Here is a 56,746-nt window from a genome sequence, read left to right as displayed (position 1 = left end):
CCACCGGGCGCAGCATCTCCACATAGGCGCGCGCCGCCTCGTTCTGCTCCAGCGGGGTGGCCTGCAGCGAGTTGCCGCCCTCCACCAGCGAGTTGAGCGAGGAGATGTTGGCCATGCCGATGATGCCCACCTTCAGGCCCTGCACGTTGCGGATGACGTAGGGGACGGTGTTGAGCAGGGCCTGGGCGTTGCCGGGCTCGTTGGGGCTGTCCCAGTAGTAGTTGGCCGCCATCAGCGGGAAGGTGGCGAAGTCGCGCGTCTTCTCCACGAAGTTGAGCAGGCCGGCGTCGAACTCGTGGTTGCCGATCACCGCCGCGTCCAGGCGCATCCTGGACAGGAAGCTCATCTCCGCCTGGCCGTTGTTGAGGTTGAAGATGGGCGCGCCCTGGAAGCAGTCACCCGAGTCCAGGTGCAGCAGGCGGCTGGCGCGCTGGCGCTCGCGCTTGAGGATGGCGCCCATGCGCGTGGCCCCGCCGAAGGGGCCGGCCTCGGGGACGATGCCCAGGTCCGTGTCCGTCTTCAGCGGCGCGAAGTCGTACGGGATGAGGCGGGAGTGGATGTCCGAGGTGTGCAGCAGCGTCAGCCGCACCTCCTGACCACTGAGATCGAGGTCCTGCTCGCCCGTCATCACGGGCATGCACGAGGCGCACAGCAGGACGCAGAAGAGTCCGGACAGGAGGCTTCGCATTCGGGGGCGGATCCGGGGGGCTTGAAGAATTTGACCGCTAGACGACGGCGCAAGGTACGAGACAAACGGATGGTGGGCAAGCAACGCCCCTCCGTCAGGGCATTCCGGTAAGGGAGCAGGCATGCGTTCGAGCAGCCAGGCTGTTGTGACGGATATCGAGGTAATCGAGGATTTCTCGTCGACCGCGAAGTGTGACGAGGGTTTTCTGCGAGTGCGGCGGCTGCGGTGTCAGAACCGGCGCGCGGATGGGACGGCGTCCAAGGTGTACCGGGTGGACGTGGTGGATCGGCCGCGGCTGGATGCGGTCTCGGTGCTGGTGTACCGACGCGGCGCGTCGGGGCTGGAGGTGCTGACGCGGATGAACCTGCGGCCGGCGGCGTACTTCCGGCGGGGCAAGGAGATGACGGTGCCGGACGCGGCGTCGTACCTGCGGGTGGAGGAGATCGTCGCGGGGCTGCTGGAGCCGGAGGACAAGGGTGAGCAGGGCCTGCGGAACCGGGCGGCGGAGGAGGTGTTGGAGGAGGCGGGCTTCGAGGTGAAGCCCGAGGAGGTGCAGCTGTTGGGGGCGGGCTTCTTCGTGGCGCCGGGGATTCTGTCGGAGAAGATCTTCCCCACGGCGGTGGACGTGACGGGCAAGGAGCAGGGGACGCCGAAGGGGGACGGTTCACCCCTGGAGGAGGGCACGCACCTGCAGTGGAGGCCCCTCCGCGAGCTGCTGGCGATGTGCCGGCGCGGGGAGGTGCCGGACGCGAAGACGGAGCTGTCCATCCTGAGGTTGCTGGCCGAGCAGGCGTGATTCACGCGGGGTGGGGGCGGGTAAGGTTGTCGGGAGCGGTCCGGGCAGGTAGGGTGCCCGGCGCCATGCACGACGCTGCCCCCTCGTCCTCGTCGCCGCGGCCGGAGTATTCGCGGAAGTTCCGCCTCCGCCGCGCCCAGAACTGGCTCACGCTCGGAACCATGTACGCGGCCATGTACATGGGCCGCTACAACTTCTCCTTCGCCAACGCGACGCTGTCGCAGAAGTACGGCTGGAGCAAGGCGCAGGTGGGGGCGATCATCAGCGCGGCCACCCTCATCTATGGTCTGTCCGCCATCTTCAACGGGCCGCTGGCGGACCGCATTGGTGGCCGTAAGGCCATGCTGGTGGGCGCGGGCGGCGCGGTGGTGTTCAACCTCGCCTTCGGCCTGGGGGCGTACCTGGGCTTCCTGGGGACGGGGACGGTGCTGCTCGGCTACCTGGCCACGGTCTGGTCGCTGAACATGTACTTCCAGTCGTACTCGGCCCTGGCGCTCATCAAGGTGAACTCGGGCTGGTTCCACATCAGCGAGCGCGGCGTGTTCTCCGCCATCTTCGGCTCGATGATCCAGGGAGGCCGGGCGCTCATCTACTTCATCGGGCCGCTGCTGGTGCTGGCGCTGCCCTGGCAGTTCGTCTTCTTCGTGCCCGCGCTGGTGATGACGACGCTGGGCCTGCTCACCTTCCTGTGGGTGCGGGACGCGCCGGACGAGGCTGGCCTGCCCGCGCTGGACACGGCGGACGCCTCCAGCGGGTACACCGGCAAGGTGGACTTCAAGTACGTGGCGAAGGTGGTGTTCACCAACCCCGTCACGCTCACCATCGCGGTGGCCGAGTTCTGCACCGGCTTCGTGCGCCACGGCTTCGAGCAGTGGTTCCCGCGCTACATGATGGAGGCGCAGAAGCTGTCGCTCGACAGCCCCGTCTTCCAGAAGGGCGCCACGGGCGTGGTGCTCGCGGGCATCGCGGGCGCGTTCACCGCGGGGTTCATGTCCGACTTGCTCTTCAAGGCGCGCCGGCCGCCCGTGGCCTTCATCGGCTACGTGCTCCAGGTGGTGTGCATGGCCATCATCTGGAAGGCGCCGAGCATCGAGCTCGTCATCGCGGCCTTCGTGGTGAACTCCTTCTCCATCAGCATCGTGCACTCCATGCTGTCGGGCACCGCGTCCATGGACTTCGGCGGGAAGAAGGCCGCGGCCACGGCGGCGGGCATGTTCGACGGCATGCAGTACGTGGGCGGCTCCGTGGTGGGCGTGGGCATGGGGTGGATGTTGGATCACTTCGGCTGGGGCGCCTGGGGCCCGAGCATGATCGGCTTCTCGGCCGTGGGTGGCGTGCTCATGCTCACGCTGTGGAACGCCCGGCCCAAGGCGCACTCGGCCCAGCCGGCCGCGGCGGCGCAGGCTCCCGTGCCGCCCTCCAACGAGCAGGGGTCCTCCCGGACCGGCACCGGGGGCTGAGGAGGACCTCCGGACGGAGGCGGACCGATGCACGTCATCGCCCACAACGCGCTCAGCCTGTTGATCCTCCAGCTGGTGGTGATCATCGGCCTGTCGCGGTTGATCGGCAGCGGGGCGCGGTGGCTGGGCCAGCCCATGGTCATCGCCGAGGTGCTCGCGGGCATCCTGCTGGGCCCCTCGCTGTTGGGGTGGCTGGCGCCGGGGGTGATGGGCGCGCTGTTCCCGGCCGACGCCATGCCGGTGCTGAGGATGCTGAGCCAGCTGGGGCCCATCCTCTTCATGTTCCTCATCGGGCTGGAGCTGGATCCACGGGTGCTCCGGGGGCAGGGCCGGGCCTCGCTGTTCATCAGCCACACGAGCATCCTCGTGCCCTTCGCGCTCGGGGCGCTGGCGGCGCTGGTGCTCCATCCGCGCCTGTCCGACCCGTCGGTGCCGTTCTTCTCGTTCGTGCTCTTCATGGGCGCGGCGATGAGCGTCACGGCCTTCGCGGTGCTGGCGCGCATCCTCTCCGAGCACGGGTTGTTGCGCTCGAAGGTGGGGATGCTCGCGCTCACCTGCGCGGCGGTGGATGACGTGACGGCGTGGTGCCTGCTGGCCTTCGTCGTGTCGCTCGTGCGGGCCTCGGACCTGCAGCACGCGGGGCTCACCACGGTGCTCGCGCTGCTCTACGTCGGCTTCATGCTGGGGCTGGTGCGGCCCTTCCTCGAGCGGCTGGGCGCGCGCGTGGCGAACAAGGAGGGCCTCACGCAGAACGTGGTGGCCTCCACCTTGATGATGTTGCTGGCGTCCGCGTGGGCCACGGAGCGCATCGGCATCCATGCCCTCTTCGGCGCCTTCCTCTTCGGCCTCATCATCCCGAAGCAGGGCGGGCTGGCCGAGGCGCTGGCCGAGAAGCTGGAAGACGTGGTGGTGGTGATGATCCTCCCCGTCTTCTTCGCCTACAGCGGGCTGCGGACCCAGGTGGGGTTGTTGGAGGGGGCCTCGGACTGGGCCCTGTGCGGCCTCATCCTGCTGGTGGCCTGCGTGGGCAAGTTCGGTGGCACCACGCTGGCGGCGCGCCTCACCGGCATGCGTTGGCGCGAGGCCGGGGCCCTGGGCATCCTGCTGAACACGCGCGGGTTGATCGAGCTCATCGTCCTCAACATCGGCCTGGACCTGGGCGTCATCTCCCCCAAGCTCTTCACCATGATGGTGATCATGGCGCTGGTGACCGCCCTGATGACCTCGCCGCTCCTGCGGTGGGTGTACCCGCCCGAGGAGGTGGCTCGGGATCGGGTGCCGCTCGTCCCCTTCATTCCCCCGGCGGAGCAGGCCCCCTTCACCGTGTTGATGTGCGTGTCCGAGGGGGAGACTGGAACCGGCATGGCGGTGCTGGGGCGCGCGCTCACGGGGAGCCCGGGCGAGTCCTTTCAGTTCTACGCCCTGCACCTCGTCCCGCCCGGGAGCGAGCAGGAGCGCGGGGGAGGCGATGCCCTGGTTCCGCTGGTGGAGCGTGCCAGCGGCCTGGGCCTGCAGGTGCGCCCGCTCTCCTTCGTCTCGGCCGAGCCGGCGCTGGACATCTGCCGCACCGCCGAGGCCAAGCAGGCCGATCTCATCGTCCTCGGTGGGCACGCGCCGCTCGCCGGCCGGACGCCGCGGGGCGGCACCGTGCACGAGGTGATGCGGGAGGCGGGCGCTGGCGTGGCGGTGTTGGTGGACCGGGGACTGGAGCAGGTGCGCCGGGTGCTGGTTCCCCTCCATGGCGGCGAGGAAGGGCGGATGGCGCTCACCCTGGCTAGGCGCCTGATGCGCTCCTCGGGAGCGGAGGTGACGGTGCTGCGGGTGTCCGGGCCGGGGCGTGACCCGCGGGAGGTTCGCTCCCGGGCGCTGGTGGACGAGCTCTTCCCGGCGGGCTCCGGGCGGGTGCACTTCAAGACGGTCTCCCACGCATCGCCCGAAGAGGTTGTCCTGGAAGAGGCGCGGCGCGGGTATGATTTGATGGTGGTGGGCATGGGGGCCGGCTGGGGAGGGCAGGACAGGGAAGTGCCCACGTCACTGCTGGTGGTCCACGACCCGGCTCGTGGCACCCTCGCCCATGAGGCGGGAGACGCGCACGGCGCGGCTCCGGTTCTCGCCTCCGCATCCTGAGTCAGACGCCATGCACGTGGGAGCGACCATCCGACTGCTGCGAGTGGACGCGGGGCTGAGCCTGCGCGACCTCGCGCGTCGTATCGGCGTGTCCAGTGCCTACCTCAGCCGGGTGGAGAACGGCCTGGACGCGGTGCCCACGCCGGAGCGGCTGTCCGCCATCGCCCGCGAGCTGGACGTGCCCCCCACGCTGTTGATGGACGCGGCGCACCGGGTGAGCCCCTTCGTGGCCCACTACCTGGAGCAGGTTCCGGGGGCGAGCATGCTCTTCCTGGAGCTGGCGCGGCGCAATCTCTCGGGCCCGCAGCTCGCCCGTGTGCGCGAGTTCCTCGACACGGAGTTCCCCGTGCGAGCCTCCGGACAGGAGACGCCCATCCCCGCGCTGGCCCCGTTGCTGGCTCCGGAGCGGATGGTGCTGCGCCTCACCTGCACCGCGCTGGAGGACGCGCTGGACGTGGCCGCGGGGCGGCTCGCGGCGGCCTGCCCCGGGGTGAGCGCGCTCCGGCTGGTGACGGAGCTGAAGCGGCGCGAGGCGGAGGCCTCCAGCATGGTGGGGAGCGGAGTCGTCGTGCCCCATGCCTTCCTCGAGCACACCACGCCCCTGGCCGCCCTGGTGACGCTGGCCAAGCCCCTCCCGGCCGAGACGCCGGATCGCGTGCCCCTCCAGCTGCTGGTGGTGCTCGTGGGCGGGGAGCTTGGGCGTACGCACCTGATGCGGCTGGCCCACGTGGCCCGGCTGGCCAGTCATGGGCTGGCGGAGCGGCTCGCCAACGAGGACCAGCCCCAGCGGGTACTGGCCCACCTCACGGAGCTGGAAGCCCTGCGCTGAACGAGCCCCGGCTTCCGGCCGCGCGGCGGACCAACTGGTCCGACAGTCGGACCAGTTGCTCCCGGTCGTGCCCGGAGCCTCCTGCTCAGGATACCGTGTTGCCCGCGGTGAGTGCTCCGGCCGTCTCCGGCTCGGCGGTCGCTTCAGCGGCGGTCGCCGGGGCCGGGTGCCGCACGACCAGCAGCGAGGTGGGCGCGTCACCAATCAACCGCTGACGGTGCAGGCCGAAGAGGCTGTCCTCCAGACCCCACTCGGAGCCCACGCCCACCACCACCAGGTCATACCCGCGCCGCGCCTCCTCGAGGGCCGCGTCCTCGGGCGACTCGTGGGACACCACCTGGAAGTGCACCCGCCCGGAGCCCTCCGGGAAGAGCTCATCGACGAGAGGGCGTGCCCCCGAGTGCCCGGGCGTGCCGTCGGACTGGGTGACGTGCAGGATGGTGATCTCCGCGGAGGCGTGCTGGAGCAGCCGCCGGGCCAGGCCGAGCGCCGCCCGGTCATGCGTGCTGCCGATGAAGGGCACCAGCACCCGGCGCACGTTCTCCAGGCCCCGGTCCACGAGCACGGCCACGCCGGTGCTCGCCGCCTGCATCACCTCGTGGACGGTGCCGCCCAGCAGGGTTCGGCTGAAGAGGGGCTTGTGCCAGCCGAGGAGGATGAGGTCGGCCTGCTTGGCCTCGGCGGTGCGGCAGATGTCCGGCCCGGGCTCGGTGGAGACGAAAGAGAGCGGACGCACCTGAAGCCCCAGGCCGTTGGCGCGCCCGAGCAGCGGCGCGAGGCTGTCGCCGCTGGCCTTCTCGGGGTCGTGGCGCAGGTGGAAGGAGGCCCGCTCGGTGGGGCGGATGAGGTGCAGGGCGAAGAGCCGCGAGGGCTCCTGGGGAGCTCCGGTGAGCGCGCGTCCCAGCGTCACCATGCCGGCTCCGCTCTGGCCGTGGGACACGCACATCATCACGGTGTAGGGCGGCGCCTCCACCGGCTCCGCCTCCACGGGGGCGGACACCTGGTCCTTGATCATCTCCTCGGGGGGGTAGATCCACCGCAGCAGCGGCGTCGTCATGAACGTGGTCACCAGCGCCATCACCACCATCATGGTGAAGAGGGTGGGGGAGATGACGCCCAGGTCCAGGCCAATGTTGAGCACGATGAGCTCCATCAACCCACGGGTGTTCATGAGGATTCCGAGCGCTCCCGCCTCGCGCCAGCGCATGCCGGTGAGACGTGCCGCCACCGCGCTGCCGCCGAACTTGCCCAGGCAGGCCAGGAGGATGATGAGGCCGCACATCACCCAGTGGTCGCCGGTGGACAGCAGGCCGATCTGCGTGCGCAGGCCGCTGAAGGCGAAGAAGAGGGGCAGCAGCAGCACCACCGCCACGTCCTCCAGCTTCTCGGCCAGCGCCTGGGCCAGTCCGCCCTCCTTGGGGATGACCGCGCCCATCATGAAGGCGCCGAAGAGGGCGTGGATGCCGATGAGCTCCGTGGCCCACGCGGACGCCAGCAACATCATCAGCGTCAGGGCGACGCCGTTCTGGTTGAGGCCCTCCTTGTTCGCCACGCGCGCGCCCAGCCGCGCCAGGAAGGGCCGCACCACCACCAGCATGAAGGCGATGTAGAGCATCGCGAGCACCGTGGTGAGCCCCGCGTGCATCAGGTCCGAGGCGCGCACGATGGAGACGACGAAGGCCAGCAGGCACCACGCCGTCACGTCATCCACCGCCGCGCAGGTGATGGTCATGGCTCCCACGCGCGAGCTCATCAGCCGCCGCTCGGTGAGGATGCGCGCCAGCACCGGGAAGGCGGTGATGCTCATGGCCACGCCCATGAAGAGCACGAACGAGGAGAACGGCACGGACGGCTCGCTCAGCTTCGGGTAGAGCCACAGCGCCGCCCCCGCGCCCAGTCCGAAGGGCACGAGGATGCTGGTGTGGCTGATGACCACCGAGGCATGTCCCCGGCCCTTGAGCAGCTTGGGGTCCAGCTCCAGGCCGATGAGGAACATGAAGAGGATGAGCCCCACCTGGCTCAGCATCTTCAGCACCGGCATGGAGTGGGCGGGGAACAGCCACTCCAGGGTCCCCGGGGCCAACCACCCCAGCAGCGAGGGCCCCAGCAGGATGCCCGCGAGCACCTCGGCGATGACCAGTGGCTGGCCGAGCCACCGCGCCCCCCGCCCGATGAGCCGGGAAACCCCAATGATGACGAGGAATTGCACGATCAGCAGGGTGAGTGCGTTGTGTGCCAGAGCGTGCATGCTTCCTCCTGGGCTTGCGTGATAAGTAAGCACTTAGCAGCCGAAGTCTCGGGGCGTCAATGCGGGGAGGTGCGCGCTCTCCTCACATCCGGAAGCCGCGGGGCTCGAGCCATGGGTAGGCGAAACGATGAACGACCTGTCAGGTGACCCCAGGGCTCGGACCCCGCATCGCGAGGCCTGTTCCTCCGTGGAGCTCCAACGAATTGCCTCGGGAAATGCCGACGTTCACCAGCAACGGGGTGTGACCTGGGGGCCACTGTCGTGTGACAGGCCTGTCACCTAGACTGCGTGCGTGTCCCAGGCTCCTGCCCCGCTGTTACAGAACCGGCTCGACGTTCATGACCGGAAGCAATTCGAGATCAAGCTCGAGTACCAGCCCTCCGGGGCGGACGACGAGACGCGCTATCTCGTGGAGACGTACGTCTTCCTGCCGGCGAGTCTGAACATCGACGCGGAGACGTACCCGCGGGCGGCCTTCTACGCGGACATCCACAACTACATCCGCTTCAAGACGCCGGTGATGACGCTCGAGGAGCTGCTGGCCTCGGACGTGGCGCCGCTGGCGCGGTTGGAGGCGGGACTGCTCACGGGGCTCGTCAGCGAGGCGGAGCTCGTCTATCAGGCCAAGCTCCTGTCCTGCATCTTCCGGGGAGCGCTGCGGCGCTTCGCCAACGGCGTGGACGAGCAGTGCGAGGGCATGGCGCGCATCCCGTCCGAGGGGGCGTGCGCGCGGCTGGAGAGCGATGCGCGGGCGGTGACGGCGGGAGCGAGGCGGGTGCTGGAGCGCTTCCGCGTGTGGGCGCGCTCGGCCAACCGCTACCGGCTGCAGGAGAAGACGCGCGCCTCCATCCGCCTGGTGGACGAGTACCTGAGCCTCACGGTGGAGCAGTTCTTCCGCAAGGCCGTGGCGGACATGGACGCGCTGCCGCGCTCGGGCGTGTACATCGAGCTGCGCAAGGACCTGATGGACGAGGTGCTGCGCGAGGAGCAGTACCGCAAGGATCACCAGCTGCGCTCGGTGATCAGCCCCACCGGTGACAACGAGGAGTACATGCACCGGTTCGGGTTCCTGAAGAAGTTCTGCATGAACATCCTCTTCCTGTCGGCGCGGCGGGCGCAGCGGCGCCAGGGCTGGGAGGAGGTGCTGTTCGCGCTGGCGGCGGGCGTGGCGATGACGTTCGCCACGGCGGTGGCCTTCTGGGCGCAGGTCCGCTACACGCAGGCGAGCCTCAACTTCTTCCTCATCATGGTGGTGGGCTACATGATGAAGGACCGCATCAAGGAGGGCATGCGCCGCATCTTCAGCCAGGTGGCGGCGCGGCACCTCTTCGACCGGACGGCGCACATCGTGGACCCGGTGACGGAGCGGAGCCTGGGCACCTGCGAGGAGAAGGTGGACTACGGCCGCGCGGTGCGGGTGCCCGAGGAGGTGATGGCGTTGCGCTTCCGGGACGACTTCATCACCGCCACCCAGGGCGAGCTGTCCGAGACGGTGCTGCGCTACCAGAAGCAGGTGGTGCTGGACGTGGACCTGCTGCCGCGCACCGAGCGGGGCGTGAGTGGGATCACCGACATCATCCGGCTCAACGTGGAGCGCTTCCTGCGCGACATGGACGAGCCCGAGTACGCGCTGGAGTACGTGGACCTGGAGGACTTCTCGGTGGGGCGGGTGCGCGGGGCCAAGAGCTACCAGGTGGACCTGGCCTTCCGCTTCTTCGTCCAGGAGGCGGGGCAGGAGCGGGTGTCGCTGCAACTGGTGCGGCTGGTGATGGACCGCAACGGCATCAAGCGGATGCTGCGGCTCTACCCGGAGCAGCCCCCCCGGCCCGAGCAGCCCATGCGCTCGGCCGCCTGAGTGGCGGATTTCCGCGTGGTCCGGACGCCGGGTGCCCTATAGAAAGGGCCATGGCTTTCGATCTCAGAACCCGCGTCCGGGAGGGCTGGCAGGACACGCTGCGCGGCATCCTGGAGCAGGCGCGCTCGCTCGGCTCCCAGGCGGTGCTGGCCTTCGACCTGGACTCCACGCTCTTCGACAACCTCCCCCGGCAGGCGCGCATCCTCCGGGAGTTCGGCCAGGCCCGGGCGGTGGAGAAGCTGGGGGTGTGCGAGCCGCGCCACTGGGACAGCGGCTTCGACATGAAGGGGGCCATGCTCAACTGCGGCCTGTCGGCGGAGGAGGTGGACACCCACTTCCACGCGGCCCGGGACTTCTGGCTGGAGCGCTTCTTCACCAGCGAGTACTGCGTGGACGACGTGGCCATCCAGGGCGCGGCGGCCTTCACCCACGCGGTGGCGGCCACCGGGGCCCACCTGGCCTACGTCACCGGCCGCCACGAGGGCATGCGGGCGGGCACCGTGGAGTGCATGCGCCGCAACGGCCTGGCCGTGCCCGGCGAGGGACGCATCCACCTGCTGATGAAGCCGGCCATGCAGGACAACGATGACGAGTTCAAGCGCATCGCCCATGCCCGCCTGGGCGAGCTGGGGACGGTGATCGCCGCCTTCGACAACGAGCCCACCCACGCCAACGACTACCTGCGCCGCTTCCCGGGGGCCCAGGTCGTCCACCTGGCGACCGACCACTCGGGCCGGCCGGTGACGCTCCTCGACGAAATCGTGTCGGTGCCGCACTTCTCACACGAGCCGTGACGCAATGCGCCTAAAGGGGGTCCGCAGGACGGCCCGCCCGGTGGGTGCACGAAAGCGCTTTGGCAGTCCCATGTCCGCGCGCTATGAGGCGCACGGCGTCTGCCGTCCCCAGTTTCCGGGACGGCCTCAATGTTCGGAGGCTTGGCGGTGGCCAGCAAGTACTCGAAGGACCTGCTGTTGACGATGTACCGGAAGATGTACCTGATGCGCCGCTTCGAGGAGCGGGCGGGCCAGCAGTACGGCCTCGGGAAGATCGCCGGTTTCTGCCACCTGTACATCGGCCAGGAGGCGGTAGCGGCCGGTGTCGAGGAGGCCATCCGTCCGGATGACTACATGCTCTCGGGTTATCGCGACCACGCCCAGCCGCTGGCGCGTGGCTCGGATGCCGGCATGGTCATGGCGGAGCTCTTCGGCCGCACCGGCGGCTACAGCAAGGGCAAGGGCGGCTCGATGCACATCTTCGACATCGAGCACCACTTCTACGGCGGCTACGGCATCGTGGGCGCGCAGATCGGCCTGGCGGCCGGCATGGCCTTCGCCAGCCGCTACCGCAACGAGGACCGCATCACCGTGTGCTACTTCGGTGACGCCGCGGCCAACCAGGGCATCTTCCACGAGACGCTCAACATGGCCGTGAAGTGGAAGCTCCCCGTGCTCTACATCTGCGAGAACAACCGCTACGGCATGGGCACGGCCATCGCGCGCGTCGCGGCGGTGCCGGAGATCCACAAGCGCGGTGAGGGCTACGGCATGCGCCACGAGGCCGTGGATGGCATGGACGTGCTGAAGATGTACGAGGCGGTGAAGGACGCGGCCGCGTACATCCGCGCCGGCAATGGCCCGGTGCTGATGGAGGCCAACACCTACCGCTTCCGTGGCCACTCCATGGCCGACCCCGCCACCTACCGCACCAAGCAGGAGGTGGAGGACGAGCGCAAGAACGACCCGATTCCGCGCCTGAAGGACTACACCCTCAAGCAGAAGCTGGCGAAGGAAGAGGAGTTCGACGCCATCGACGAAGAGGTGAAGGCGCAGGTGGACGCGGCGGTGAAGTTCGCCGACGAGTCGCCCGAGCCGGACCTCTCCGAGCTCTGGAAGGACACCATCGTGGAGGAGGGCGAGGAGGACGTGCGCCCCCGCGAGCGCGTGCTGGGCGTGAAGGTGACGAAGTGGCCCAAGTACCCGTCCGGCCAGGAGCTGAAGGTGACCTGGGATCTCGAGCCGCGCGAGCAGGCCGAGAAGGCGGACAAGGCCGCGGGCCTCAAGCGCTAGTGCTCTTCCACTGACCACCCATTACGGATTTCGCATTCGGAGCCAACAATGGCCGAGTTGATGTACCGCGAGGCGCTGAACCAAGCGCTCGCCGAGGAGATGGAGCGCGACGCCAACGTGTTCCTCATTGGTGAGGAAGTGGGCCGCTACCAGGGCGCCTTCAAGGTGTCGCAGGGACTGCTGGACAAGTTCGGGAGCGCGCGCATCATCGACGCGCCCATCTCCGAGCTGGGCTTCACCGGCCTGGGCGTGGGCGCCGCGATGGTGGGCCTGCGTCCGGTGGTGGAGATGATGACGTGGAACTTCGCCATCCTGGCGATGGACCAGATCGTCAACAACGCGGCGAAGCTGCGGCACATGTCCGGTGGCCAGCTGCGCTGCCCCATCGTGTTCCGCGGCCCGGGTGGCGCGGGCGGCCGGCTCTCCAGCCAGCACAGCCAGGCGCTCGAGGCCAACTACGCCCACTTCCCGGGACTGAAGGTGATTGCCCCGGCCACCCCGGCGGACGCCAAGGGCCTGCTCAAGGCCGCCATCCGCGATGACAACCCCGTCATCATGATCGAGGGTGAGCGCCTCTACGCCCTCAAGGGCGAGGTGCCCGAGGGCGAGCACATCGTCCCCATCGGCAAGGCGGACGTGAAGCGCGAGGGCAAGGACGTCAGCATCATCACCTGGTCGCGCATGTACTACTTCGTCGAGGAGGCCGCGAAGCAGCTGGAGGCCGAGGGCATCTCCGTGGAGATCCTCGACCTGCGCACGCTGCGGCCCCTGGACGAGGAAGCCATCCTCGCCACGGTGCGCAAGACGAACCGCGCCATCGTGGTGGAAGAGGGCTGGCCCCTGGCCGGCGTCGGTGCGCAGGTGGTGGACATCATCCAGTCCAAGGCCTTCGACGACCTGGACGCGCCCGTCGTGCGCGTGACCGGCCTCGATGTGAACATGTCCTACGCGGCGAATCTGGAGAACGCGATCCAGCCGGACGCGCCCAAGATCATCGCCGCGGTGAAGAAGGTCCTCTACCGCGAGGGAGCCTGAGAACCGTATGGCCACGCCCATCCAGATGCCCTCCCTCTCTCCGACGATGAAGGAGGGCAAGATCGTCAAGTGGCTCAAGAAGGAGGGCGACAAGGTCTCCTCCGGCGAGGCGATCGCCGAGTGCGAGACCGACAAGTCGAACCTCGAGATTGAGGCCTATGACGACGGGTATCTCCTGAAGATCGTCGTCCCCGAGGGGGAGATGGCCACCGTGGGTGCGCCCATCGCCATCCTCGGTGCCAAGGGCGAGAAGGTGGACGCCGGGGGCGCAGCCGCGCCCGCCGCTCCGAAGGCCGAGGCCCCCAAGCCCGCCGCCGCGCCCGCGCCCGCCGCTCCTGCTCCCGCCGCACAGCCCGCCGCCGGTGGTGGTGGAGGCGATGGCATCCCCGTGGTGATGCCCGCGCTCTCTCCGACCATGACGGAGGGCAAGCTCGTCAAGTGGCTCAAGAAGGAGGGCGACAAGGTCTCCTCCGGACAGGCCATCGCCGAGGTGGAGACGGACAAGTCCAACCTCGAGGTGGAGGCCTACGACGACGGCGTCCTGGCCCGCATCGTGGTGCAGGAGGGCCAGATGGCCAAGGTGGGTGCGCCCATCGCGTTCCTGGCCGGGAAGGGTGGCGCCAAGGCCGCCGCTCCCGCCGCCCAGGCTCCGGCGCCCGCCGCGGCTCCGAAGGCCGAGGCCCCCAAGGCCGCTGCTCCGGCGCCCGCCCAGGCTCCGGCTGCCGCTCCGAAGGCCGCCGTGTCCACGCCGGGAGGCCGGCTGCGTGCCAGTCCGCTGGCGAAGCGCATGGCCCGCGAGCGCGGTCTGGACCTCTCCCAGGTCCAGGGCTCCGGTCCGCTCGGCCGCATCGTGAAGAGCGACATCGAGAAGGCGCTCACCCAGGCTCCGGCCGCCGCCGCCAGGGCTCCCGCCGCCGCGGCGGTTGCTGCCCCGGGCGTGCGTCCCGAGCCGAAGGCGGTGCCCGTCACCACCATGCGCAAGGTCATCGCCCAGCGCATGGCCGAGGTGAAGCCCGGCGTTCCGCACTTCTACCTCTCGGTGGACGTGGAGATGGACGCCGCGCTGAAGATCCGCGAGGAGGCCAAGGCGCTCGAGTCCAAGGTCTCCGTCAACGACATCATCGTGAAGGCGTCGGCGATGGCGCTGCGCCGCTACCCGAAGATGAACGTGTCGCTGCAGGGTGACACCATCCTGCACTTCGAGACGGTGGATGTCGGCATCGCGGTGGCCATCGAGGACGGCCTCATCACCCCCATCATCCGCGACGCGGACAAGAAGGGGCTGTCGGCCATCTCCGCCGAGGCGCGCGACCTGGCCGAGCGGGCCCGCAAGCGTGGCCTCAAGCCGCACGAGTACACGGGCGGCTCGCTGACGGTGTCCAACCTGGGCATGTACGGCATCGACTCGTTCATCGCCGTCATCAACCCGCCGCAGGCGGCCATCCTCGCGGTGGGCTCCGTGTCGGACAAGGTCGTGGTCCGCGACGGGCAGATGGTGGTGCGCAAGCTGATGACGGTGACGCTCTCGGGCGACCACCGCGTCATCGACGGGGCCATCGGCGCCGAGTACCTCCGGGAGCTCAAGGCGCTGCTCGAGCACCCCATGCGGCTGCTGTTCTAGCCGCACCCGCCCCGGCGGGCCGCCCACTCGCGCGGCCCGCCCGGGGCTTCCGGCCCGTCATTCGCGGGCCGGCTCCTTCTCCTCGTGCATCTCGTGCTCCAGCTTGCGCTGGGCCTCGGTGACGCCGGCCTGCTCGGCGCGCTGGGTACCCGTGGGCAGCTCGTTCTCGTGCTCCTCGGAACGGCCCTTGATCCCGGGCCACGGGTCCGGATGGGTGGCCTGCACGTGCTCGATGTGCTCGGCGTAGTGGGGGTCCTTTTTGTCCGCCATCTCGTGCCTCCTCGCTGGTGGGAGTCTCGCCATACGGTGGGGGTTGAGGTGGGAGACGGCCATGGTGGGTGCGATTCCGGAGGCGCCGCTCCCCCGCCTGCTGGGAAGGCGTTCGAAAAGTGCGCGCAACTCTTTCGTGAGCTGCTTAACTTCTCAGCAATGAATGATGACGACATGAGGCGCACGCGGCTGGAGGAAGGCATGAAGGAGTTGGAGACGCGCATGGGAACTCCCTCGCCGCTGGCCCAACCCCTTCACCAGGCCCTGCTCGGGGCCGTGTTCCCCCTGTCCGTGGATCAGCTCGTGCTGCTGGCCCGGGAGAACGAGGCCCCCTCGCTCGTCGTCTCGCTGCTGGGCAGCCTGCCGGCGCGGCGCTTCGAGTCCCTGGACGCCATCCAGCAGGCGCTGGAGTCCCAGGCGGGCGCGAGCGAGGAGGCCACCGAGGCCCCGCTCGCTCCCATGCCCTCGCGCTGAAGGCCCCAGGTGCGCTCTCCTGGGAGCGGGTAGGGGAGCGCTTGACGCCGAGCATGCCGGGGTTCCCGGTGCGTGCGGGTGTTCTCATCTGCTCAAACACGGCCCATCGGGTTTTGGGCGTGACGTGGTATCTCTTGGGGCGTGGGCGCAGTGGGGAGGCACGGCGGAGTGGCGTGGTGGGGCCTGGCCCGGAGAGGAATTCCATGAACCCGTCTGACCTGCCCGCCGTCCTCTATGTCGACGACGACGCGCTCAACCTGAGGGTGTTCGAGGCGAACTTCGGCTCGAAGTTCCGCATCTTTCGCTGCTCGACGCCGGCCGAGGCGCTGACGCTGCTGGAGCAGAAGCGCAGTGAGATCGGCGTCATCCTGTCGGACCAGCGCATGCCGCAGATGACGGGCGTGGAGCTGCTGGAGCGCGCGCGCACGCTGGCGCCGGACGCCAAGCGCATGCTCGTCACCGCGTACTCGGACATGCAGGCCGTCATCGACGCGGTGAACCGCGGCCAGGTGAGCCGCTACTTCGTCAAGCCGTGGGACCGGGCCGAGGTGCTGGCCGCGCTCGAGGACGGCCTGAAGATCGCCCGGCTGGAGCTGCGCATCCGCGAGGTGGAAGGGCGGATGATGAAGGCCGAGCGTCTGGCCACGCTGGGCCAGGTGACGGCCGGCATCGCGCACGAGCTGATGGGCCCCGTGGGCTACCTGTCGCAGAACGTGGCCTCGCTGCGGCGCGATCTGGAGTGCGTGGTGCAGTACGCCTCCAAGCACCTGGCGGCGGATGCCTCGCCCGAGGTGGCGAGCGTGCTGGAGGATCTGCCCTCGCTGCTGCAGGACCTGGCCACGGGCGCGGATCACCTGCGCGGGGTGGCGCTGGGCCTGAGGGCGCAGGCGCGCGGCGAGGACATGGAGGTCTCGGCGGACGTGGCCGAGGTGGTGTCCTTCGCGGTGAAGCTGGCGCGCGCCGAGGTGCGTGATCGCGCCCGCATCACCACCATGGGCGAGCCGGTGAAGGTGACGTTCGGCCCGGTGAAGCTGACGCAGGTGCTGCTCAACCTGATCGTCAACGCGGCGCAGGCCATGGAAGGCACGGGCCGGCCGGGCCGCATCGAGGTGCGGTGGACGTCGCGCGAGCAGAACGTGGTGCTCACCGTGGCGGACAACGGCTGCGGCATCTCGCAGGAGCTGCAGGAGAAGGTCTTCCAGCCGCTCTTCACCACCAAGCCGGTGGGCATTGGCACGGGCCTGGGCCTGTCCATCTGCAAGGAGCTGGTGACGCAGGCGGGCGGCGCGGTGCGGCTGTCGTCCAAGCAGGGCGAGGGCACCGAGGTGGAGCTCACGCTCCAGCGAGTCCAGCTCCCCTGAGTCCGAAGGCGTTGTGCAGCAGGCGCCACACGCGCAGGAGCGCCTGCTGCTCATGGGCGCCGATGTGCTCCACCAGCACCTCGCGCCGCGTCTCCTGCTTCGAGTCCTTGCCCCCGGGGCGCCACGCCACCACCAGCGCGTAGCGTCCGGGCGCACGCTCCACCACATCCACCGAGGTCACCTCGTCGAAGGGCACCCACTCGGCGCGGGTGGCTCCCGGGGCCCAGCGCAGCCGCTCCAGCCGCAGCCGCTCGGTGGCGAAGTGCAGCACGAAGCGGCGCCGGCCGAGCTGTCCCTCCAACTGGAGCGCGAAGCCCACCAGGGCCACCGCCACCATGCCCAGCGCGAGCGGCACGGAGCCCACCGCCCCCTCGCCGCCCAGCAGCACCCCCACCACCGCGCCCGCCGTGCACAGGGCCGCCAGCACCAGACAGAGGCTCGGGAGCTGCCGCCGCCAGAAGGCGGGCGGGAGGGACTCGCCCAGGAGTCGGCCGGGCTCGTACCGGAGTCGTACGTCGCCCAGCCGCCGCGGGGCGGGGTTCTCCTCCAACGCGTTCGCGAAGCTCGCCACGTCTTCCAGCATAAGCCTCACATGGCGTTGCTCGAAGTCCGGCGCGAGCTGTGCGATTCTCGACCGCATGGACCTCCCCTTCGAGACGGACGAGGGCGGCGGGGGTGAGGAGGGTGGAGGGACCCTCGCCTCGACCGTGCTGGTGGTGGACGACGAGCCCGTGGTGCGCGACGTGTGCGCCCGGTTGCTGTCGCGTGAGCCGGACCTGGTGGTGAGCCTGGCCGAGGACGCCGAGGAGGCGCTGGAGCTGCTGCGCTCCCAGCGCTTCGACGTGCTCATCACCGACAAGAACCTGCCGGGCATGGGCGGCGTGGAGCTGATCGCCGAGGCCCGAGGCCTGCAGCCGGCGCTGGAGGCGGTGATGATCACCGGCTACTCCAGCTCGGAGTCGGTGATCGCCGCCTTCGCGGCCGGAGCGAGCGACTACATCCTCAAGCCCTTCGAGGACCTGCGGCTGGTGCGGGCCAAGGTGCGCGCCGCGCTGGAGCGCCGCTCGGAGCGGGTGAAGGGGCGCGAGCTGGCGCGGCGGGTGGCCCGTGAGGCCGCCGAGCTGCTGGAGGCCGGTGGGCAGGCCTCGCCCGAGGCGCGCGAGCAGCTGGAGACGCAGCTGCGCGCCTACGAGCAGGCGAGCCGGGTGGCCCCGGGCGGGCAGATCGCCGTGGTGGGCAGTGCGGATGCGCTGCGGGCCCTGCTGGACGAGGGACTCGAGGCCGTGGCGCTGCCCCCGGACTCTCCGGCGCTGATGGGCGCGGCCGTGGTGGTGCTGGAGACGGGCTCGGCGGACTGGTGGGAGATCGCCGAGCGCCTCCAAGCGGCCACGCCGGACGTGGTGCTGCTGGCCGGCCCCCACGCGGACCTGGCGGACCTGCTGGATGCGATCACCCTGCGCCTGGAGCTGGTGGGCTTTGGCACCGCCTCTCCGCTGTCGCTGCCGGAGCGGGTGCGCATGCTGCTGATGCGCCGCAGCCTGCAGCGGGCCCAGGCGGGCCTGGCGTCGGCCCTGGCCACCTTCCGCGCGAGCCTGGGCGCGTAGCCTCGAGCGGGGCGGGCCCGCAAAAGCGAAGCGCCCGCCTCTCGGAGAGAAGCGGGCGCTTCAGTGACCCTGCCGGGATTCGAACCCGAGTTTGTGCCGTGAGAGGGCACCGTCCTAACCGCTAGACGACAGGGCCGTGCTACCCAACCCTACTGTGCTTCAGTGACCCTGCCGGGATTCGAACCCGAGTTTGTGCCGTGAGAGGGCACCGTCCTAACCGCTAGACGACAGGGCCGGTATTGCTACGACCGGGTAATACAAGCTGGGGAACTAGGATTCGAACCTAGATAAGCAGAGTCAGAGTCTGCTGTCCTGCCGTTAGACGATTCCCCAAGGACTGCTCTGCTGCGTGCTGCCGAAGTGCTGTCTGACTACCGCAACCGCCCTGCCTCTGCAACTTCCTTTTTCGAACCGCCCGGCTACCGCGACTTCTTCCCGGACTTCGATTCCGGCTTCTTCGCGGGCTTGGCCGGAACCGGCGCCGCCTGCAGCGGAACGACGTAGATACGGACCTCGTCGTTCGCCTCATAAATGTTCAACCCCTCGAAGTTCCTTCCCGAGGGATTGACGATGTGGACGGCCTTCACGCCCGGCTGGTTGACCACCGACCTTCGAGGGAAGGCGCTCGCTGGATAGACCGTCTTGTAATACTCCAGCGTCTTCTCGAAATCGTGCGGTGCCCGGTACCGCAGCTCGCCGACCTTCTGCGAGCCATCGGGGATTTGAGCCCCGTTCACCACCTCCGCCGCCGCCACCGATACCCAGAGCGCCGCTACCGCCGCCCCGAGCGGGCGCGCCTTATAGAAAAGGCAGATCAGGCTGTCAAGGGCTCGCGTCATGGGGCGGCAGGATAGGGCCCACGGGCGGAGGTGTCCACCCCAACCTGTGGGCCCTGTTGAGGGCAGGTGACTACGGCCGGGCCAGCGCCGCGTCCAGGCGGTGGAGCGTCTCCTCGCGGCCCAGCAGCTCGAGCGTCTCGCCGATGCCCGGGCTCACCGTTCCGCCGGTGGCCGCCACGCGCACCGGCTGGGCCACCTTGCCCATGCCCACGCCGGCCTGCTCGCTCACCTTCTTCACCACCTCGTCCAGCGCGGCGGCGCTCCACTGCGGCAGCGCGGCCACCTGCTCGCGCACCTGGGTGAGCAGTGGCTTGGACTCGGCGGTGAGGTGCTTGGCCGCGGCCTTCTCGTCCAGCGTCACGCCGTGCTGGAAGTACTTGAGGGCCATGTCCGCCATCTCCTGCAGCGTCTTGGCGCGCTCGCGGAAGGCCATCACCACGCGCTCCAGCCGCGGGTCTCCCGCCTTCACCTGCACGTCCCGGGCGGCGAGGAAGTTCACCAGCTGCTCGGCCACCACCGCGGGAGGCAACATCTTGAGCCACTGCTGGTTGAGCCACATCAGCTTGTCCGGGCTCCACACGCCGGAGGTGGTGCCCACGTGGTCGAAGTCGAACCACTCCACCATCTGCTCGCGCGAGATGACCTCGTCGTTGCCGTGGCTCCAGCCCAGGCGGATGACGTAGTTGCTCAGCGCCTCGGCCAGCACGCCGTTGCGCTTGTGCAGCATCACGTCCGCCTCGGGGTGCTTGCGCTTGGAGAGCTTCTCGCGGTCCGGCCCGAGGATGAGCGGGAAGTGGGCGAACTCGGGCGGCTTCCACCCGAAGGCCTGGTACAGCATCAGCTGCGGGAAGGTGGAGTTGACGTGCTCCTGCCCGCGCCCCACCAGGGTGATGTCCATGGTGCGGTCGTCGATGACGCAGCCGTAGTTGTAGAGGGGGATGCCGTCCGCGCGCATCATCACCCAGTCATCCAGGTCCGAGTACTGCTTGGTGATGGGCCCGAGCACCTTGTCGTTGAACGTCACCTGACCCTCGCCATCCGGCATGCGGAAGCGGATGACGGCGGTGCGGCCCTCGGGGATGTCCTTGCGGTCGCGGCAGGTGCCCTCGTACTTGTAGGTGCCCGGCTTGCCCGTGGCCTTCTCCACCGCGGCGCGCCGCGCGTCGATCTCCTCGCGCGTGCAGTAACAGCGGTAGGCCTTGCCCTCGGCGATGAGCTGGTCCGCGTACTTCTTGTAGAGCTCCAGGCGCTGCGTCTGGAAGTAGGGCGCCACGGGGCCCTCCTTGCCCGGACCCTCGTCCCAGTCGATGCCCAGCCAGGTGAGCCCGTCGAGGATGGCCTTCACGGACTCCGGCGTGGAGCGCTCCTGGTCCGTGTCCTCGATGCGCAGGATGAACACACCCCCGTGGCGCTTGGCGTAGAGGTAGTTGAAGAGGGCGGTACGGGCGCCTCCGATGTGCAGGTAGCCGGTCGGAGACGGAGCGAAGCGGACGCGAGGAACAGGAGCCATATCGAAGGGGCGCGGATAGCAGGAGCGGGCTTGGGTGGTCAACGAGCGGCCGGGACTGGCCGTCTTCGCTGCCCGCGGCCCGGCCAATGCATTAGACTGCCGCGCACCGAGGGCTCTTGCATGAAACTTCACACCGCGCTCCGCGCGCTCCTGCCGTTCGTCCTACTGCTCTCCCTGGCGGCGAGCGCCACCACGATGCTGAGGGCGGACCTGCCGGAGCTCGCCCAGTCCTCCGATGCCATCGTCCACGGCACCGTGCGCCGGGTGGAAAGCCGGTGGAGCGGCGATGGACGCCGAATCATCACGGATGTGGAAATCCAGGTCACCGAGGCCCTGAAGGGGCAGGCGAGCGGCACGGTGCTCGTCACCCAGCCGGGTGGGCGGGTAGGCGACATCGGGCAGCGGGTGAGTGGCCTCGCCGCCTTCACCCCCGGGGAGGAGGTCGTCGTCTTCCTGGAGCGCCACGGCAAGCAGGCCTTCCGCGTGTCGGGCATGGTCCAGGGCAAGTACCAGGTGCAGCGCTCGGAGGATGGCAAGAGCGCCATGGCCGTGCCGGAGCCCACCGGTGACGTGCTCCTGCTGGACCGGGACTCGCGCCAGCCCACCCCCTCCTCGCAGCGCTCCATGTCGCTGCCGGAACTCAAGGCCGCCATCCGCACCGCGCTCGAGCAGAAGCCGGCTCCCACGCGCGCCCAGGAGAAGCGGCCGTGATCGTCGCCTCGCTCCTGGTCTCGCTCGCCCTCGGGCAGAGTGCGCCCTTCATCCGCAGCCGCGTGAATACGGCCGCGGATGCGCAGTGCCTCTTCTGGACGGTGCCCACCCTCAACTGGCAGCTCAGCAGCGTGGGCAACCCGAACACCAGCACGGAGGAGCAGAAGCAGAAGGAGTTCGCGGCCATCCGGCGCTCCTTCCAGAGCTGGCAGTCCATCTTCGACTCCTGCGGCAACCTCCGCTTCTCCGAGGGCTCCCCCGTGGATGACCGCAAGGTGGGCTACGAGCTGAAGGGGGACAACCGCAACCTCGTCCTCTTCCGCTCCCGGCGCTGCGCGGACTTCGTCCCCTCCGACAACAAGTGCTGGGACGAGGAGACGTGCGGCAACGACTTCGACTGCTGGGACAGCAACCCGGACACCATCGGCCTCACGCTCACCACCTACGACGAGAAGTCCGGCATCATCTACGACTCGGACATCCAGCTGAACGCGAGCGGCTTCGTCTTCACCACCGTGGATCCGCCCGCGCCCATCTGCTCGCGGCCCGTCAGCACCAACCCCGGCACCTGCATCGCCACCGACGTGCAGAACACCATGACGCACGAGATCGGCCACCTGATCGGCCTGGACCACACCCGGGCGCTCGGCTCCGTCATGAACCCGAGTGCCCCCCAGGGTGAGGTGTCCAAGCGCACCATCGACGAGGGCTCCGCCGACTTCGTGTGCGAGACGTACCCGAGGGGCCAGGCCAGCCAGAGCTGTGCCTCGCCCTCGCTGGAGCGCAGCGGGACCGCCACCGTGCTGGGTCCGCATGCCGGGTGCTCGAGCTCCGGCGCCGGGGCCTGGTGGCCCGCGATGATGGGAGGGGCCCTGCTCGCGTGGCGCCGCCGCCGGAGCAGCCGCCGATGATGCGCTCCTCGCCGTGGCTCGCCCTCGTGGCGCTCGTCCTCTGCGCGCCCGGGGCCGAGGCCCAGCGGTACCAGCGCACCCTGGTGCCCGGGCGGCCCTACTGTGTCCTCTGGCCCGGCCGTGACTTCGTGTACCGGTTCGATGCCGCCGGCAGCCGCCGCACGCCCGGGGACTCCGAGTTCGCTTCGCTCGAGGCCGCGTTCTCCTCCTGGCGCGCGGTGTCCGCCACCTGCAGCGACTTCACCTTCACCCGCGGGCCGGACATCCAGAATCCCCGGGTGGGGTACGTGCGGGACAGCCAGGATCCCAACGCCAACGAGAACGTCATCACCTTCCGCGAGGTGGACTGCAACGACATCGTCCCGCCGGAAGATCCGTGCCTCGAGTCCGACACCTGCTCCAACGTCTACGCCTGCTGGGACCACGGCGCCGCCGTCATCGGGCTGACCACCACCACCTTCAGCTACCGCACCGCCTACATCCTCGACGCCGATGTCGAGTTCAACGCCAGCGTCAACGGCCGGGGCTTCCTCTTCACCACCGTGGACTCGCCGATGTGCGAGGGCGCGCAGTCCACCGACTGTGTCGTCACGGACGTCCAGAACACCGCGACCCACGAGTTCGGTCACGTGGTGGGGTTGGACCACGTGTCCGAGCTCGGCTCCACCATGGAGCCCACCGCGCCGCCGGGGGAGACCCACAAACGCATCATCGACGCGGGCAGCGCCGCCGGCTTCTGCCAGGCCTACCCCCGGGGCCTGCCGCCCACCCAGTGCGTCGGGCCCGAGCCCGGCCGTCACTTCCAGGCCATTTCGCAAGGCCCCGGCATTGGGTGCGGCGCGGCGCCCGAGGCCCTGTTTCCCACGGCGGCGTTGCTGGGACTGCTCTCGCTCGGCCGGCGGAGGAAGCGGCCAGCCAGGCGTGATGGAGCGGACTCCTGACGCTGGAGTGATTAAAGAAGGGGGGCCCATGGCCATCGCCTTCTTCGACCTGGACAAGACGCTGCTCGCGGTGAACTCGGGTTCCCTGTGGATCCGCCGCGAGCTCGCCCTGGGCCACATCTCCCGCATGCAGGCGATGCGCGCCAGCCTGTGGCTCGCCCGCTACCACATGGGCCGCGTCTCCATGCAGGACGCGCTGCTCCAGGCCATGTCCCATCTCCAGGGCCGCGACGAGCAGCCCATCCGCGAGCGCACCATCCGCTTCTACGAGGAGCTGGTCCGCTCGCAGTACCGCCCCGGTGCCCTGCGCGCCCTCGAGGAGCACCGCTCGGCCGGGGACAGGCTCGTCCTGCTCACCTCGTCCTCCGGTTATATGTCCGAGCTGGTGGCCCGCGACCTGGGCCTGGATGCCATCCTCTGCAACCGCCTCGAGGTGGATGCCGCCGGCTGCTACACCGGGCGCCCCCTGGGCGAGGTGTGCTTCGGCGAGGGCAAGCGCTCCCATGCCCAGGCCCATGCCGCCGAGGCCGGTGTCCCGCTGTCCTCGTGCGCCTTCTACACGGACTCGTACTCGGACCTGCCCGTGATGGAGGTGGTGGGCCGCCCCGTGGCCGTCCACCCGGATCGCCGCCTGCGCCGCGAGGCCCTGCGGCGCGGCTGGCCCGTGGTGGATTGGGGGACGCCCGAGGCGGCGGGGGCCGTGGCCCTCGAGTTCCCCTCACAGTGAGGCATCACTCGTAGTCGACTACGAGTGGTGTAGGTTGATGTGCCACATCAATCGTAGTCGACTACGAGTGATGGTGTTCAAGGCGCTCATACCCTCACCCCGACCCTCTCCCAGAGGGAGGAGTGGGGGTGAGCGAGGAGGGGAGGCGGCTCAGCGGCGGCGCGGCGCCACCAGCCGGATGTTGAAGACGTAGTCCACCGCCACCGGCTTGCCCTGCAGCTGGATGGGCTTGTAGGTGCGCGACTGCAGCGACTGCACCACCGCCTCGTTCATGTGCGGCAGGCCCTTGATGACCCGGCAGTTCTCCACCTGGCCCTTCTTGGTGATGGTGCACTTCACCACCATCGTCCCCTCCACGCGGGCCGCCAGCGCCTCGCGCGTGTAGACGATGTCCTTGCCCTGCAGCTCCACCGGACGCGGCATGCCCTCCTGGAAGGGCACCGGCCCGTCTCCCGTGGGCGCCAGGCCCTTGGACAGCGCCAGCACCGGCACCGCCAGGCCTCCACCCGCGGGCTCCGCCGCCGGCTTCTGCTCCGCCTGCTTCGGCGCCGCTCCGGGCACCGGCGCCGGAGGCGGCTCCGACTCCAGCATCACCGGCGCAGACATGGAGCCCAGCGCCGTCACCGTGGAGTTCCGTCCCTCGGTGCCCGAGGCATGCTCCACCTGGTTCCTCGAGGAGGACGCGACCCGGCTGCCCCCGCGCGCACGCTGCAGCTTCTGGGAGAACACCACGTCACCCGAGCCGCCCGTGATGACCGTCTCCGTCTGGTAGCCGTCGAGCGAGAAGGTGAGCTCGGCGGTGACCGTGTCCTGGCCCTTCTCCTTGGGAATCTCCAGCAGCAGCGGCGTCGTGCCGCGCTCCTCGCCCCTGTAGACGACGCGCGCCCCCGTGGGCTGGCTCATCAGCCGGAAGCGCACCACCTGAGCCGCCGCCTTCTCCTCGGGCGCCGTCACCTGCGCCGCCGCCACCGGCTCCTGCTTGGGCTCCGCGCGCGTGAAGACCCCAGAGGACCACAGCAGCCCGCCCGTGAGGGCCACGGCGATGCCTCCGCCCACCAGCCCTCCCAGCAGCAGCGTGCGCCGGCGGGTCTTCTGCATGTCCGGCGGCACCACCACGCTGATGTCCACCGCCAGCGTGTTGTTCTCCGCCCCGTTGTCCCCGGTGATGCCCGCGAAGAGCGGCGTCTTGTGCGGACCCGTGGTGTTCTGCCCACCCGGCCGCTTGAAGATGCCGCTGTGTCCGCCCGCGGCCATGCTGGCCCCGCGCATCGCCTCCAGCAGCTCCTCCATCGTCTGGAAGCGGCGCGCTGGATCCTTCTCCAGGCACCTGCGCACCAGCAGCTCGATGTCCGGCGGCACCTGCACGTCCGGCCTCACCGAGCTGAACGCGGGGGGCGGCTCCTTGTGGTGCGCGAAGATGAGCTCGATGTGATCCTTCGAGACGAACGGCGGCCGCCCCACCAGCATCTGGTAGAGCATCACCCCCAGCGAGTACACGTCGCTGCGGATGTCCGCCTCGTTGCGCGCCTGCTCCGGCGCCATGTACGCCGGCGAGCCCAGGAAGGTGCCGCTCTGGGTGATCTCCGGGTTGGGCGCGTCCTCGGTGGGGGCGATCGACTTCACCAGCCCGAAGTCCAGCACCTTCACGAGATCCTGATCGGACTCGTTGAGGACCATGATGTTGGCCGGCTTCAAGTCCCGGTGCACCACGCCCAGGTTGTGGGCCTCGCGCAGTGAGCGGCAGATCTGCTGGGCGATGCTCAGCGCGCGCGCCCAGGGCAGGGGACCGGTCTCCGCCAGGAGCTGGCCGAGCGTGCGGCCCTCCAGGTACTCCATGGCGATGTAGTAGATGCCGTCGTCCGTCTGCCCGTAGTCGATCACCGTCACCGTGTTGGGGTGGCGGAGCTTGGAGGACAGCGAGGCCTCGCGCAGGAAGCGCTTCTGGAAGCCCGGATCCTTGCTGGTGGGGAAGTTGGGGTTGAGCACCTTGAGCGCGACCACCCGATCCAGGGGGGTCTGCTGGGCCCGGTAGACCCGTCCCATGCCTCCGACGCCGATCGGCTCGAGGATGCTGAAACGGCCGTTGAGCGTTCGCCCGATGAGAGGATCCGAGCCACCATCGCCCGGTCCCTGCGAGTCGCCCTGCGAGTCGCCGGTCACCATTTTCTTTATGCTCCCCCGGTCTTGGCCTGGGTCGGAACCATCCGCACGGCCTCCCATGAAACCACATCTCCCGGAAACACGCGACCTGTCGAGGGGGGCGCCTGCCCGGTTCCTGTCCTCCCAACTCCACCGCGTGCCCGGCGAGCAGCCGGATGTGAGCCCCGCATTGACGGGTCCCGCAATGTCGGACTACCGTCCAATCCTCTTCCCGCATGGACCCCAGCGGGCTCGCGATGGTCGATTCCCCTCCGATGACAGCGGCTGAAGCCCAGGCGAGGCGTGCGTCGGTGCAGAAGCGCCTGGCGCAGGTGGAAGAGGAGATCGTCCGGCTCCGGCGCGAGCTGGCCACGCTCGGCGTGGATCAGCGGCTGCCCGGCCTCTACCTCACGGTGGAGGTGGCCGGTACCACCGCATTGCTGCCCGTCGAGGCGGTGATGGAGGTGGTGCGGCTGGTGGCCATCGAGCCCCTGCCGGCGGCGCTCCCCCATGTGCGCGGCACCATGCTCTACCGGGGCACTCCCGCGGTGGTGGTGGACCTGGCCGCCATGCTCGGCGTGCGCCGGGAGCCGGACCTGGACGCGCACCTGGTCATCTGTGGGGGCGCCCGCACGGTGGCCGTCCTCGTGGATCGGGTGCGCGACCTGGTCGAGTCCCCGGTGCTGGTGGAGGGCTCCGTCTCCGGAGAGTCCACCCACGCCTGGGATGGGACGGGGTTGATGGCGGGCCTGTGCCGCACGCCCGAGGGCATCCGCCCGCTGCTGCGCGCCTCGGCCATCCTGGCCGTTCCGGAGGGGGCGTGAAGGACACGGTGCGCGTGGAGCGCCTCGACGAGGCGACCCTGGGCGGGCTCGAGTCCGTGCTGCGCATCGCGTGCGGCATGGTGCTGGCCCCCAGTGTGCGGCCCTCGTTGGGGACCGCCCTCACGCGCGCCGCCGAGTCCCAGGGACTCCCCACCGCCGACTTCCTCCAGCGGCTGCTGGCCCGCGACACCGCGGCGGTGGAGGCCTTCATCGGCTACGCCGTCATCGGCGAGACCTACTTCTTCCGCCACCCGGAGCAGCTGCGCGAGCTGGCCCGCATGGCTCCCTCCCACCCCGGCCCCTTCCTGGTGTGGAGCGCCGGGTGCGCCAGCGGCGAGGAGCCCTACAGCATCGCCATGACGCTGCTGGCCGCGGGCCTGCCTCCCGAGTCCATCCGCGTGGTGGGCACGGACGTGTCCGGGCGGGCCCTGGAGCGGGCCCGGCAGGCCACCTACTCCCCCTGGTCCGTGCGGCGCATGGAGCCCGAGCTGGAGCGCCGCTTCCTCACCATCCGCCCGGAGGCCGTCAGCGTCCCCCCCGAGGTCCGCGCCCGGGTGGAGTTCCGCCGGCACAACCTGGTCACGGATCCGCCGCCCGTGTCCGGTGCCCAGGCCGTCTTCTGCCGCAACGTCCTCATCTACTTCCCCCCGGAGGTCATCCCCACGGTGCTGGAGCGGCTCGTCCGGGCGCTGGCCCCCGGTGGCTGGCTCTTCCTCGCCCCCGCCGAGGTGCCCTTCGCCAAGGGCATGGGCCTGGAGGAGCGCGAGGTGGAGGGCATGCCCGTGTTGTGCAAGCCCGTCCCCGGTGAGCGCGTCACCCCTCGGGCCGCCCGCCCCGCGCCCCTCCGGGTGCTCGCCCCCCGTGCCCCCACCAGCCCGCTGCGGCGCGTGCAGACGCCCACCCGCGCCACCCCGGCCACCGAGGCGCCCGCCCCCGCGGCCGCTCCCGTGGCCCAGGCCCTCCGGGCAGGCCCGGCCATGACGCCCCCGCCGCTCCCCCCGGCGCCTGGCGGGACGGGCACCCCCGTGGCGGACTCGCTGGAGCAGGCCCTGGCCGCCGCGCGCGCCGGCCAGTTCGACGTGGCCGAGGAGTTCGCCCGCCTGGCCGCTCGCGAGCTGTCCCCCGAGGCCTACCTGCTGCTGGCCATGGTGGCCGAAGGCCGGGAGGACGTGCAGGGGGCCGTGGCCGCGGTTCGCAAGGCGCTCTATCTGGAGCCTCAACTGGCCATCGGTCATGCGATGCTCGTGGCGTTGTATGGGCGGCTGGGTCAGCCCGAGGAGGCGGAGCGGGCCCGCCGGAACGCCCTCCGGGCGCTGGAAGGACTGGATGACGAACACGTGCTGCGCGGAGTGGAGGCGATGACGGCGGGGGGGTTGCGGCGCGCGCTCGTTCCGGGCGTGAGGATGGGAAAGTCGGGTGCGCGATGAGCTTGGAGGAGCTGTGGAAGTCACTGGCATGAAACCGCCCGAGATCCAAAGGCTGGACATGCGCCGGCTCAGCCTGAGGACCAAGATCCTGGCCATCACCGGCGTGTCGGGCGCGCTGGTGACGGCCGTGCTCGTCGCCGTCTTCTCGTTCCAGATGCGCGAGTCGCTCAAGGTGGAGTTCGCCAAGCGCGCCGCGGCGGCCAGCCAGGAGCTGGCCCACCACCTGGGCACCGCCACCTGGTCCCGGGACGAGGAGGGCCTGCGGCTGGCCACGGCCATCACCCTGCGCAGCAACCCCAACATGGCGTACGTGGTGGTGCGCGATCGGCAGGGAGAGCTCCTCGGCCACGCCGAGGTGCAGCGCCTGGTGAACCCGGCGATGCTGCCGGCCCTGCCCGAGGACGCCCCCGCCCGCCGCGAGCTGTCCGTGGGCAAGCGGCCGGTGCTGGAGACGTCCGCCCCCATCTACTTCGAGCCGCGCGGCCCCCGGACCGAGGGCGGCTCCCAGCCGCGGGAGCTCGTGGGCTCGGTGCAGGTGGGCCTGGAGCTGGACGTGCTGGAGGAGGCCGTCCAGAGCATGGCCGTGCGCGCCCTCGGCCTGGGCCTGCTGGCGCTCGCCGTGTGCCTGCTGGGCGTGGCCGCGCTGTGCCGCGTGCTCATCGTCCCGCTGGAGCGCCTGGCGCGCGCGGCGGCCGGCATGGCCTCGGGAGACCTGCGGCAGCAGATCGACGCCAGCGGCAGCGACGAGGTGGGAGACCTGGCGCGCAGCATCGCCACCATGGCGGAGATGCTCACCAACCTCCTCAAGGACCTGCGCGGCGCGGCGGCGGACATGGAGCGCGAGGCCACCAACGTGCTGGCCACCTCCTCGCAGCAGTCCGCCATGGCCAACGAGCAGGCCTCCGCCATCCACGAGACGGGCGCCACCGTGGCGGAGATCGCCCAGACGTCCAAGCAGGCCACCTCCTTCGCGGACACCGTCATCAGCGGCACCAGCCGCTCGGATGCCCTGGGCGCCGATGGCCAGAAGGTCGTCGACGAGAGCGTGGCCGCCATGGAGAAGCTCAGCGAGCAGGTGAAGGCCATCGCCCTCGCCATCACCGACCTCAACGAGCAGACGCTCCAGATTGGCGACATCATCACCACCGTGAAGGACGTGGCCGAGCAGTCCAACCTGCTGGCGCTCAACGCCTCCATCGAGGCGGCCAAGGCGGGAGATCAGGGCCGCGGCTTCGCGGTGGTGGCCATGGAGATGCGCACCCTGGCCGAGCAGTCGAAGATGGCCGCCAACCAGGTGCGCGCCCTGCTGGGCGAGGTGCAGAAGGGCACCCGCGCCGCCGTGTCGGCCACCGAGGAGGGCAGCCGCCGCGCCCTGGCCGCCATGGAGCTGGCCCAGAGCGCCGGGGCCGCCATCAAGGGCCTGTCCGACGTCATCCGGGACTCCTCGGGTGCCGCCCGGCAGATCGCCGGCAATACCCGGCAGCAGACCATCGGCGTGGAGCAGATCGCCGCGGCGATGAACGAGTTGACCATCGCCATGCAGGACAACGTGGAGGGCACCAAGCGCATCGAACAGGTGGCCGGTAACCTCTCCAATCTTTCCAAGCGCTTCTCCGACCTCGTCGGGAAGTACCAGCTGTGACCGGGGGCGTGTTCGTGGAGGCAAGGGACGTATGAAGGTTCTGATCGTCGAGGACACGAAGACCATCACCAACCTCATCCAGGTGTACCTGATGGGGTGGGGGCTGGAGTTCTTCGAAGCGAGTAACGGAGTGCAGGGACTGGCGCGCGCCCGGGAGATCAAGCCGGATCTGATCATCTCGGACGTGCAGATGCCGGAGATGGACGGGTTCGCCCTGTGCGCGGCCGTCCGCGCCGACCCCATCCTCTTCTCCACGCCCTTCGTGATGCTGACGTCGCTCAAGGATGACGCGAGCCGGCAGCGCGGACGGCTGGTGGGTGCGAGCGCCTTCCTCAACAAGCCCGTGGCGGTGGATGACCTGCGCGAGAAGGTGCGCAGCATCCTGAAGCTTCCCGCCAGCAAGTACTGACGAGGGGTCATGGCCGGCGACCAGTCGCGCGAGAAGATCGACTACACGGCCCTGCGCCGCAAGCTGGACGAGGCGCAGGCGGTGCTCGAGGGCGCCCAGGTGCTCAGCCCGGAGCGGCGCCGCGAGGTGCTGGCCGAGCGTGCGCGCGCGCTGGCCGAGTCGCGCCATGAGGAGCGGCGCGAGACGTTGTCGGTGCTCGCCTTCCGCGTGGGCGGTGAGCGCTATGCCGTGCCCATCGACGCGGTGGACCACGTGCTGGAATCCAAGGGCCTGTGCCCGCTGCCGGGCGCCCCGCGCCACGTGCTGGGCGCGCTGGTGTCGCGCTCGCGCGTGGTGCCGGTGCTGGACTTGCGGCAGGTGCTCGGCCTGGAAGGAGGCGGCATGTCCGACCTGACGCGCGTGGTGGTGGTCGAAGTGTCCGAGGAGTTCTTCGGACTGGCGGCCGAAGAGGTGGATGGACGGCAGGAGCTGCCTCGCGCGGACCTGTCGCACCCGCCGCCTGGACCTTTCACGTTCCTCACCCGGGAGCGGTTGATGGTGCTGGACCTCGTCCAGCTCAGCGATCCCGCGGTCGTGGGGCGGGGCTAGGGCGAGGGACGAATGGATCCTCGGGTTCTGCGGAGCCTCTGGCCCATCTTCGCCGCGGAGACGCGCGAGCAGCTGCAGACCATCGGCACCGCGGTGCTGGGGCTGGAGCAGGGCTCGGCCGATCAATCGGCCGAGCAGCTCATCGCGCTCAAGCGGGAGGTGCACAGCCTCAAGGGGTCCGCGGCCAGTCTGGGCCTGGCGGACATCGAGCAGTTGATGCACGCCCTCGAGGACGGGCTGGCGCGCTGCGCTCCCGGCCATGTGCCGCCTCCCGGACTGGTGGAGACGACGCTGCGGATCCTCTCGGCCATGGAGGCGGCGCTCAACCGCGGTGACGCGGGCGAGATGCCGGCCATCGAGGGCCTGGGGCCGCTGCTGGCCGCGCTCGGGCGCGGTGGCTTCGAGCAGGCCCCCGAGGTGAAGGCCAACAAGGTGCCGGCGCAGTTCCGGCGCGACGGCCTGCAGACGCTCGAGAAGCTGGAGACGTCGCTGACGCGGCTGTGCTCGCCGGGCCTGGAGGACCGCCCCGGTGCCGTCTGGGAGGCGGTGGGCCTGGCCGAGCTGCTGAAGGCCGCGGCCAACACCGCCGGCATCTCCGCCGTGGAGTCGCTGGCGAGCTCCGTGCGGGCGGGTTTCGCGCGCATGGAGGAGGCGGGCGTCGGGGCCAGCGTGGCGGCCTCGGACATCGCGGGCTCGCTGGTGCAGCTGCGCGGCGCCCTGGAGTCGCTCTCCGAGGAGACGCCGGCCGAGCCCGCGGCGGCCCCGGCCGAGCCCGAGGTGACGGCACGCTCGGCGGCCGGCCGGCGCCAGCAGGACATGGACCGGGCGGTGCGCGTGTCCGTGCGGACGCTCGACTCGCTGGCGCTCCAGGTGGAGCAACTCGCGGCGGGCCGGGCACAGCAGCTGCGCCGCGCCGAGGCCCACCGCGAGCTGTTGGAGCAGACGCACCAGGCCCTGCTGCAGCTGGAGCGCGCGGCGCAGCAGCTGGCGCTCTCCGGAGGCGGCGGCGCGCTGGAGTCGCTGCGCGCGGGCGTGGGACAGGTGCGCGGCGTGCAGAAGCGGCTGGTGCAGCTGTCCAAGGACGTGCACCGCGAGGGCGAGCAGCTGGCGCTGGTGGCCCAGGTGGTGCGCGACGACCTGCGCGATCTCCGCATGGTGCCGGCCTCGCAGGTGCTGGAGCCGCTCAAGCGCACGGTGCGCGAGCTGGCGGCGCGGTTGGGCAAGGACGTGGAGCTGGTGCTCGCCGGGGGCGACGTGCGCATCGACCGGCGCATCGTCGACGTGCTGAAGGATCCGCTGCAGCACCTGGTGCGCAACGCGCTGGACCACGGCATCGAGACGGCGGCGCAGCGCACGGCCGCGGGCAAGCCGCCGCGCGGACTGCTCACGGTGCGCGTGGAGCCCCGGGGCACGCGTCTGGCGGTGGTGGTGGAGGACGACGGCGGAGGCCTGTCGCCGGAGAACGTGAGGGCCACGGCCGTGCGCCGCGGGCTGCTCACCGAGGCGGAGGCCGCCAAGCTCACCGAGATGCAGGCCGCGCGGCTCGTCTTCGAGCCGGGCTTCTCCACGAGGGATCAGGTGACGGAGACGTCCGGCCGCGGCGTGGGCCTGGACGTGGTGCAGACCACCGCCACGCGGCTGCAGGGCGCGGTGGACCTCTCCTACGAGAAGGGCAATGGCACGCGCTTCACCATCGACCTGCCGCTGATTCTCGCGGGCGCGCTGGGGCTGCTGGTGCGCACGGGCACGGCGGTGGTGGCCATTCCCTCGGACGCGGTGGAGCGCGTGCTGCGCCTGTCGCCCGGGGACGTGGGCACGGTGGCCGGGCACGTGGTGGCGCGCGTGGAGGACGAGCAGCTGCCCTTCCACCCGCTCTCCACGTCCATCGGCATGCCCCGGCTGCCCCTGGCCATCGAGTCGGGCAAGCCGCAGACGGCCATGGTGCTGGCGCTCGGCGGCGTGCGCGCGGTGTTCGCCATGGACGCGGTGGTGGGTCAGCAGGAGATCGTCGTCCGCTCGCTGGGGAGGCACCTGCAGACGGTGTCGCACCTGGCCGGGGCCGCCGTGCTGGACGACGGCAGCGTGGTGCCGGTGCTCAACGCTCCCGAGCTGCTGCGCGTCGCCGCCGCTCCGGTGGTGCTGCGCGCCGCCACCGAGGTGCGCCGCTCGCACATCCTCGTGTGCGACGACGCGCTCACCACCCGCTTCGCCATCAAGTCGCTGCTGGAGATCGCCGGTTACTCGGTGGTCACGGCCGGCGATGGCGAGGAGGCGCTGGGCATCCTCGAGCGCACGCCGTGTCAGCTCGTGGTGAGTGACTGGCAGATGCCCCGGTTGGACGGCATCGGGCTCACCCGCCGCATCCGCGCCCACCCGAAGCTGTCGCACCTGCCCGTCATCCTCTGTACCTCGCTGGACAGTCCGCAGGAGCGGGCCGCCGGCCTGGAAGCGGGCGCGGACGGCTACCTCGTCAAGCGCGAGGTGGAGCGCGGCAAACTGTTGGACCTGGTCCGCCAGCTGCTCCCCTCGGGCGCCTGAAGCAGGCGAGGGGACGAGGCCCGCCCCGGAGGGTGGGTTCCCTTCTCCTCCCGTCCTGGCATGTGCATGTTGCCGGGACCAGGAGGCGGCGTGGAGGATCAGGTCGCACTATGGATCGCGGGCTTCTCGTATCCGGCGGTGTTCCTGCTCCTCCTTCTGTGCGGAGTGGGCGTGCCGCTGAGCGAGGAGCTGGTCATCATCACCGGTGGGCTGGTGGTCGCTCGCAGCGGTGCGAACCTGCCGGTGATGGTGCTCGCCGCCTACCTGGGAGTCGTGGCCGGGGATAGCATGCTGTACCGGATTGGCCGCTCGCTGGGGCCGCGGGTGTTCTCGCATCCCAAGCTGTCGAAGATGCTGACCCCGGCGCGCATCGAGCTCCTCCAGAAGCTGTTCGCGCGCAGGGGCGCGGTGGCGGTGTTCCTCGCGCGCTTCCTGCCGGGCCTGCGCGCTCCGGCGTTCCTGCTGGCGGGAGCCACCGGGCTGCCCTACCGCCGGTTCTTCCTGGCCGATGCCCTGGCGGCATGGGGTCCGGCCCTGGGGATGACGTGGCTGGGCTTCCGGTTCGGTCCCCGGGTGCTCGCGGACGTGCAGGGCGGCTTGCGGTGGCTGCTGCTCGCGGCGGTGATGGTGGCCGTGGGCGTGCTCGGCGTGCGGTGGATGCGGCGGCGGGCGGCGGTGCGCGCCACCCGCGTGGTGCAGGCTCCCGAGGGAGAGGCCTGAGGTCACTCCCACGCGGCCGCTGAGCAGCTCAGTGCTCGTGCCTGCAGCGGCCGATGAAGCGGACCAGCTCCGTGTGGAACCACTGCGGCGCGTCCAGCATCATCCAGTGACTCGTGTGCGGCAGCGTGGAGTGGGACAGCTCGGGCCGCTGGCCGGCGAACGTCTCCGGGCCGGTGCTGGCCACCAGCGCGTGGGTGGGTCCGGTGAACCGCTCGAAGGCCTCGTCCGGGTTGTAGCGGAAGAGCGACTCCATGTTGCCGGCGATGGCCTCCCGCCGCGAGGTCCTCAGCGTCTTCATGACCAGCGCGCGCGTCTTCTCCTTCGCCTCGAGGAGCAGGGGCGTGAACCAGTGCTCGTGGAAGCCGCCGTACTTCGCCTCGCTGAAGTTCTCCAGCCAGGCGTCCACCTGGGCCTTCTCATGGCGGCGCGGGTCTCCCATCGGGTCGACATAGAGAAGCCCGGCGAGCCGCTCGGGGTAGTACGAGGCGAAGGCTCCGGCCACCGCGGCCCCGAAGCCGTGGCCCACGAGGATGAACTTCTCGGGCAGCAGCGCGTCGGCGATGGCGGTGACATCCTCCACCGAGGACTCCACACCAAAGGGGCCGTGGCCACCGCCGCTCTCGCCCATGCCGCGCTGGTCGAACGAGACGCTGCGGGTCGTGAGGCCGTGCTGCGTCTCCGCCCAGTGCGTCCGGTCGGCGGCGAAGTCGTGCACGAAGAGGACGGGGATGCCGCCGTCGCCTTCGACTGTCGCCATCAGCCGCCCCGCGGGTCCGGGGACCGTCACCGTCGTCGCTTCCTTGTGCTTCATCGTGTCCGCTCCCGGCCCCCGCTATTGGCCAGGGCCATCTTCGGAGTCTGACCCAACGCGGCGGGAACGCGTAGCGGCTGGGGCTCGTGCGCTCACCTTCGAACATCGTGAGCGCGGGCCTATGCGCTTTCCGCCTCCAGCAGTGCCGCGAGGAACAGCTCGTAGGTCAGCTCGGCGACAGGCCGCTTCTCGCGGCGGGCCTGGGTGCGCAGCGCCTTGGGCAACGAGCACGGTTGGCCTTGCTCGCCATCGCGCATCTTCACGTAGCCGCGCTCGGAGAAGCCGACGACCTGCCAGCCCCGTTTGCGGAGTGCCTGGCTGAGGTCATCGGTGAGCTGGTGGTGGACGGCCTTGGCCATCGGATGCAGGCCGAAGATCTCGCTCGACCAGCCACCGTCCTCCTCGTGCCAGCCCTTCGCGCGCAGGTAGTTGGCCTTGCGCGCGAGCGAGAGTCCTCCAACGTGTCGCTCGAGCTTCACAGGGACGCGCGGGTCAGCGGACCGTCGAAGCTCTGCCCCTCGCACTCGACATAGGCGTGGTCGCCCACCAGGGTCAGCGACAGCTTGATCCGCCGGGAGTCGAAGCCGGAGAGCGCACGCAGCAGGTCGGCGTCGATCGCGGCGAGCTCTGCCTTCGCCACGCGTAGGGCCTTCGCCTCACGTGCCTCGGTGAGGAACGCCTCGAGCCGCTGCGGAGACTCGAACAGCACGGACACCTTCGCGTGCGGGTTCTGATCCACGGCGCGTTGAATCTTCACCGGGTCCGCCTTGCCCACGCGCACCCAGCTCGTGACCAGTCCGGTGTAGTCGCGGCACTCGAGGTCCGGCTCCTCGGGCTCGCCCAGACCCTTGCCGAAGGCCAGCCGCTCTTCCCACAGCCAGCAGTACGCGAACACCCGCAGCCAGACCCGCTGCATGGTCTCGGACGGGTGGCGTGCGACCTTGAAGTTCAACTGCGGCTGGTCGATCGCGCGATCGACGTGGCTCAGGGCGATCTGGAAGTCGTACAGCGTCGGAGCGAGGGTCATCGGAGCGAGCTATAGCGCATCCGCTAACCCGGGAGGCGTGGCAACACCACGGCCAGCTCGAGCCCGGGCGTCTCCTGCACGGACACCCGGGCCTGCCATCTCCGCCCGAACCGCTCCAGGGACTCGAGCGCTCTGCTCGGCAACGGCAGCTGCGTCCGAGCCCTCACGAGCAACCGCCACGCGTCCACCCCGTCCGGTGCATCCACCCACAGCTCCACCTCGGAGGCCCCGGCCCCCGACAGCAGCCGCTCCAGCGTCCGCACCAGCAGCGCCGAGCCCGTCCGCGGCATCCTCAGCAGCACCGGCCCGGGGGGCAGCTCCAGCCTCGCGGCGCCGGGCCGCCCCGGTCCAAAGGTGGCACTCAGCAACGCCCTCAAATCCTCCGCGGGAACGTCCTCGCCCGAGGGCCGCTGCTGGAGGCGGACATTCATCTCTCCCGCCGCCCGGCCCATGCGCTCGAGGTAGCGCTGCATGGACGGCGTGAGCGCGCCCGCCATGCCCTTGGTCATCATGTCGATATAGCCCTGGATCACCAGCAGCGGCGTGCGCAGGTCATGCGCCGCGCGGGACCAGGCCCGCTCCCGGTGCGCCAGCCGCTCCATCAGCCGCAGCCGCTCCAGGCGCAGCCGCTTCTGCTCGGCCCTCGCCGTGTCCTCCCGCTCCCGGCACGCCAGCAGCGCGCCGGCCAGCTCCGTCAGCCGGGCCAGGTGCTGCCGATCCGCGGGGTCCACACACGGTGTACCCAGCACCAGTGTCGTGCGCCCATGCTTCATCATCTGAAGGGGATGGGCCCGGGCCGGCACCGGCGGCGTCACGCCCGCGAGCGCCACGCACCGGCCCTCCGCGTACAGCGCGGCCCCCGGCGTCTCCGTCAGACGCACCACCGATTCCACGAGCGCAGCAAGTCCGGCCCTCGCCCCGTGGTGCAGCGCCCGCTCGGCCACGGCCGAGACTGTTCGCTCCACCTCGGAGGCGCTGACACTCCGCCCCACGCGCCACCCGCTCCAAGCACCCGCCTGCACACAGGAGGAATGGCCACGGTCGTCCCACGGCGCAACGCAGCCCTGTGTGGGAAACAAAGGCATGACGGAAGGAAAACCTTTTCCCACTCATTCCCTCCGCCACCCAACCTTTTTACTGGCCTGCGGGGATTCCCCGTCCCCAAACCCCGTATTTCCCTGTGCTTGCGCTGGCCGGGCACTTGCTATCGCTCCCGTCCGGGATGGGACGGAGCGGAATGGGGACGCTGGGATACTACTCGACGATCGCACGGCTCGCGCCGGCAGGGCTCGCCCGGGGGATGGCGCGGCGGGTCCAGGGGGTGGCGCGGCAGGCCCTCTATAAGAGGCGCGAGCGCCTCGACGAGCCGAGGCTGTTGGAGGCCTTCGGTGCCGCCACCTCGGAGGAGCTGGCCGAGCGGGTGCTGTCGGATCGCCCGGGCGCGGCCTGGTGCGAGGTGGGGCAGCGGGCCTCTGTATTGGAGGCGCTCGCGGCCCTGTCCGGTGCCAGCGAACGGGCCCTGGAGCGGGCCCGGGCCGCGCTCAGAGGAGAGTTCGACGTCTTCGGCACCCGCGTGTGCTTTGGCGAGGGCCAGCCAGTGGATTGGAGCAGGGATCCGGTGAGCGGCTACCGCTACCCGGTCGTCCCGGTGGAGCAGCTGCGGTTGGCCCAGCCGGGGGTGGATCCGAAGTTCCCCTGGGTGCTCGGCCGGTTGGATTGTCTGGTGGCGCTCGGTCAGGGGTACTGGGTGGAGCGCGACGAGGAGGCTCGCCGGGGCTTCGCACGGGCCTTCGTGACGAGGACCCTGGATTTCCTTCAGGCCAACCCGGTGGGGCAGGGGGTTCACTGGACGTGCGCCATGGAAGTGGCGCTGCGTGCGGCCAACCTGGCGCAGGCGCTGGTGATGTTCTCGGACGCACCCGAGGCGCGCAGGCCCGAGTTCCTCGTGCCGGTGCTGGAGTCGCTCTCCGAGCACACCGCCTGGGTGGAGGCACACCTGGAGGATCAGGGCGCGGTGCCCAACAACCACCTCGTCTCCAACTACGTGGGCCTGCTGGTGGCGGGCGTGCTCTTCCCGGAGCTGCCGGACGCGCCGAGGCAGGTGGCGTGCGCGGTGACGGGGCTGCGCACGCAGATGGAGGCGCAGGTGCACCCCGAGGGCACGTCCTTCGAGGGCTCCATTCCCTACCACCGGCTGTCGGTGGAGCTCTTCACCCTGGCGCTGCTGGTGGCGCATGGCCAGGGCGTGGATCTGGGCTCGCGGTACGTGGCGCGGCTGCACCGCATGTACGAGGCCTCGCACGCCTGGAGCTCCGAGCGGGGGCTGGCGCCGCAGGTGGGGGACAACGACTCGGGCCGCGTCTTCCCCTTCCAGGAGAGGGATCCCCGCGAGCAGGGCTACCTCGCGCCGCTGGGCGCCGCGCTCTTCGGTGACGCGGAGCTCGCCGAGGGGACGTTCCCGGACGAGGCCGCCTGGCTGATGGGCATGGCGGGGCTCGAATGCTTCCGGGGGCTGCCCGAGGCACCACCCGCGAGCTCCGTGAGCTTCCCCGCGGGAGGCTTCCACGTGCTGCGCGGGGTGGGCGCGGTGGTGACGGTGAGCGCGGGCACGCAGGGACAGCACGGCGTGGGCGGGCACAGCCACAACGACAAGCTCTCCTTCGAGCTGCACCTGCACGGGCGGCCCGTCATCGTGGATCCAGGCACGGGCACGTACACGCGGGATCCCCTGGTGCGCAACGCGTTCCGCTCCACGGCCGCGCACAACACGCTCGAGCTGGATGGCGTGGAGCAGGCCCCGTTGGATCCAAACCGGCTGTTCGCGCTGCCCGAGGCGGCGCGGGCCCGCGTGCAGGTGTTCCAGCCGGGCGCGGAGCTGGATCGCCTCACCGTGCGCCACGACGGCTACCGCGCGCTGTCCTCTCCCGTGGGAGTGGAGCGCACCTTCGTGCTCGACAAGCGCGAGCGTGCGCTCGGGGTGACGGACGCGCTGGTGGGGGTGGGGCTTCACGATGTGAAGGGGAGGATCCACCTTCCGGACCGCGAGGCGCGAATGAGGGCGCCAACGCCCGAGGAGCTGGCGCGGGCGCTGCGTGTCCCGGAGGCGCCGAAGGGTTTCGAGGCAATGGGTGTGGAATTGGGGCCGGCGCAGGCACCGGAGGCACTGGTGCTCTTCGCGGCGGGCCTGGAGCCACGGTTGGAGCCGTCCCGGTACTCGCCGGGGTACGGCCTCGTGGTGCCGTCGCAGGTGGTGGTGTTCCGGGTGCGGGTGTCGCCCCCGGTGTGTCTGAGGTGGGTGGTCGTCTTCAAGTGAAGACACGTGACGGGGGTGTGACGGGGGAACCCGCACGCCTTCAGGAGAGGTGAGTCAGATGCGCGTCATGGTGAGCCCGCTGCTGGAGAAGATCCGCCGGCGGGAGGCGAGGGTGGGCGTGGTGGGGATGGGCTACGTGGGTCTGCCGCTCGGGATGGCATTCGCGGAGGCCGGCTTCCCCGTGACGGGGCTCGACGTGGACACGCGGAAGGTGGACAACATCACCAAGGGGGTGAGCTACATCAAGCACATTCCCAGTGCACCGCTGGCGGAGCTGACGAGCAAGGGCAAGCTGAAGGCCACGACGGACTTCGCGAAGGCCCGCGAGATGGATTGCATCATCATCTGCGTGCCCACGCCGCTCACGGCGTCGCGTGAGCCGGACATGAGCTACATCGTCAAGACGGGCGAGGCGCTGTCGCCTCACGTCCGTCCCGGCCAGCTCTTCATCCTCGAGTCCACCACGTATCCGGGTACCACGGACGAGGTCCTCAAGCCCCTGCTGGAGAAGAGCGGCCTGAAGGCGGGCGTGGACTTCCACCTGGCCTTCAGCCCCGAGCGCGAGGATCCGGGCAACAAGAACTTCAACACCAAGACGATTCCGAAGATCGTCGGTGGCCATACCCCGGCGTGCCTCGAGGTGGCGCAGGCGCTCTACTCGAGCGCGCTGAAGGAGACGGTGGCGGTGTCCTCCACCCGCGTGGCCGAGCTGGCCAAGCTGCTGGAGAACATCTACCGCTGCGTCAACATCGCCATGGTCAACGAGATGAAGATGCTCTGCGACCGGATGAACATCGACGTGTGGGAGGTCATCAACGCGGCGGCCACCAAGCCCTTCGGCTTCCAGGCCTTCTACCCGGGCCCGGGCCTCGGCGGTCACTGCATCCCGATCGATCCCTTCTACCTGACGTGGAAGGCGCGCGAGTACGAGTTCCACACCAAGTTCATCGAGCTGGCCGGCGAGGTGAACACGCAGATGCCGTACTACGTGGTGACTCGCACCATGGAGGCGCTCAACAAGACGAAGAAGACGCTCAATGGCGCGAAGGTGCTGTGCCTCGGCGCGGCGTACAAGAAGGACATCGACGACATGCGCGAGAGCCCGAGCCTCCGCATCATCACGCTGCTCAAGGAGAAGGGCGCCGAGGTCGACTACCACGACCCGTACGTGCCCCGCCTCGAGGAGGGCCACGGCTTCCACTACACCATGCAGTCGGTGCCGCTGAGCCCGGAGACGCTCGCCCAGTACGACGCGGTCGTCATCCTCACGGACCACTCGAGCATCGACTACAACATGGTGGTGAAGCAGTCGCAGTGCGTGGTGGACACGCGCAACGCCTGCAAGAACGTGGGCCCGGGCCGCGAGAAGGTCACCAAGGCCTAGTCACACAGGCGTGAAGGCGGACCGGCCCGGTTGCCGTTTCCGCCCGAACGCCGGAGGCCCCGCTGCGGCGCCGTGAGGGGGGGCGCCGGGGCGGGGCCTCCTCTTTTTCATGGACGCCGCGTGCCGGGGGGCGCGCCGCCCTCGGGGAGCGCCAGGTCCTCGGACGCGTAGTACGCGAGGACCTGCTGCCGGTACTCGGGCCGCGAGTACACGTCCGGACGGGGCCGCTCGATGACGTCCACCAGGACGCCCGCGGTCTCCTCGCCGGACTGCGCGCCGGGAATCCTGCGCGAGTCCATGCCACCGCCGAGCGCGTTCACGCCGAACTCCGTGGCCACCACACCGGGCAGGAAGGTGGTGACGTGGCTGTCCGGGTAGCGCTCGCGCAGCTCCTGGCGCAGGTTGGCCGTCAGCGCGTTGAGCGCGTGCTTGGCCGCGTTGTAGGCCGAGCGCACCGGGACGTACGGCACCCGCCCCAGCATGGACGAGACGTTGATGATGTGCCCCCGTCCTCGCGCCTCCGAGCTCGCCCCGGTGATCACCACCACTTTGTCGTCCATCAACGCCTCCAGAGGTTTCCCTGCTCGCGGTGCTCTCTATCCCCGCGGGCCTGGAGCGTCCAGGCGAGCGATTCCAGGGGGTTCTTCACTCGCCGTTCAGCCGCGGAGCATGCCGGCTGGAGCGGGCTCGGCTAGAGTCGGGGCGTGCGAACCCGAAACTGGACAGTCCTTCCCCTGCTCGCCGCCTCCGTCCTGCTCACCGCCGCCGCGCCCGCTCCGGACGCGCGCGTGACGCTGCTGGACGCCATGGCGGAGGAGCTCCAACGCAACCAGAAGCAGCTCAAGCTGCAGAACCACGAGCCCCCGTACTTCATGAGCTATCAGCTCAAGGAGGGCGAGCAGGCCGGCATCGTCGCCCGGTACGGGGCGATCTTCCTGGATGACACGTACCGAGATCGCAAGCTGTACGTGGACGTGCGGGTGGGCTCGTACGACTTCGACAACTCGGGACCCGAGGAGTACGACTTCTTCGGCGGCGGCAAGGGCTCCAGCTACATCGCCAACAAGGACGCGCCCGTGGACGACTCGCCCCTGGCGCTGCGCACCGCGCTGTGGCTGGTGACGGACGAGAAGTACAAGGCCGCGCTCTCGCAGTTCCTCAAGAAGAAGGCGGACAACGTCTACGCGGTGGAGGAGCCGAACCAGACGGCGTCCTTCTCCAAGGAGAAGCCGGTCACGTACGTGCAGCCGGCGGTGGCCTTCCCCTTCGACCACGACCGGTGGGTCCGTGTGGCGCGCGAGGTGTCGGCGCGCTTCAAGGCGCACCCCGAGATTTTCGACTCGGAGGTGCGGGTGACGGCGGACAGGGTGAGGCGCTTGTTCGTGTCGAGCGAGGGCAGCCGCATCGTGACGGAAGAGACGATGTACGGGCTGCACGTGATGGCGGTGACGCGCGCCGAGGACGGGCAGCTGCTGGACAACTCGCGCAACTACTACTCGCCCACCGAGGCGGGGCTGCCGGACGACAAGAAGCTGGCCGAGGCCACCCGCAAGGTGATCGAGGAGCTGCTGGCGCTGCGCAAGGCCCCGGCGATCGATCCGTACACGGGGCCGGCGATCCTCGCGGCGGAGGCGGCGGGGGTGCTGTTCCACGAGACGATGGGCCACCGGCTGGAGGGGGACAGGCAGGATGGGGAAGGGGAGGGGAAGACGTTCCGGGGCCAGGTGGGCAAGCAGGTGCTGCCGCCGTTCATCACGCTGGTGGATGACCCGACGGTGCGGACGCTGCGGGACGAGCCGCTCAACGGCTTCTACGAGTACGACGAGGAGGGCGTGAAGGGACTGCGGACGGTGCTGGTGGAGAAGGGCGTGCTGAAGGGCTACCTGCTGTCGAGGCGGCCGGTGGAGGGATTCCTGCAGTCGAACGGGCACGGGCGCAGCCAGGGGACGCGCAAGCCGGTGGCGCGCATGGCGAACCTGATCGTCGAGTCGTCGAAGCAGCTGGACGACGCGGAGCTGAAGAAGCAGCTGATCGCCGAGGCGAAGCGTCAGGGCAAGCCGTACGGGCTCATCATCCGGGACATCACGGGCGGCAACACGAACACGTCGAGCTACGGCTACCAGGCGTTCAAGGGCGTGCCGCGGATGGTGTACCGGGTGGACGTGAAGACGGGGCAGGAGTCGCTGGTGCGCGGGGTGGAGATCGTGGGGACGCCGCTGTCGTCGATCAACCGGATCATGGCGACGGGCCGCAAGCAGGGCATCTTCAACGGCTACTGCGGAGCGGAGAGCGGGAACGTGCCGGTGTCCACGGTGGCCCCGGCCCTGCTGCTACAGGAGATCGAGCTGCAGCGCGCGGTGGAGGGCAAGGACCGGCCCCCCATCCTGCTCAGCCCCACGGAGGGCACCACCGCCAGCGATGAAGTGAAGTAGGGGCCCAGGGGCTCCCGGGCAGCCGGCCCGTCCCACCCGCGGGAACCGGAAGCAGAGGAGCCCTTGTCTGCTTGCTCCCCTGCTTCCGGATTGCCCTCTCCGCTCGCATCCTCCTGCGCAGTCCAAAAGAGGGGGTTCGAGATGTCGATTCGTCTGATGTGGTGCGGTGTTCTCGTCATTGGCGCGGCGCTCTGGGGCACGGGCTGCGCTCCCGCCGCCGAGGCCCAGCAGGAGGTAGGGACCCAGCAACAGCATGCCGAGGGAGATTTCTGCGGAGGGTTTGCCGGCACCCCTTGTCCCGAGGGCTATGCCTGCATCGACGATCCCACCGACAGCTGTGACCCGGACCAGGGCGGCGCCGATTGTGCGGGCACCTGTCAGAGGGAGACCCCCGCCGCCTGCACGGGCCAGGAACCGGGCCTCAAGTACGTCTCCCGCGACCCCGCCCAGTGTGCCCTCATCCGCTACACCTGCAAGGAGGGCTACGTCCCATTCTCCAACGAGTGTGGTTGTGGCTGCCAGAGGCTGCCGCCGGCCTGTGACTACAACGACCCGGACCGCACGTACGTCTCGAGAGACCCGGACGCGTGCGCCGCCATCACCTTCATCTGCGAGGGGAACACGCAGGGGTTCTTCGATCAGTGCGGCTGCGGCTGCGAGGTCATTCCGTAGCGCGCCCCGGGTCTGACAACACGACCGGCGCGGCCGCCAGCAAGGGCCGCCGCGCCGGAGTCCCTCGGAGCCGGCCGGTCAGCCCTGGGCGGTGAGCACCTCGCGGCCCTCCCGTGTCACCAGGACGGTGTGCTCGAACTGGGCGGAGAGGCTCCCGTCCTGCGTCACCACCGTCCACTTGTCCGGCAGTATCCGGATGCCGGGGCGCCCGAGGTTCACCATGGGCTCGATGGTGAGGACCATGCCCGCGCGCAGGGTGATGCCCGTTCCCCGCCGGCCCACGTGGGACACATGGGGCGGCTGGTGCACACCGCCGCGGGAAAGCCGTGGTAGCCCAGTTGGCTCGGCGTGCCTCCGCGCCTCGCCGTGTCCTCCCGCACCCACGCGTCGATGTCCGCCGTGGTGATGCCGGGGGCCAGCCGTGCCGCGACGTACGCCAGTGTCCCCGCCGCCGCCCGCCCCGCGAGGCGCAGCCGCTCGACCTCGGTTCCCTTCAGCAATGGAATCCCCATGCACGGCAAGGTGGCACCCGGGCCTTCGGAGCGTCCAATGCTGTTTCGGTATGGTGTACGGGCGCCGGGGCGTGCGTTAATCTTCAGGGCGTGAGTCTCACGCACATCCAGTCCTTCGTCGCCGTGGCCGAGGAGCGCAACGTGGGGCGCGCCGCGCGCCGGCTCCACCTCACCCAGCCGCCGCTCAGCCGCCACATCCTCGCGCTCGAGGACGAGCTCGGCACCCGGCTGTTCGAGCGCACGCCCAGCGGCATGCGCCTGCTGCCGGCGGGCGAGGCCTTCCTCCAGCACGCGCGCCGCATCCTCGCCGAGGTGGACGCCGCGGTGCACACCGTGCGGGATGTCGCGGCGCGCGAGCAGGACGCCTAGTCGAGCGTCCTCGCGACCCTCGCGGCGTCACTTCCTCGGGGAGAAGACGACGATGGAGCTGGGCGTCACCAGCAGGTCGTCCTTGTCCGTCGGTTCGTCCTTGCTGGGCCGGGGGAGGATCTCCGTGCTCCACCGGTCTGGCACCAGCCCACACAGCTCCTTGAGCTGTCCCACCTTCGTGGGGGCGCGGGCGGTCACCGCGTGGATCTCCGAGGCGCCGAGGCTGTCCCGGATGTCCACCCAGATCTTCATCACGTCGGACGCCAGGATCTCCGCCACGGGGACCTTGCCGGCGACCACGGGGAACCAGACCGCGGGGGAGAAGACGTGCAGCTCCAGGAGCTGGATGCCCGAGCGGGGATGGTCCGTGAAGTATTGGCGGATGCCCGCCAGCGTCTGGACGAACGGGTGCAGGGGGTTCCACAGGCGGTATTGCCCCGAGGCCACCGGCCCGAGGTGCACCTGGTGGAATCCCGCCGCGTCGGCCAACCGCAGGGCCTCGGCCACCGCGGGCACGATGATGCCCAGGTCCCGGCTGTCCTTGGGGTCTCCGGGGTGGGGGGGAGGCGGTGGGTCGGTCTGGGGGAGGCGGGCCGCGACGGCGAAGATGGGCGTATCGCCGTAGCGGTAGCTCAGCGAGTGCTCGGGGCGGGTGGGCCTCCACTGGCTGGGGTCCCTGTGGGGGATGTGCTTCGCCTGCACCGCTCCCTCCAGGAGATGATTCCCCTGCCGGCCGAGGTCCGGGCTGTTGTCCAGGTTCCTGCCGCTGCTGACGATGACGCACGCGCCCCGGCCCGGAGCGGGAACGGGCAGCGGGGCATACCGCAGCCGGAGCCTCCGGGACTCTCCGACGGGAGGGTACGCGAACTCCGGGGCCGGCTTGTTCGGGCGGTCGGTGGATGGCCTGTCCATGCCATCCGTCAGGCGGAAGCCCAGCTCGTCGGGAAGCCACGCGACGGGCCTGGCGCCGGCCGCCGGAGGACTCCTGCGTTCCCAGACGGTGTCCGTCAGGCGGCCGAGCAGGTCCTTCAGGTCGTCGTAGTTCTCGTAGAGCACAGGGGTGATCCCCAGGCGCGTCTGGAAGAACCGCTCATCGGGTGGCGCCTTCTTTCCGTTCTTGAATTCCTCCCGGGCGAACAGCGCGAAGTGGGGGTAGGGGCCGGGCCCGTAGTGGTGGGCAATCTCTCCAAAGAGATTGATGAGGTAGTCCTCGAGGATGCCGGAGCCCAGGAAGAGCAACGAGCGCCGGGAGAAGACCTCGGCGAAGGCCCGGCGGAAGTGGGGCTGGGCGTTGATGGCCCGCTGGTACTGCTGATGGCCCGCGACCACCTCACCCGCCAGCAGGCGGCGGCGTGGCTCGTCGAGGATGAGCTCCGCGTCGAGCGTCTCGGGCCGCTCGGCCTGCCCGCCCAGGAAGCCTTGCAGGGCCCAGAGGATGGGCCGTGTCGGTGCATCCAGCGAGCGGAGGACCTTGTGGCAGTCCTCGACGCTTCGGCCGAGCACCTCGGGTACATCCGTCTCGTCCCGCTTCGCCGTCAGCGAGGCCGTGCCCACACGCTCCGGGCCCGCCAGCACGGCGGGGCGGGATTGCCGCATCCGGCTCACCACATACAGGTCGTCGTAGTTGGTGGTCAGCACCAGCGGCCAGTAGCACCGGGCGAGCGCCTGCGTCTGGGGCGGAATGGCGCAGGTGCCCGGGGCCGAGCCGCTCGCGTTGAGCGCCTTGCGAAACGCCTCGGCGCGGAGGTCCGCGTCCAGGGAGCCCAGTCCCATCACCGCCTTGTCCGCCAACCGGTACAGCTCCGCGGTCTCCGGGGCCCGGTCCGTCTTGCCGTCGAGGTAGTGCTGGATGTTCTCGGGCAGCGCGACGCCGCCTTCCCGGGCCAATCCCACGAGCAGCTTCAGCCAGCCCGTACAGACGGGAATGCTCATTCCCGAGCCGATGAATGGCACGAGCAGGCCCCGCCGGTAGGTGCTGGCGAGGTGCGGCAGGATGTCATCGAACTCCACGAGTCCCCCTTCATGAAGACGCCTGGGCGGCGTCCGCAGTCTGGTGGGGAACCGGGCATCACTCAAGGAGATGGGGCATGAGCTCGTCACACGCTCCACCAATAGGACCATTTGACGAGCAAGGCGTCGTTGGCGGGCCCCGAGAGGAGATTGCCGGGCAGGAGGGTCGCGGGCGGCGTGACGCCCTTGGGGTAGGGGCCCTCGTGCTGCGAGCGGCTGTAGACGAGGAACAGGGTGGAGCCCAGCCCGTACTCCCAGCGCAGCACCAGGTTCAGATTCAGCGCCGCGTCGTGGAAGCCGGGAGGGCCCACATAGCTGGTGGGCACCAGATCCCTGTCCACCCGGATGGTCGTGCCACGGGGGCGGGCCTCGTAGAAGGTGCCATAGCGGCCGAAATCCGTGAAGAGCTGCGCGTAGGCCTGGAGCGTCAGCCTCGGGGTGACCACCCACTGTTGCCGCAGGGTGATCGAGGCGAACTCCGAGCGCAGATCTCCGAAGAAGTACTGCTCCGCCTCTCCGGGCTCCAGGTAGCGAGGCCCGTGTACGGTGCGGTCCACGTTGAGGCTCAGCCGCGTCTCCAGCCAGTCATTGGGCCGGAAGATGGCGCTCACGGTGGAGCCGTAACCCAGCTTCACGCTGCCATCCATCTGCTTGTTGAAGCCAACGGCCGCGAAGGTGTTCACGAAGAAGGACTTGCTCTCGTCCGTGTTCCACAGGAGCGCCAGGTAGAGCTCCGGCCGGCGGTAGAAGCCGAGGCCCGTCCCGGAGATCTCCCGCACGTCATACCCGAGCGAGGTGAAGCCCAGCTCGGTACCCAGGGTGTGCCAGCCAGGGAAGACGCCGCGGACGTTGAGGACCGCCGACCCGTTGCGCGGGAGGAGGCGCTCATCCGTGGTCCACGACTGCGACGCGGTGAAGTCCGCGTCGAAGCGGTGGAGCACGCCCACGCCATTGGGCCGCGTGTAGTGCAGTCCCAGTCCGGCGATCTGCTGGTTCTGGCTGCGGAGGAACCCCACCGCGTTGAGATCCAGGGTGGGTGAGGCGTAGCGGTAGTTGACGTCGAAGCGGAATGGCTCGCCGCCCAGCTTCCCGGCGGCGACGTAGCCGCCGAAGCCGCCCGCCCCTCGCTCCAGCACGACGCCGTCTCGCAGCGTTCGCGAGGGGGGCCCGCCGACCACCTGGGAGCCCTCCAGCTGCCCCTGGATCGCCCAGGTGCCGTCCGCCGTGTGGAGATCCCAGTCCACCGCTGCGGCGTTGCCGCCCTGGGCGGAGCAGGAGGGCGGCGGGACGGGCAGGGCGGCCTCCGCCTCGGTGCAACGGCGGGTGAGGGGCACCGCCGAGCTGACGCGCGCCCCCACGGTGGAGTTGGCACCGACCGCGCCGCGCACCACGCCCACGAAGTAGTTCTCCGGCACCGGCAGGGTGGCGGGCAACTCGTGGTCCGGGCCCAGGTGCAGCGGCCGTGTCAGATTGAACCGGAGGCCGCGGTCCGGCCGCGCCTCGTCCGTGTTGTTGCGTTGCGCGCCCGCCACGAGCACGTCCAGGAAGCCCACGTCCAGCCCCTTGCCCACCGTCCCCGTCAGCTTCGCCGCTCCCAGGATGGGCGCGTCCAGGCCGATCCGTCTCGAGTAGAAGAGCTGGTGCGGCGAATCCGTGCCCAGCACGGGCTGGAACAGATCCATCCCCTGGGTGAAGAAGGGCCGCTTCTCCGGGAAGTACTGCTCGAAGGTGGAGAGATTGAGGATGATCTGATCCGCCTCCACCTGTCCGAAGTCCGGGTTGATGGTGGCGTTGAGCGTCAGCTCGGAGGTGAGCGCGGCCTTCACGTCCACCCCCAGATCCGCGGAGGGAACCCACAGGCGTGGCTCGGGGCGGGTGGCATCGGAGAACTGCGGCCGCAGCACCATGCGGGTCGCGGCGTAGGGCGTGAGCTCCAGACGCCCCGTATTCTGGAGTTGCTCCAGCCCGGTGAGGTGGCCCAGCCGGGACACCCTGCCGTTGGCGTCACGAGGGATGAAGACCGAGAGGTTCTCCTCGAAGAGCCGGGCGATGGTGCGCTGGGCGGCGAAGCCCCACGTCTGCACCGGGGCGGACGGGTAACGGAGGATCCGCAAGGGGATGATGAGCTCCGCCGTCCAGCCGTCGGGGGCCATGGCGGCGGCGCCGTCCCAGACGGCATCCCATTCCTGCGTCTCCTTGATGTCCTGGAACAGGAGCGAGTCCGCCTGCACCCCGCCCGCGGTCACCTTGAAGACATAGCCGGTGCGATGGTCATGCGCGGAGTCGATGATGACCTGGATGGCGTCCGAGTAGGGCGGTTGATCCCTCCGCCCCAGGTTGCGGATGATCTCCTCCGGCCGCGAGTCCTGGAGGTGGAAGCCAAAGTAGACATTGTTCTCGTCGTACAAGACACGCATCTGCGTGCGTTGGGACGGAGCGGCATTGGCCTTGGGGAAGGTCTGCACGAAGGCGTCGAACACCGGCGCCTGCTGCCAGGCGGGCTCGTCCAACTTCCCATCCGCCCGGATCTGCGCCGTGGTGCGAGTGGCCTGGATGAGCTGCCCCACCCCAGGCCCCTCCACCGCCGCCAGCGCGGGCAATGCCACCCACGCCGCCATCATTGCCGCGAGCCTTGACACGGTCCTGTTTCCTTCCCTGGGTATCCAACGCGTCAGGATGCTTCGATGCCGAGTTTCGGACGGCGCCCCGCCATGAGCAGGCGCAAGCCAATGATCGCGACCGCCAGCAGCGGCAGGCCGTGGAACAGCGCCACCACTCCCGCCGGGTGCATCCACTCGAAGAATGGCGCGGAGATCAGCATGCCAATTCCAAACCCCACCATCTGCATGAGGGTGAGCAGGCTGAAGATGGGCAGCCGGAGCTCGTCACTCGTCCGCTGGGCGCGGGACACCAGCGCCACCTCGGCCAGCCCGTCACCCAACCCGGCCAACGCCGCGAAGGTCAGGAGCAGCGGCAGGCCGTCCTGGCGGAAGCAGAGGATGAAGCCGGCGGACATCATCACCACCCCGGCGAAGAACATCCGCTCCAACCAGGGCTCCGGCCGGGGAGCGCGCCGGCCGAGGCCGCTGGCCAGACGGGCCCCGGCGAACTTGCCAACGGCCCAGCAGGCCAGCAGGAAACCCATCACCCGGGCGGCGCCCTGTGCATCGATCAGTTTGGCGAGCACCGGGAAGCCGACGTTGTGGGCGGCGCTCCCCAACGTATCGAACAGCGTCACCAGCAGCATGGAGGCCAGGACTGGCAGCGCCCGCAGGCCCACGCGCAGCTGCCGCCACTCGTCCAGATAGCTGCTGCCTCCGCTACTCCGGCTGGCCGCCGCGCTCCCTTCACTTCGCAGCGGAAGGATGAGCAGCCCCGCCACCAGGTAGGTCAGCACATTGATGGCGAAGACCGCCTGATAGCTGGCCAGGGCGATGAGCAGACCGGAGGCCAGACTGCCCAGCACCATGCCCAGCGACGACATGGACGTCAGCCAGGCGTTCACCCGCATGAGCAGCTCCTGCCGCACCAGCCCTGGCAACTGGCTGTTGAGGCCAATGGAGAACAGCGCGTTGCACAGCCCCAGTGCCAGGGCGATGAACGGCAGCACGGGCACATGCAGCTCCGAGGGCAGCAGGAGCAACAGGCCAATGGCGCCGGCACGGATGACGTCGAGCACCACGAGCGGGGCGCGGCCGGGGAATCGGCGGAAGAAGACGGTGCCCATCAGGCTGGCCGCGATGCCACCGCTGACGCGGCATGCCAGGAATATCCCCACCATGATGGCATTGCGGCTCTGCAGGTAGACGTAGGTGGACAGGGCCACCATGTTGAGGAAGGCCCCCACGTCGGAGACGAAGCGGGCCGAGACCAGCAGCACCGCGTTGGAGGCCGGCGGAGCGGCGCCGGTGGAGTCAGGCGCCAACTTCCACCTCCACCGCGACCTGCGCCCGGATCTGCTCATCGATGCGATGGATGTCGGCCACCGAGTTGCCCTTGAACCAGGCATCCACCACGAACACCTCCTCGTAGTCACCCCCCACGCGGTCTCCAGGCCTGGCATAGCCGGCGATGTCCACCATGCCAGGAATGGCGGACGCCTGCTCCAACCCGGTGATGCGCCGGAGCACGCCACCCCGGCGGGGGTAGAGGGCCATCATGCCGTACAGGCCCTCGGGCTTCTGGACGACAGGTTTGTCGACCGGCTGGCCCACCGTCTGACGGATGAAGGTGTCCGCGTAGTCGACGTTCGCGAGCGTCTTGAAGCTGTCGCTCACCCGCATGCCTCCGATGCGCGGGTTGACCTCGATGACGCTCGGACGCCCCTGGCTGTCGTAGCGCAGCTCGACGTGGCAGAAGCAGTTCTTCAATCCCAGACTGCGGATGACGTCGACGGTGTAGTCCCGGACGCGCTGTTGCATGGTCTCGTCCAGCCGCACGGGCGGGGTGACCAGCAGATTCTCGTAGGAGCAGTAGGCCTCCTGCGTGACGTCGAGCTTGTCATGGATGAGGACCGGGTAGGCCGTGTCCTCGGTACAGAGGAACTCCACGCTGAGCTCCCAACCGTCGATGGCCTCCTCCACCAGCACCTGGGACAAGGGATCGAAGCGCCGCGTGCCATGCCGGGGGTCCTGGTACTCATGGGCCGCGAAGAAGTGCGCGTAGTAGCCCTTGCGGACGTTCTCCAGGTAGTGCCGGAGCACCTCGCGCGCCTGCTGCAGCGTGGTGCAGCGGGAGATGAAGCTGGAGCCCACACCGACGAGGGGCTTGATGATCAGCGGGAAGCCCACCGTGCGCACCGCTTCCTCGAGCTCCGCGTCGTTGCCGGCCAGCGCATGGCGGATGGTATAGACCCCCGCCTGCTGCAGGGTCTGGCGCATCAGGTACTTGTTGTTGGCCCGCAGCAGGGCCTCCGGGTTGTTGTGGGGCAGGCCATGCTGGCGTGCCAGTTCCGCGACCTGCATGCCCAACAGCCCCTGGCCCGTGAAGAAGCCGAGGATGGTGTTGATGCCCACGATGTGGCGTGTGCTGGCCAGCTGCTCGTAGAGGGCACTCAGGTTGGCGGATGACCAGTCATCGGTCCGGATCAGCTCGAACGGTTGATCCTTGACCAGATGCTCGGGGATCGTCGTCGGCGCCACGACCACCACCGCGAAGCCCATCTCCACCGCTCGGCGGGCGACCGCGCAGGTCGAATAAAAGGAGAACTTCTCCAGAAGGAGGATTGTCGGTTGGGACATGTGAGTCTCTCGCTGAAGCGCTGCCCGGCCACGCCGCCCATCCCTCTCGGGCGGCGGGTGGCCAGGAGCCGGGCGTTCAATCAGTAGGGCAGGTAGGTGTCGTTGCCGTCGAGGTAACGGGACACGATGTAGCCGTTCTCGTCCACCTCATGGAGCGCGGGCAGGCTCTTCTTGCCGGAGAACGCCAGGAAGCGCTCGGCCTTGTAGGGCGAGGTCCTGCGGATGTACCGCTTGCCGTCGATCTCCTCGTAGTCCAGCGTCATGCCTGGCGCCACGCGGTGCTTGCCCACGGGCGTGACATAGACGTAGGGCACCGCGTACGTCCCCGAGAACTCGGCCAGCTGCGCCAGGATGTCCAACCCCCGCTGCACGCTGGTCCGCATGTGATAGGTGCCAATCACATCCATGCAGTGGAACAGGTAGTAGGGCACGATGCCAATGGCCAGGAAGTGATCCAGCAGGTTCTTCAGGGTGGCGACGTCGTCGTTGATTCCCTTCATCAGCACCATCTGGCCGCGCACCGTGACGCCCCGTTTGGTGAACTGCTGCACCGCGCGGATCACCTCCGGCTGCAGCTCGTCGGCATGATTGATGGAGACACCGATGGAGATGTTCTTCGAGGCCAGCGGCTTCTCGGGATCGACCCGGTTGTAGCTGGCGATGCGCTCGGCCAGCTCGGTGGTGATCCTGTCCGGCTGGAACAGGATGTGCCGGCTGCCGATGCGAATCTTGGTGATGTGCGGAATCGACGAGAGCTGCTCCAGGATCTTGTACACCAGCGCGGGTTTGGCCAGGGGATCGCCGCCGGTGATCAACGCCGTCGTGATGCGCGGATCCGCGCGGATGTACTCCAACGCCGCATCGATGTTCTCCTCCGGCATCACCTTGTTGTCACCGGCGAGGGTGCGGGTCTTCTTGAAACAGTACCGGCAGTAGGAGGCGCAGCCGAAATAGGGGGTGATGACGGCGCGATCCTCGTAGATGCGCTCCAGGCCATAGATGCCGGAGTTGTCCTTGCCTTCTTCGAAAGGCTGTTCCTTGCCGAAGTCCATCAACTCATAGAAGCTCGGCTCGAACTGCTTGCGCACCGCGTCGGACTGCTCCATCAGGTTCTTGATGTAGCGCGTGGTGGCATAGCGGAAACGGGACTTCACCTCGTCGACCATCTCGGCATGGCTCGACTCGGGAATGCTGGACAGGGTCTCGGGGGTGAACTTCGCGGGCGCAGTCACTTGGTGCCTCCTTGTCTGGGCTTGGGCAACACTGGCTGCGGTATACGAAATGGGACTGACGTAACCCGATGACGGGGCGGCCGGGCCCGTGTAGGTCTCCGATAAGGGATTGAATTTCCTGGTGGGGGGCTGGGTTGCCTGACGCACCATGTCGGGCGCACAAACGAGAACGGCCGCGCCCGGATGGACCGAGCGCGGCCGGTGATGTCGAGGTCAGCGCGTGGGCTCAGCGGCTCTGGCAGGCCAGCTCGGCGGTGAAGCTGAGCGTGTGGCCGTTGCCCGTCATGCCGCGCTCAGGGGCCGGCGGGGGCGGCCACGGGAGCGGGCGGCTCGGCGTCTCCGAGCGCGACGAGGCCTTCCTGGTCCACCTCGAGGACGTGGAGGAACGGCAGCAGGCTGTTGCGCTCGTCCGTCCACCGCCTCCGAGGGGCCTTGATGAAGGCCACCCGCTGGGCCCGATTGCCCGCGCGCGTGAAGGTCTCTCCCCGGCCGAAGCTCCCCTCCTGGTCGAGCAACACCCAGAGGCTGCTGCGCGCGTCTTCCTTCGCCTCCGTGGACACCATGGTGGCATGCAGGCCAGTGGCCCACGCGTGCGCCACGGCGATGGGCAGCAGATCCAGGTGCAGGTTGCTGATGTGCAGCGCCAGCACGCCACCGGGGGCCAGGTGCCGCCGGTAGGTGTCCACCGCCTCCTCGGTGAGCAGGTGCACCGGGACGGAGTCCGAGCTGAAGACATCCACCGCGAGCACGTCGAAGCCTTGCGCCTGGCCGCGCGCCAGCTCCTGCTCGAGCAGGATGCGCGCGTCTCCCTCCACCACCTCCACCCGGGCCGGTGTGTCGCTCAGATAGGTGAAGTAGCCGCCCATCCCCTTGGCCAGGGAGATGATCTGCGGGTCGATCTCATAGAAGCGCAGGGTGTCTCCGGCGCGCGCCAGCGCGGCCGTGGTCCCCACGCCCAGGCCCAGCACTCCCACGCGCAGCACGGGTGGCTGCCCCGCGAGCTCCTTGAGCCGCCGCTGCTCGGTGAGGGCCAGCCCCAGCCCGCTCTCGGGCGTGTAATAGGTCGTGGGCCGCATGCGCCGCTCCGGCCGCGTGTACTGGAAGCCGTGGAGGATGTCCCCGTGGCGCAGCGAGAAGTTGTGCGCCTCCTTGTCCCGGCCCATCGGCTCCGTCACGCGCACCACGCCGAAGAAGCCGCGCCAGGAGCCGACCACGTGACGCTCTTCCGACACCGCCAGGCCGAGCGCGCCGGCCACGAGGATGAGCAGCAGGGCCGGTACGTACCGGAGGGTGGCTCGGGCCACCGTCTCGTCCGGGGCGCGCCGCAGCAGCAGGAGCGCCGCCAGGACACAGCAGAGGCCCAGCGTGAGGGGGTACTCCAGGTAGGTGTTGAAGACGTGAGGGGCCACCAGGTGCACGAGCCCCGCGCCGAGCACGCCCCCCGCGGACACCCACAGGTAGAAGGCGCCGAGCAGGCGCGGCGAGGGCCGCAGCCGGTACAGCTCCCCGTGGCACAGCAGGGCCCCGGAGAAGAGGGCCGTCGCGTGGATGAGCAGCTGCACGACCAGGGACACCTGCACGCCCGCGTAGGCCATGCGGGTCACCCCGCCCACCGCCAGCAACAGCAGCAGCGAGGTGACGAGGCGCGAGTAGAGCGCCTCGCGCTCGAAGGCGATGATGAAGGTGACGAGGTACAGCGCCAGCGGCAGCACCCAGACGAAGGGCCCCGCCGACACGTTCTGCGAGAGCTGATTCGTCGTGGCCAGCAGCAGCACCGAGGCGCATGCGCTCAGTCCCAGCCAGGCCAGGGGGAGTGCCACGCCCGCGGACTCCGCCGGGGCCTGCTCCCGGGCCACCTGCGCGGGGGCTTCCTCGTGGCGCAGCACGCCCATGGCGCACGCCGCGCTGCCGATGGCGAAGAGGAGGAAGCCCGCCCCCCACGCCCACGCCTGCGCTCCCCGGCCCAGCCAGGGCTCGACGAGCAGTGGATAGGCCAGCAGCGCCAGCAGGGAGCCCGTATTGGAGAGGGCGTAGAGCCGGTAGGGCGAGGCGTCCGGCCGCAGGCGGCTGAACCAGCTCTGCAGCAGCGGCGCGGAGGTGGACAGCGTGAAGAAGGGCAGCCCCAGGGTGGCCGCGAGCATGGCCAGCAGCCGCCCGGTGGAGATGCCATCCGCCGCCGGACGCCACTCGAGCCCGGGTGCCACGGGTGAGCCCACCAGCACCGCGCGGCCGAGCAGCACCAGCACCGTCAATCCCAGCAGTGCCAGGTGGACGCGCGCCTGCCGCTTCGGGGGCAACCAGCGGATGCTGGCATACGAGTAGGCGTACCCTCCCAGGAGCATCGCCTGGAAGAAGAGCATGCACGTGGTCCACACCGCCGGCGTTCCGCCGAACCAGGGCAGCGAGTACTTCCCCGCCAGCGGTTGCACGCCGAAGAGCAGGAAGGCGCTGAGGAAGAGGGTGACGGCGTATCGGAGCATGGGGGGGTCGTCCTCGTGCGCAGCATATCCCGCGCGAGGGACGGCTTCGCCCCCGTGCTCGGCCGCTTGCTTCTGGAAGGGGTGGCTCAGCCCGTCACGCGGCGGCGGAACGTCTCGTCGAACTCTGCCAGCGATGGGTAGGCGATGGGCTGCGTCGTGGCCAGGGTCCGCAGCCGCTGCGCGTAGGACTCCAGGTACGCCGCGCGCTGCTCCGCGCTCACCCGCGCCGCCGCGAAGCTGATGTGGGGCGGCAGCACGTCGAAGCCGCAGAAGCGCAGGACGCCGGAGTTGATGGGGTAGAGCTGCATCAGGATGTCGCCGCTCAGGCCCTCGGGGCTGAAATAGGTCTCCCCTCCGCCCGTGGTCAGCGACAGCATGGCCCGCTTGCCCCGGAAGACTCCGCGGTCGTGCCAGCGGCCCCCTCCATAGGCGAACCCCGACGCGAGGACACGATCCACCCAGCCCTTGAGGATGGCCGGCATGGAGAACCACCACAGCGGGAACTGGAAGATGAGCACGTCGCACGTGCTCACCTTGTCCATCTCCGCCTGGACGTCGGGCGCGAAGCCGTGGTTCGCCACGGCGTGCGCCTCCTCCGCCTGCTGCTTGTAGAGGTCCGGGTTGGCGACCGTGGTGAAGTTGCGGCGGTCCGAGACGGGGTTCCACCCCATGGCATACAGGTCGGAGACCTGGACCTGGTGCCCCTCCGCCTGGAGGACCTGCTGGGCGTGACGGGTGAGGGCTCCGTTGAAGCTCTGGGGCTCGGGGTGGGCGTGGACGATGAAGACGTTCATGGCGCCGCGAGTCTATCCCCGCGGCGCCGGGAGCGGGGAGGGTTCACGCCCGGCCCGCGGCCTGCCTGCCCCGGCGCGAGAGCGCGTCGATGGACGCGGCCACCAGCAGT

At 69.7% G+C, this 56,746-nt stretch carries 48 protein-coding genes, 3 tRNA genes and 1 pseudogene (2 of these 52 only partly in view); 28 read left to right on the top strand and 24 right to left on the bottom strand.

Translation table 11 applies throughout. From position 1 onward, the window contains the following. A protein-coding gene (locus tag VFZ09_RS38035) for a bifunctional UDP-sugar hydrolase/5'-nucleotidase (protein WP_329732675.1) crosses the window boundary here: on the bottom strand, positions 1-688 show its 5' end (the start). 1,721 nt of this gene lie to the left of the window's left edge; 688 of the gene's 2,409 nt are visible here — the first part of the coding sequence; the start codon lies at positions 686-688; its stop codon lies off the left edge, out of view. A gap of 121 nt (positions 689-809) precedes the next feature. Between VFZ09_RS38035 and VFZ09_RS38030 the strand changes: the two genes are divergently transcribed. The 4 genes from VFZ09_RS38030 to VFZ09_RS38015 all read left to right on the top strand — a co-directional run bounded on the left by VFZ09_RS38030 (position 810) and on the right by VFZ09_RS38015 (position 5,900). Then, positions 810-1,484 (top strand): NUDIX hydrolase, encoded by a 675-nt coding sequence (locus VFZ09_RS38030; protein ID WP_329732674.1) that lies wholly within the window; start codon positions 810-812, stop codon positions 1,482-1,484. Positions 1,485-1,549: 65 nt separating this feature from the next. After that, on the top strand, positions 1,550-2,944 hold the full coding sequence (locus VFZ09_RS38025) for an MFS transporter (protein ID WP_329732673.1): 1,395 nt from the start codon (positions 1,550-1,552) through the stop codon (positions 2,942-2,944). A 27-nt stretch (positions 2,945-2,971) separates the two neighbouring features. After that, a complete protein-coding gene (locus VFZ09_RS38020) occupies positions 2,972-5,071 on the top strand; it encodes a cation:proton antiporter (RefSeq protein ID WP_329732672.1) in 2,100 nt (699 codons plus the stop codon). Between the two features lie 10 nt (positions 5,072-5,081). Continuing rightward, positions 5,082-5,900 (top strand): helix-turn-helix domain-containing protein, encoded by an 819-nt coding sequence (locus VFZ09_RS38015; protein WP_329732671.1) that lies wholly within the window; start codon positions 5,082-5,084, stop codon positions 5,898-5,900. An 85-nt stretch (positions 5,901-5,985) separates the two neighbouring features. Here the strand turns inward: VFZ09_RS38015 and VFZ09_RS38010 are convergent, their stop codons facing one another. Further along, the gene (locus VFZ09_RS38010; RefSeq protein WP_329732670.1) at positions 5,986-8,148 is read right to left on the bottom strand and encodes a cation:proton antiporter; all 2,163 of its coding nucleotides are present in this window, start codon (positions 8,146-8,148) and stop codon (positions 5,986-5,988) included. A 292-nt stretch (positions 8,149-8,440) separates the two neighbouring features. Here VFZ09_RS38010 and VFZ09_RS38005 point away from each other — a divergent pair, with 292 nt between their 5' ends. The 5 genes from VFZ09_RS38005 (at position 8,441) to VFZ09_RS37985 (ending at position 14,725) form a co-directional block, all read left to right on the top strand. Next, a complete protein-coding gene (locus VFZ09_RS38005; protein ID WP_329732669.1) occupies positions 8,441-10,003 on the top strand; it encodes a hypothetical protein in 1,563 nt (520 codons plus the stop codon). Between the two features lie 50 nt (positions 10,004-10,053). After that, a complete protein-coding gene (locus VFZ09_RS38000) occupies positions 10,054-10,797 on the top strand; it encodes a hypothetical protein (protein WP_329732668.1) in 744 nt (247 codons plus the stop codon). Positions 10,798-10,944: 147 nt separating this feature from the next. After that, complete coding sequence (pdhA, locus tag VFZ09_RS37995; protein WP_329732696.1) at positions 10,945-12,069, top strand: pyruvate dehydrogenase (acetyl-transferring) E1 component subunit alpha; 1,125 nt, start codon at positions 10,945-10,947, stop codon at positions 12,067-12,069. A gap of 48 nt (positions 12,070-12,117) precedes the next feature. After that, a complete protein-coding gene (locus VFZ09_RS37990) occupies positions 12,118-13,104 on the top strand; it encodes a pyruvate dehydrogenase complex E1 component subunit beta (RefSeq protein WP_329732667.1) in 987 nt (328 codons plus the stop codon). A gap of 7 nt (positions 13,105-13,111) precedes the next feature. Beyond that, a complete protein-coding gene (locus VFZ09_RS37985) occupies positions 13,112-14,725 on the top strand; it encodes a pyruvate dehydrogenase complex dihydrolipoamide acetyltransferase (protein ID WP_329732666.1) in 1,614 nt (537 codons plus the stop codon). A gap of 57 nt (positions 14,726-14,782) precedes the next feature. Here VFZ09_RS37985 and VFZ09_RS37980 read toward each other — a convergent pair whose 3' ends face one another. Next, the gene (locus VFZ09_RS37980) at positions 14,783-14,995 is read right to left on the bottom strand and encodes a hypothetical protein (protein ID WP_329732665.1); all 213 of its coding nucleotides are present in this window, start codon (positions 14,993-14,995) and stop codon (positions 14,783-14,785) included. A 174-nt stretch (positions 14,996-15,169) separates the two neighbouring features. Between VFZ09_RS37980 and VFZ09_RS37975 the strand changes: the two genes are divergently transcribed. Beyond that, a complete protein-coding gene (locus tag VFZ09_RS37975; RefSeq protein ID WP_329732664.1) occupies positions 15,170-15,469 on the top strand; it encodes a DUF2795 domain-containing protein in 300 nt (99 codons plus the stop codon). A 203-nt stretch (positions 15,470-15,672) separates the two neighbouring features. After that, positions 15,673-16,830, top strand: a complete 1,158-nt coding sequence (locus VFZ09_RS37970; RefSeq protein ID WP_329732663.1) for a sensor histidine kinase — start codon at positions 15,673-15,675, stop codon at positions 16,828-16,830. On the opposite strand, the gene VFZ09_RS37965 is transcribed toward VFZ09_RS37970, so the two are convergent. After that, positions 16,802-17,470, bottom strand: coding sequence for a hypothetical protein (locus tag VFZ09_RS37965; protein WP_329732662.1), 669 nt, complete (start codon positions 17,468-17,470; stop codon positions 16,802-16,804). The genes VFZ09_RS37970 and VFZ09_RS37965 overlap by 29 nt on opposite strands. Between VFZ09_RS37965 and VFZ09_RS37960 the strand changes: the two genes are divergently transcribed. Continuing rightward, entirely contained in the window at positions 17,469-18,434 is a 966-nt protein-coding gene (locus VFZ09_RS37960) for a response regulator (RefSeq protein ID WP_329732661.1), read from the top strand. The two genes, VFZ09_RS37965 and VFZ09_RS37960, sit on opposite strands and share 2 nt — an antisense overlap. A 64-nt stretch (positions 18,435-18,498) precedes the next feature. On the opposite strand, the gene VFZ09_RS37955 is transcribed toward VFZ09_RS37960, so the two are convergent. The 5 genes from VFZ09_RS37955 to gltX form a co-directional block, all read right to left on the bottom strand. Beyond that, a tRNA-Glu gene (locus VFZ09_RS37955) sits at positions 18,499-18,570 on the bottom strand. 27 nt (positions 18,571-18,597) lie between these two features. Continuing rightward, positions 18,598-18,669 (bottom strand) — tRNA-Glu (locus VFZ09_RS37950). A gap of 27 nt (positions 18,670-18,696) precedes the next feature. Beyond that, positions 18,697-18,767: transfer RNA gene (locus VFZ09_RS37945), tRNA-Gln, on the bottom strand. Positions 18,768-18,853: 86 nt separating this feature from the next. Then, entirely contained in the window at positions 18,854-19,273 is a 420-nt protein-coding gene (locus VFZ09_RS37940; protein WP_329732660.1) for a hypothetical protein, read from the bottom strand. A 70-nt stretch (positions 19,274-19,343) separates the two neighbouring features. Next, the gene (gene gltX / locus VFZ09_RS37935) at positions 19,344-20,783 is read right to left on the bottom strand and encodes a glutamate--tRNA ligase (RefSeq protein WP_329732659.1); all 1,440 of its coding nucleotides are present in this window, start codon (positions 20,781-20,783) and stop codon (positions 19,344-19,346) included. Positions 20,784-20,903: 120 nt separating this feature from the next. Here gltX and VFZ09_RS37930 point away from each other — a divergent pair, with 120 nt between their 5' ends. Genes VFZ09_RS37930 through VFZ09_RS37915 form a run of 4 tightly spaced genes read left to right on the top strand, consistent with a single transcriptional unit; the run spans position 20,904 to position 24,073 of the window. After that, positions 20,904-21,494: a hypothetical protein gene (locus VFZ09_RS37930; protein WP_329732658.1), complete on the top strand. Its 591-nt coding sequence runs from the start codon at positions 20,904-20,906 to the stop codon at positions 21,492-21,494. Further along, the gene (locus VFZ09_RS37925) at positions 21,491-22,405 is read left to right on the top strand and encodes a myxosortase-dependent metalloprotease, MXAN_2677/MXAN_2678 family (RefSeq protein WP_329732657.1); all 915 of its coding nucleotides are present in this window, start codon (positions 21,491-21,493) and stop codon (positions 22,403-22,405) included. Before VFZ09_RS37930 ends, VFZ09_RS37925 begins: the two co-directional genes overlap by 4 nt. Then, on the top strand, positions 22,375-23,346 hold the full coding sequence (locus tag VFZ09_RS37920; RefSeq protein WP_329732656.1) for a myxosortase-dependent metalloprotease, MXAN_2677/MXAN_2678 family: 972 nt from the start codon (positions 22,375-22,377) through the stop codon (positions 23,344-23,346). The genes VFZ09_RS37925 and VFZ09_RS37920 overlap by 31 nt, the downstream gene beginning before the upstream one ends. Before the next feature lie 28 nt (positions 23,347-23,374). Continuing rightward, positions 23,375-24,073 (top strand): HAD-IB family hydrolase, encoded by a 699-nt coding sequence (locus VFZ09_RS37915; RefSeq protein WP_329732655.1) that lies wholly within the window; start codon positions 23,375-23,377, stop codon positions 24,071-24,073. A 150-nt stretch (positions 24,074-24,223) separates the two neighbouring features. On the opposite strand, the gene VFZ09_RS37910 is transcribed toward VFZ09_RS37915, so the two are convergent. Then, entirely contained in the window at positions 24,224-26,236 is a 2,013-nt protein-coding gene (locus VFZ09_RS37910) for a TonB family protein (protein WP_329732654.1), read from the bottom strand. A gap of 233 nt (positions 26,237-26,469) precedes the next feature. Between VFZ09_RS37910 and VFZ09_RS37905 the strand changes: the two genes are divergently transcribed. The 7 genes from VFZ09_RS37905 (at position 26,470) to VFZ09_RS37875 (ending at position 34,360) form a co-directional block, all read left to right on the top strand. Then, the gene (locus VFZ09_RS37905; protein WP_329732653.1) at positions 26,470-27,036 is read left to right on the top strand and encodes a chemotaxis protein CheW; all 567 of its coding nucleotides are present in this window, start codon (positions 26,470-26,472) and stop codon (positions 27,034-27,036) included. Next, complete coding sequence (locus VFZ09_RS37900) at positions 27,033-28,463, top strand: CheR family methyltransferase (RefSeq protein WP_329732652.1); 1,431 nt, start codon at positions 27,033-27,035, stop codon at positions 28,461-28,463. The genes VFZ09_RS37905 and VFZ09_RS37900 overlap by 4 nt, the downstream gene beginning before the upstream one ends. 28 nt (positions 28,464-28,491) lie before the next feature. After that, positions 28,492-30,105, top strand: a complete 1,614-nt coding sequence (locus tag VFZ09_RS37895) for a methyl-accepting chemotaxis protein (protein WP_329732651.1) — start codon at positions 28,492-28,494, stop codon at positions 30,103-30,105. Between the two features lie 31 nt (positions 30,106-30,136). Next, complete coding sequence (locus VFZ09_RS37890) at positions 30,137-30,514, top strand: response regulator (RefSeq protein ID WP_047858980.1); 378 nt, start codon at positions 30,137-30,139, stop codon at positions 30,512-30,514. 9 nt (positions 30,515-30,523) lie between these two features. Then, a complete protein-coding gene (locus tag VFZ09_RS37885) occupies positions 30,524-31,102 on the top strand; it encodes a chemotaxis protein CheW (RefSeq protein WP_329732650.1) in 579 nt (192 codons plus the stop codon). A gap of 12 nt (positions 31,103-31,114) precedes the next feature. Next, entirely contained in the window at positions 31,115-33,640 is a 2,526-nt protein-coding gene (locus VFZ09_RS37880) for a hybrid sensor histidine kinase/response regulator (protein ID WP_329732649.1), read from the top strand. 90 nt (positions 33,641-33,730) lie between these two features. Then, complete coding sequence (locus VFZ09_RS37875; protein ID WP_329732648.1) at positions 33,731-34,360, top strand: DedA family protein; 630 nt, start codon at positions 33,731-33,733, stop codon at positions 34,358-34,360. 28 nt (positions 34,361-34,388) lie between these two features. Here the strand turns inward: VFZ09_RS37875 and VFZ09_RS37870 are convergent, their stop codons facing one another. The 4 genes from VFZ09_RS37870 to VFZ09_RS37855 form a co-directional block, all read right to left on the bottom strand. Next, the gene (locus tag VFZ09_RS37870) at positions 34,389-35,171 is read right to left on the bottom strand and encodes an alpha/beta hydrolase (RefSeq protein ID WP_329732647.1); all 783 of its coding nucleotides are present in this window, start codon (positions 35,169-35,171) and stop codon (positions 34,389-34,391) included. 119 nt (positions 35,172-35,290) lie between these two features. Continuing rightward, positions 35,291-35,650: a hypothetical protein gene (locus tag VFZ09_RS37865; protein WP_329732646.1), complete on the bottom strand. Its 360-nt coding sequence runs from the start codon at positions 35,648-35,650 to the stop codon at positions 35,291-35,293. After that, on the bottom strand, positions 35,647-36,198 hold the full coding sequence (locus VFZ09_RS37860) for a YaeQ family protein (RefSeq protein ID WP_329732645.1): 552 nt from the start codon (positions 36,196-36,198) through the stop codon (positions 35,647-35,649). The genes VFZ09_RS37865 and VFZ09_RS37860 overlap by 4 nt, the downstream gene beginning before the upstream one ends. Positions 36,199-36,221: 23 nt before the next feature. Beyond that, positions 36,222-37,190 carry a histidine kinase dimerization/phospho-acceptor domain-containing protein gene (locus tag VFZ09_RS37855; RefSeq protein ID WP_329732644.1) on the bottom strand — a complete coding sequence of 323 codons (969 nt, stop codon included), beginning with the start codon at positions 37,188-37,190 and terminating at the stop codon, positions 36,222-36,224. A 245-nt stretch (positions 37,191-37,435) separates the two neighbouring features. On the opposite strand from VFZ09_RS37855, the gene VFZ09_RS37850 reads away from it, so the two are divergent. Both VFZ09_RS37850 and VFZ09_RS37845 read left to right on the top strand, forming a co-directional pair. After that, positions 37,436-39,511, top strand: a complete 2,076-nt coding sequence (locus tag VFZ09_RS37850; RefSeq protein WP_329732643.1) for an alginate lyase family protein — start codon at positions 37,436-37,438, stop codon at positions 39,509-39,511. Positions 39,512-39,569: 58 nt separating this feature from the next. Continuing rightward, complete coding sequence (locus VFZ09_RS37845; protein ID WP_329732642.1) at positions 39,570-40,895, top strand: nucleotide sugar dehydrogenase; 1,326 nt, start codon at positions 39,570-39,572, stop codon at positions 40,893-40,895. 107 nt (positions 40,896-41,002) lie between these two features. Here VFZ09_RS37845 and VFZ09_RS37840 read toward each other — a convergent pair whose 3' ends face one another. After that, on the bottom strand, positions 41,003-41,455 hold the full coding sequence (locus VFZ09_RS37840; protein ID WP_329732641.1) for an SDR family NAD(P)-dependent oxidoreductase: 453 nt from the start codon (positions 41,453-41,455) through the stop codon (positions 41,003-41,005). Positions 41,456-41,599: 144 nt separating this feature from the next. Here VFZ09_RS37840 and VFZ09_RS37835 point away from each other — a divergent pair, with 144 nt between their 5' ends. After that, on the top strand, positions 41,600-43,327 hold the full coding sequence (locus VFZ09_RS37835; RefSeq protein ID WP_329732640.1) for a TldD/PmbA family protein: 1,728 nt from the start codon (positions 41,600-41,602) through the stop codon (positions 43,325-43,327). 141 nt (positions 43,328-43,468) lie between these two features. Further along, positions 43,469-43,999 carry a hypothetical protein gene (locus VFZ09_RS37830; RefSeq protein ID WP_329732639.1) on the top strand — a complete coding sequence of 177 codons (531 nt, stop codon included), beginning with the start codon at positions 43,469-43,471 and terminating at the stop codon, positions 43,997-43,999. Positions 44,000-44,077: 78 nt separating this feature from the next. Here VFZ09_RS37830 and VFZ09_RS37825 read toward each other — a convergent pair. After that, positions 44,078-44,511 (bottom strand): annotated as a pseudogene (locus tag VFZ09_RS37825) (M24 family metallopeptidase). Positions 44,512-44,601: 90 nt separating this feature from the next. Here VFZ09_RS37825 and VFZ09_RS37820 point away from each other — a divergent pair. Beyond that, positions 44,602-44,880 (top strand): LysR family transcriptional regulator, encoded by a 279-nt coding sequence (locus tag VFZ09_RS37820; RefSeq protein ID WP_329732638.1) that lies wholly within the window; start codon positions 44,602-44,604, stop codon positions 44,878-44,880. Positions 44,881-44,907: 27 nt separating this feature from the next. Here VFZ09_RS37820 and VFZ09_RS37815 read toward each other — a convergent pair whose 3' ends face one another. From VFZ09_RS37815 to VFZ09_RS37780, 8 genes are all read right to left on the bottom strand, one after another. Then, positions 44,908-46,890 carry an SIR2 family protein gene (locus VFZ09_RS37815; RefSeq protein ID WP_329732637.1) on the bottom strand — a complete coding sequence of 661 codons (1,983 nt, stop codon included), beginning with the start codon at positions 46,888-46,890 and terminating at the stop codon, positions 44,908-44,910. Positions 46,891-46,976: 86 nt separating this feature from the next. Then, positions 46,977-49,529: a DUF5916 domain-containing protein gene (locus tag VFZ09_RS37810; RefSeq protein ID WP_329732636.1), complete on the bottom strand. Its 2,553-nt coding sequence runs from the start codon at positions 49,527-49,529 to the stop codon at positions 46,977-46,979. A 32-nt stretch (positions 49,530-49,561) separates the two neighbouring features. After that, on the bottom strand, positions 49,562-50,815 hold the full coding sequence (locus tag VFZ09_RS37805; RefSeq protein ID WP_329732635.1) for an MFS transporter: 1,254 nt from the start codon (positions 50,813-50,815) through the stop codon (positions 49,562-49,564). After that, a complete protein-coding gene (locus tag VFZ09_RS37800) occupies positions 50,805-52,130 on the bottom strand; it encodes an ATP-grasp domain-containing protein (RefSeq protein ID WP_329732634.1) in 1,326 nt (441 codons plus the stop codon). Before VFZ09_RS37800 ends, VFZ09_RS37805 begins: the two co-directional genes overlap by 11 nt. An 80-nt stretch (positions 52,131-52,210) precedes the next feature. Further along, positions 52,211-53,362, bottom strand: a complete 1,152-nt coding sequence (locus tag VFZ09_RS37795) for a KamA family radical SAM protein (RefSeq protein WP_329732633.1) — start codon at positions 53,360-53,362, stop codon at positions 52,211-52,213. Positions 53,363-53,655: 293 nt separating this feature from the next. Continuing rightward, positions 53,656-55,842 (bottom strand): fused MFS/spermidine synthase, encoded by a 2,187-nt coding sequence (locus tag VFZ09_RS37790; RefSeq protein ID WP_329732632.1) that lies wholly within the window; start codon positions 55,840-55,842, stop codon positions 53,656-53,658. An 86-nt stretch (positions 55,843-55,928) separates the two neighbouring features. Beyond that, positions 55,929-56,636 (bottom strand): NAD(P)H-dependent oxidoreductase, encoded by a 708-nt coding sequence (locus tag VFZ09_RS37785; RefSeq protein WP_329732631.1) that lies wholly within the window; start codon positions 56,634-56,636, stop codon positions 55,929-55,931. Positions 56,637-56,679: 43 nt separating this feature from the next. After that, positions 56,680-56,746, bottom strand: partial view of a hypothetical protein gene (locus VFZ09_RS37780; protein WP_329732630.1) — the 3' portion only. Its footprint extends 77 nt past the window's final position; only the last 67 of its 144 coding nucleotides appear in the window; its start codon lies off the right edge, out of view — the gene reads right to left on this strand; the stop codon is at positions 56,680-56,682.

Origin of the sequence: Archangium sp. (assembly GCF_036277355.1) — a bacterium.
Taxonomy (GTDB): Bacteria; Myxococcota; Myxococcia; order Myxococcales; family Myxococcaceae; genus Archangium.
This window is presented reverse-complemented; position numbering and strand designations above follow the sequence as displayed.

Coding starts and splice junctions, on each gene's coding strand:
- VFZ09_RS38030 (WP_329732674.1), top strand. CDS start 810: ATGCGTTCGAGCAGCCAGGCTGTTGTGACGGATATCGAGGTAATCGAG.
- VFZ09_RS38025 (WP_329732673.1), top strand. CDS start 1,550: ATGCACGACGCTGCCCCCTCGTCCTCGTCGCCGCGGCCGGAGTATTCG.
- VFZ09_RS38020 (WP_329732672.1), top strand. CDS start 2,972: ATGCACGTCATCGCCCACAACGCGCTCAGCCTGTTGATCCTCCAGCTG.
- VFZ09_RS38015 (WP_329732671.1), top strand. CDS start 5,082: ATGCACGTGGGAGCGACCATCCGACTGCTGCGAGTGGACGCGGGGCTG.
- VFZ09_RS38010 (WP_329732670.1), bottom strand. CDS start 8,148: ATGCACGCTCTGGCACACAACGCACTCACCCTGCTGATCGTGCAATTC.
- VFZ09_RS38000 (WP_329732668.1), top strand. CDS start 10,054: ATGGCTTTCGATCTCAGAACCCGCGTCCGGGAGGGCTGGCAGGACACG.
- VFZ09_RS37990 (WP_329732667.1), top strand. CDS start 12,118: ATGGCCGAGTTGATGTACCGCGAGGCGCTGAACCAAGCGCTCGCCGAG.
- VFZ09_RS37985 (WP_329732666.1), top strand. CDS start 13,112: ATGGCCACGCCCATCCAGATGCCCTCCCTCTCTCCGACGATGAAGGAG.
- VFZ09_RS37980 (WP_329732665.1), bottom strand. CDS start 14,995: ATGGCGGACAAAAAGGACCCCCACTACGCCGAGCACATCGAGCACGTG.
- VFZ09_RS37975 (WP_329732664.1), top strand. CDS start 15,170: ATGAGGCGCACGCGGCTGGAGGAAGGCATGAAGGAGTTGGAGACGCGC.
- VFZ09_RS37970 (WP_329732663.1), top strand. CDS start 15,673: ATGAACCCGTCTGACCTGCCCGCCGTCCTCTATGTCGACGACGACGCG.
- VFZ09_RS37960 (WP_329732661.1), top strand. CDS start 17,469: ATGGACCTCCCCTTCGAGACGGACGAGGGCGGCGGGGGTGAGGAGGGT.
- VFZ09_RS37965 (WP_329732662.1), bottom strand. CDS start 17,470: ATGCGGTCGAGAATCGCACAGCTCGCGCCGGACTTCGAGCAACGCCAT.
- VFZ09_RS37940 (WP_329732660.1), bottom strand. CDS start 19,273: ATGACGCGAGCCCTTGACAGCCTGATCTGCCTTTTCTATAAGGCGCGC.
- gltX (WP_329732659.1), bottom strand. CDS start 20,783: ATGGCTCCTGTTCCTCGCGTCCGCTTCGCTCCGTCTCCGACCGGCTAC.
- VFZ09_RS37930 (WP_329732658.1), top strand. CDS start 20,904: ATGAAACTTCACACCGCGCTCCGCGCGCTCCTGCCGTTCGTCCTACTG.
- VFZ09_RS37915 (WP_329732655.1), top strand. CDS start 23,375: ATGGCCATCGCCTTCTTCGACCTGGACAAGACGCTGCTCGCGGTGAAC.
- VFZ09_RS37910 (WP_329732654.1), bottom strand. CDS start 26,236: ATGGTGACCGGCGACTCGCAGGGCGACTCGCAGGGACCGGGCGATGGT.
- VFZ09_RS37905 (WP_329732653.1), top strand. CDS start 26,470: ATGGTCGATTCCCCTCCGATGACAGCGGCTGAAGCCCAGGCGAGGCGT.
- VFZ09_RS37895 (WP_329732651.1), top strand. CDS start 28,492: ATGAAACCGCCCGAGATCCAAAGGCTGGACATGCGCCGGCTCAGCCTG.
- VFZ09_RS37890 (WP_047858980.1), top strand. CDS start 30,137: ATGAAGGTTCTGATCGTCGAGGACACGAAGACCATCACCAACCTCATC.
- VFZ09_RS37885 (WP_329732650.1), top strand. CDS start 30,524: ATGGCCGGCGACCAGTCGCGCGAGAAGATCGACTACACGGCCCTGCGC.
- VFZ09_RS37880 (WP_329732649.1), top strand. CDS start 31,115: ATGGATCCTCGGGTTCTGCGGAGCCTCTGGCCCATCTTCGCCGCGGAG.
- VFZ09_RS37870 (WP_329732647.1), bottom strand. CDS start 35,171: ATGAAGCACAAGGAAGCGACGACGGTGACGGTCCCCGGACCCGCGGGG.
- VFZ09_RS37860 (WP_329732645.1), bottom strand. CDS start 36,198: ATGACCCTCGCTCCGACGCTGTACGACTTCCAGATCGCCCTGAGCCAC.
- VFZ09_RS37850 (WP_329732643.1), top strand. CDS start 37,436: ATGGGGACGCTGGGATACTACTCGACGATCGCACGGCTCGCGCCGGCA.
- VFZ09_RS37845 (WP_329732642.1), top strand. CDS start 39,570: ATGCGCGTCATGGTGAGCCCGCTGCTGGAGAAGATCCGCCGGCGGGAG.
- VFZ09_RS37840 (WP_329732641.1), bottom strand. CDS start 41,455: ATGGACGACAAAGTGGTGGTGATCACCGGGGCGAGCTCGGAGGCGCGA.
- VFZ09_RS37830 (WP_329732639.1), top strand. CDS start 43,469: ATGTCGATTCGTCTGATGTGGTGCGGTGTTCTCGTCATTGGCGCGGCG.
- VFZ09_RS37800 (WP_329732634.1), bottom strand. CDS start 52,130: ATGTCCCAACCGACAATCCTCCTTCTGGAGAAGTTCTCCTTTTATTCG.
- VFZ09_RS37790 (WP_329732632.1), bottom strand. CDS start 55,842: ATGCTCCGATACGCCGTCACCCTCTTCCTCAGCGCCTTCCTGCTCTTC.
- VFZ09_RS37785 (WP_329732631.1), bottom strand. CDS start 56,636: ATGAACGTCTTCATCGTCCACGCCCACCCCGAGCCCCAGAGCTTCAAC.